We start from the raw sequence: 57,671 nt of genomic DNA, 5'->3' as shown, positions 1-57,671 counted from the left end.
CCCCAGGCGGAGGTCTGGTCCAGGTAGGTGCGGTACTGCGCGACCCGGGTGTCGACCAGGCTGCGGGTGACGGTGCCGACGACGGCCGCGCCCTCCGGCGTGCCGGCGAGGTCCGACTCGCGGAAGCCCCAGCCCTCCTCCGAGGAGACCTGCCACCAGCGTTCCCGCCCGTCGGTGCTCTGCGTCTCCGCCTCGGTGACGAAGCCGTGCTCGGCGAGCTTGCGCAGGTGGTAGCTGACCAGCGACGGTGCCTGGTCGACCTGCTCCGCGAGCTGCGAGGCGGTGGCGGTGCCGGCGGCGTAGAGCAGGCGGTAGAGCTGCATGCGCAGCGGGTTGGTGAACGCCTTGAGACGGGAGAGGTCGGTGATCCGCTCCGGCTGGGGGCTCTGGGGTTGGGGCTGGGGCGGCTGCTGGGGCTGGTTCGGTTCGGGGGCCTGGGGCATGGCTCCACCGTAAGTCCGAAAGAAAAGTTGCGCAATGAAAACTGCGAAAGGAAAGTTTCTGATCTTCGTGCGCTACTGCCGCAGCGTGACGGTGCGCGGGCCCGCGAACGGGGCGAGGGAGCGGACGGTCGTCGGTACGTGGAGTTCGGCGTGGCCGGTGAAGAGCGCCCGTACGGTGTCGGGGGAGACCTCGCCGGCCGTGGACAGGGCGACCTGGTCGAGCAGTTCGCGGAGCCCGGCGATGAGGGCCGGCTGGCCGTCGTCGGCGAGCGGACCCCAGGTGTCCCAGAGCAGCGGCTCCCCCGAGTTGAGCATGGCGAGGTCGAGGCGGAGGGCGTGGACGATGAACTGCTCACCGTTGAGCGGCCCCTCCTGCGGCGGGTGGACACCGAAGGCGGCGGGGTCGGCCTCGCCCGTGCGGATCGCCCGCCAGACCTCGCCCGCGACCAGGAAGCGCCCGCGCGGGACGTCGAGCGGGTCGAAGTCGGCGTGCCAGGCGTCGCGCACCCTCGGGTCGGCCAGCTGCGGGTCCGCGAGCCGCCAGCCGTGGGTGCTGTCCCAGTACTCGGTGGCGACGTGGTCGCAGTGGAAGCCGTCGGGGCCCAGGTAGTCGGCGAAGCCGGAGCGTAGGCGGGCGGGGGTGTCGGTGTGGCGCAGGAGGGAGCAGAGCAGCAGGGCGAAGTCCCGGCAGACGCCGACGAAGCGGTCGGCGGGGTCGCGGGGCCGGGCCAGCGGGGCGGGGTCGCGGTCGAGGATCAGGCGCAGGATGTCGTCGAGGTAGCGGGTCTCGGCGTCGTGGTGGAGGCGGTGGTCCGGGATCCGGTGCCCGAAAAGCTCGCCCTCCAGGCGGTGGATCATCACGTTGCGGGCGATGGCGGCGAGTTGTGCGGGATCGCGGGGCAGCCCGGCGTAGTGCCGGACCTGGGCGCCGGGATCGGAGAAGACGCTGTGCGAGCGGTACACGGATGAACTCCCCTGGGGCATCGGCCGCGTGGCCGATGCCGGGCCGGTGCCGTCCACCGTGGCAAAATTCGCGGCCGAATGTCCAGGGTTCCCGTCCGGGGAGGGGGCGGTCCCGCGTCAGCGGGGGAGGGTGGGGACGGCGCCGCCCTCGGCGAGGTCGACGTGGACGCCGGGCAGGCCGCGGGACCAGGCGGTGGCGACGGGGGTGAGCCGGTCGCGGGGGAGTGGGTCGGGGCCGAGGCCGATGGGGAAGTGCGTGCGGCCGTCGCGGCTCCGGTAGGGCTGGGGCCAGGCGTGGAGGTGGGTGGCGCCGGCTTCCTCGAGGGCGGTGAGGAGGCTGCGCAGGCGGCCGCGGGCGGGGCCGGCGGACTCCCGGTCGGCGGTGACCACGGCCCAGGCGGCGTGGCGGCGGTGCAGCGGGGACGGGGTGAGCAGGGCGGGCCAGGGGTCGGGGTCGGTGGTGGTGAGCTCCCAGGCGCGGTAGAGCTCCTCGGTGAGCAGGTCGCGGGTGTCCGGGCCGACCTGGGTGGTGCAGCTGCGGACCGGGGCGGAGGGGGTGAGGACGGTCAGCGGGGCGGCCGGTTCGATGCTGAACTCCCCGGTGAGGGAGGCGGGTTGACGCCAGTCCCAGGAGGCCCAGGTCTCGGTGAAGCGCTGGAACAGGTCGTCCTCGGCGGGGGCGTCCTGCAGTGGTTCCGGCGCGTCGAGGACGGTCCGGGCGGCGAGCACCGACCAGGCCAGCGAGGGCAGTTGACCGAAGGGCGCGCCGTCCAGGCCGCGGGCCCGGGCCCAGGACTTGACCTGCCGGGCCAGCCGGACGAAGTGGGGGTGCCGCTCGCCGAGCGCGGACAGGATCGCCTCGGCGTCGGTGACGGCGCTCAGCGCGACGGCCGCCGCCTCGCCCAACTCGGCGCGACGGGCGACTGCTTGGGCGGGGTCGAGGGCGCCGGTGAACACCACGACGAGGTCGACGGTCAGCCCGTCCGCCTCCAGCCGCAGTCCCGGCACCCGGGCGCCGCGCACCTCACGAACCCGGCGGGCCTGCGGCAGCGCGGCCGCGACCCGGGCCAGCACCCCGGGCAGGTCGGCCGGGCCGGGCAGCGCCGCCACCAAGTCCAGGTCGCCACCGTCCAGCTGGCAGCCCAGCCGCCGGGAGCCGACCAGGTGGACGACTCCCTCGGGCAGTGCCGCGGCCAGCCGGCGGGCCAACGCGTCGGCTTGGGAGGTGCGTTGAGGCGACTCGGGGTGGAGCGTGACCGTCGATTCCTCCGGCAGCACCCGCACCTCGCCCGTCCCCAGGGTGACCACCGCGCGCGGGCGCATCGGCTCCTCGCCCCGCCGGGAGAGCACGACCAGCTCGCCCACCCGGGCGTCCGTCCCGCGCAGCCGGGCGGCGCAGTCGGCGGCCACCCGCTGGGGGTCGTCGCTGCGCCCGAGAGTGAGGTGCGGGGTGTAGTCCTCGGCGCGGCCCCGGCAGCGGGGGAAGCGGCGTTCCAGGGCGTGCCGCAGCTCCGCCCAGGGTTCGGCCGCGGCGGCGGCCGGGTCCAGCCAGACCGTGGCGTCCTCGCGGTGGCCGAAGGTGTGCACGCCCTCCAGCCGGGCGGTGAACGGGGCGAGCTCGGCGGCGGCCGTGCCGAGCAGCGGCAGGGCGCGGTCGAACTCGAACTCCGGTACGAAGCCGAACAGCAGGTTGACGTGCGGGGGCCAGCGGTACAGCTGCGGGTCGTAGGCGGCGCGCAGCTGCTGGATCGGCGGCCACAGTTCCTCGGGCGGCAGCCAGGCGACGGCGGTCCGGGCGGTGGGTGCGGCGTCGAGGGCCTCGGGGGCGGGGGAACCGCCGAGGGCGAGGTCGACGGCCACGCCGTAGTGGTCGGAGGGGTGGAGGCCGTCGGTGCTCGGGCGGTTGCCGAGCAGGGTGGCGGCGGTGGCGCGGGCCCGGTCGGAGCGGTGCAGGACGCGGTCGATCCGGCCCGGGCGGCCGGTGAGCGAGGAGACGGCGGCGAGCGGGTTGGCGGTCGGGTCGAAGGTGGGGGTGTCGTCGGCCGGGCCGTGCACCTCGGTCCAGGCGTCCCGCAGGCCGAGTGCGGCAGCGGGCCCGGACGGGCCGGTGCGGGCGTCGTTGAAGTCGCCGAGCAGCAGCAGTTCGCCCTCGATGCCGGCCAGGCCCTCGGCGAGCCGGGCGAGTTCGGCCTGGCGGCGGGCGGGTCCGTCGGTCGAGTGGTCGCTGCTGAGGTGGACGGCGGCGACGGTCAGCGGGGTGTCGGCGGTCCGCACGGTGACGGCGGTGACGGCCTTGTGCGGGCCGAGCGCGTGGCGCCCCGCCTCCAGCACCGGGAGGCGGCTGAGCAGCAGCAGACCGTACTCGGGCACGTCGCGGCCGGACGGGTCGGTGCCGAGGACATAGCGTTCGCGGACCCAGGGCTCGGCCAGCAGCTGGACGACCAGGGCCGGCTCGACCTCCTGGAGCGCGATGACGTCGGCGTCGGCGGCCGCCAGCTCGGCGAGCAGCAGCGGTCGGCGGCGGGCGGTGGCGATCCGGTCGGCGTCGTAGCGGTCCCACAGGGTGTTCCAGGTGACCACGCGCAGGGTGTCCGCGGTGGCCCTGGCTGTGGTGTCGGGCCCGGTGCCGGCCCGGTGGTGGGGCTGCCAGCCGCCGTCCGGCCGCCAGGCGTACGGGGTGGCGGCGGTGAAGAAGGGCGCGGGCAGGTGGCGCGGTTCGGCACGGTGACCGGCCTCGGTGGTGTCCAGGACGTCCACGCCGGTGCCGCGGTCCCACACCACGACGCCGTCGGCCTCGACCCAGTACACCCGGTGCCAGGGGATCTCGCCGGAGGCGGTGAAGGCCTCCAGCGGGATGCGCTCGGTGCGGTCGTCGCGCTGGCGCACGCCCAGGACGAACCGGGCCGGGTCGAAGCGGGCGTCCCAGCGGATGCGCTGGCAGACCTGTTCGATGGGGCGCATCAGTCCTCCTCGGAGTCGAGCGAGCCCGCCGTGTCCTCCACGGTGCCACCCGGGCCGACGTACCAGGTACGGTGCGCCTGGCCGGGGTAGGGCGGGCTGTAGCGGTGCAGTTGGGCGGTGAGCACCTCGGGCGGTACCGGGTGCAGGCGGACGGCGTTGCGGCGCAGCAGCTCCTGCTCGCCGACCAGCAGCACCACCTGGGTGAGCAGGGCATCGCGGCGCCGGGCGGTGCCGTGGACGTGCGAGCGCTGCTCGCGGTTGAGCGAAGTGGCGTCCCAGACGACGGTGGCGGCCGGTTCGGCCAGGGCACCGTCCAATCGGGCCAGGGCGGTGCGCAGCACCTCGGGGTTGTTGCGCTGGTCGGCGCGCGAGCCGCGGGCGGCGCGCAGGTCGTCCAGGCTGATCCGGGCGGAGACGCCGGGCAGGGCGGCGGAGAAGGTGCTCTTGCCGCTGCCGGACGGGCCGCTCAGGTGGACCAGGCGGGGGAAGCGGCCGTCGCGCCAGCGCCAGGTGGCGGCGACCGCCTCCTCGACGGTGCTGATCCGGCCGAGCGCGTACGCCTCACGGGCCTGGGCCCAGCAGCGGTCGGCGGCGTCAGGGCCGTCGGGGCTGTCGGCGGCGAGGTCGGCGAGGGCCTCGCGCAGGCCGGTGCGCAGCCAGGCCAGCGGGTCGGCGCCGAGTAGCCCGGCGTCCTCGGCGTGCAGGGCGGACCAGGCGACCTGCTCGCGCTCCGCCGGGCCGGGGGCGGCGGCCGCGGCCACCGCGTGCAGCACGCCGAGGTCGGCGGCGCTCGCGAGCCGGACCAGTCCGGTGCGGCGCTCGGCGTCCGGGTACGGCTGCTGGAGGCCGGCCTGGAGGCCGACCAGGTCGGCGACCCGGCGGGCCAGGGGCAGGCCGAGGCGGTCGGCGAGCCGGGGTGCGAGCGACTCGCGGCGGGCGGTGCGCAGTGCGGTGGCGAGCACGCCGGCCAGGCGGGCGTCGCCGGTGCGGCCGAGTTCGTCGAGCCGGGCGGAGACGTCGGCCAACTCCTCGGTCAACTCCTCGGCCCGGCGGTCGGGTTCGGGGTGGCGTTCGAACTCGGGCTGCCCTTCGGATCCGTGGTAGCCGCCGAGCTCGGGCAGGCCCAAGGAGGCGGCCAGCAGCGGGAGTTCCGGCACGCGTCCGGAACGGACGTCCCAGAGCGCGGCGTCCGGCCCGAGGCCGTTCTCCACCACCGCGGCGTGCATCCAGTGGGTGTCGGTCCGTACGTGCTGCGGGCGGACCCACTTGGCGACCCGCTCGCCGAACTCGCCCCGGGGGAAGCCCCGGACGGTCCGGACGACGTAGCCCTCCTGCCGGTCGAGGTCCAGGCGCAGGGCGCGCAGGGCTCGTTCGTCGTAGCGGCCGCGCCAGAGCACCCGGGGGGTCGGCACGCCGAGGCGGCGCAGGAAGCGCACGGTGGCGTCCCAGTCCAGGCAGTGGTCCTGGTCGGTCCAGACCGAGAAGCCGTAGAACCAGCTGTCCAGCTCGGTGTACGGGATGGAGTGCCGGGCGAACAGGTTCTCGCCGCAGATCCGCCAGCCGTCCGGGATGCGGGCACCGACCCGGTTCTGCAGGCCCTTGACCCAGGCCCGGGAGGGGTGGTGGGCGGAGTCCAGCGAGCGGGCGTGCAGGCCGTCGGGGTAGAGCGTGGTGTTCTCGCCGTCCATCTTCTCGGTGACGACGACCTCCGCCCCGGCGAGGCCGGAGACGTCCCCGGTCCGTACGTCGTCCGCCGCGGCCCCCGGTGACCAGGGGAGATGCGGCGTCCGGGGGTAGTGCACTCGCATGTCCGGCTCCCTGAACGTCCTTGATCCGGCGGACACTGTAGGAGCCGGTGAGAGGTGAGGGCCACCGATTAACGGGGCTGGTGGGTGCTGCAGGGGGGCTCAGTCGATGCGGTGCTCCCGCCAGAAGGGCGCCAGGTCGACGGGGGTCGCGGCCTGGGCGGCGGCCTTGAACTCGGCGGTGGTGGAGACGCCGAACCAGTGGGCGCGGGCGTAGTCGTGCAGCAGGGTGGACATCGTGTCCGCGCCGATCAGTCGGCGCAGTTCGTGCAGGGCGCAGGAGCCGTGGTCGTAGATGACCGGCTCGTAGCGGTCGGGGTGGGCGTCCCAGTAGCTCATCGAATTGGTGAGGCGCTCGCCCGGGGCGAGGAAGGGCGTGGCGGCGGTGCAGCCCTCCTTGGTCCGGCCCATTTCGACGTCCATGGCGTACTCGGCGAAGGACTCGTCCAGCCAGGGCGCGCGGTACTGGTCGTCGCCGACGACGCCGTACCACCACTGGTGCGCCAGCTCGTGGATGACGGCGGAGGGGCGGATCCGGTCCAGGACGAAGGCCGGGTACTCCATGCCGCCGAAGTCGAAGGCGTCGTCGAGGACGGTGGCGACGTCCCCGTACGGGTAGGGGCCGTAGCGGGCGGAGTGGTCGTCGATGGTGCGCAGGGAGAGGTCCAGCATCGCGCGGGCGTCCTCGGCGGTGACGGCGGCGACCGAGTAGACGGCCATCCGGACGCCGCCGGCCGACCGCCCCTCGATGCGGTGGAACGGCCCGGCGGCCCAGGCGAATTCGCGGACGTGCCGGGCGCCGACCCGGGTGATCGTGCGGCCCGGACCGCCGGGGGAGTCGACGGCGGTACCGGTGGCGGGCACCAGCACCTCGGTGGGGTGGTCGAGGGTGACGGCGAAGTCGGAGGCGAGGCCGAAGAAGGACTCGCCGAGCTCGCTGTACGGGTCCAGGTGCCAGCCCGTCCCGTCGCGGACGGCGAGGACGGGTAGGGCGTTGCCGATGAAGCTGAACGCGCCGTCGCGGCCGAAGCGGTCGATGCCGTCCGGGACGTCGACGGCGAGGTCGAACTCGACCGTGCCGGAGGCGCCTTGGGCCAGCGGGCGGGCCAGCGGGACGCGCAGGGCCGTGCAGTCGACCTCGGCGGTCCCGTCCAGGCCGGTCACCCGGACGGACGGGGTCGCACAGCCGCCGCGGAAGTTGTCCCAGAGCCGCAGGTACACCTCGTGCAGCGGCTCCGGCGAGGCGTTGCTGAAGGTGATCCGCTCGTGGCCGTGCCAGTGCGCACCGGTGGCGTCGCTGCTCAGCCCGACGGCGTAGACCGGGGTGCCGGGGGTGCGCGTCGGGTCGGCGGGGGCGCGGCCGGGCGGGGAGGCGGCCACCGACAGGAGGACGGCGAGGACGGCGAACAGGGGGAGGAGGCGTCGCACGCCGTGGACTCCTGTCGGTGGAGGGGGGCGGAGGGGCCGGGTGCAGGGGCGGGGTGCCCTGAGAACGGCCCCGACCACCCCGGGGACACGAGCACCTCCGCCGTCGGGGTGACCGCGCAGACCTCCCGCCGACGGCACGGGGAGCGAGGGCTCGGGGAGCGGCGCGGGGACTCGTCAGCGGACGGGCAGGGCGGCTCCCGAGGTTTCGACCAGGAGCTGGAGCAGGGCGTCGGCGACCTGGGCGGCACCCGCCGTGCCGACCGCGTTCGTCAACGCCGTCCAGTCGGGGACGTGATGGCCGGGGACGTGATGGCCGGGGGCATGACGCCCGGGGGCAGTCAGGTCGGCCCCGGGCGCGTCGGCCAGCCTCTCGGTCAGCCCGTCGGCCAGCTGTTTGAGCTTCTCGACCAGGCCCTCCCGTACGGCCGTCGCCGTCCGGTGGCGGCCGAGGTCGGCGGCGCGGGCGATGCCGCCGTAGATCAGGTCGAGTGCCTTGCCCTCACCGTGGACGCGCAGGGCCAGCGCCTCCTCCTCGTCGAACACCTCCCGGGGCCAGCGGAGGCGGACGTCGGCGCCGAGCGCCTGGCTGTGGAAGCGGCCGCTGAAGATCTGGCTGAGGTTCTGCGGCGGCAGGCAGAGCGTGGGGGTGCCGAGTCGCCCGGCCTCCAGGAGGGTGGTCAGCCCGGGGGAGGTGAGCAGCACGTCGCACTCGGCGAGGCGGCGCAGGAACTCCTTGTGGGGGAGGGCGCCGACGGCGGTGATGGGCGGATGGGCGCAGGAGTCCACCAGCTGGGCGGCCAGCCAGGCGGGCAGGTTGCCCGCGATGTGCACCTCGGTGACCCCGCTCGCGGTGAGCGCCTCCAGCGCGGCGGGCAGGACGAGTTGCGGATAGCTCGCCCAGTCCGTGAGGTGGGGCCCGCGCAGTCCGCCGAGGTTGAGCAGCGCGCGCCGGGGGTGGGGCGTGGGGGTGCTGCTGCGGACGACGCCGCCGTCGTCGATCACGGCGTCCACCCAGCGGAGCTGACGTGCGTCGGCCAGCACTCGGGCGCCCTCCGGCGGCAGCTCCACGCACCGCTGGGCGCAGTACACCTCGGCGTCCAGCGGGAGGTCGGGCCGGTCGCCGTCCGTCCAGAGGAACGGCAGGCTGTCCACGAACACCACCGGCACCCCGCAGGCCCGCAGCGCGTTCGCCAGCGCGCCGTCCAGCACCACGAGCGCCGCCCGCACCCGCTGCGCCTGGACGATCCGGCTCAACTCCCGGTTCGACCGCTCCTCCGGCAGGTCGAACCAGCGCTTCACCGGCTGCTCGGCGAGCACCGGTCTGCCCAGCCCGGAGGCCAGTCCGATGAATCTCAGCCGTTCGCCGCCGCGGGCCCGGAGCGCGGACAGGACCGCGCTCAACTTCCCCGAACTGCCCCAGCCGAACTCCACCCCGGCCACGGCCACCGTGCTGCTCTCCGCGTTCGCCTTCATCGCTGCCAACTCCCCCGCCCGTACCGGATTTCCTGTCGCTCCGCATTCGTACCAGCCGGGTGAGGAAGGGTCGGTTCGACTACCTACGGAAAAGTGAAACCTAACCACCCCACCAGGTGAAGTTCCCGTTCAGCGTATTGACGAAGGAGGGTCAAGCGGCGCAGTCGGCAGCCCGCCGCTCCCCACCGGGGGAGGGTGTCGGCTACCGCCCGGGGGTGGCGTCCTCGATGGCCGCGAGCAGGCGGGTGTGAACGGCGGTGGCGGCCGCGCGGGTGGCCGGGTCGGGGTCCTTCAGCTGCGGGGTGATCAGCTCGGCGGCCGCGGCGAGGACCGGTACGGGCACGGTCGCCTCGCGCAGGTGGAGGAGTTGGGAGGCGGCTCGCTCACCGGGCGTGGCCTGGGTGCGGGCATCGGGGATGAGGGCGGTGAGGCCCCGGGGAATCGGCTGAGTGCTGGTCACCCGCCCCATTCTTCCGCGCCCCGCCCGACCGTGGTGACCGGGAACCGGTAGGGGCCGGCGGAGAGGGTCGGGGGCGCCCTGACCGTGGGCGGAGGGCCCGTCGCAGCGGCCCCGGGCGTGGGGATCGGGAAAAGGTTTGGCGGGGTGCCCGGGAAATCTTGTATGGTTCTTCGCGAATCATCCAGAGGGGTGGAGGGACCGGCCCTACGAAGCCCCGGCAACTCCCCGTTCGACCCGGCGTCCGAAGTACGCGCCGTGCCGTTCGGGGTCAGTGCCAACTCCGGCCTGTCGCCAACGTGGCGCGGGGAAGATGAGGAGACACGGTGCTCTCTGTGCTGTCCTTCGCCCGGGCGCTTCCCGCCCCGGCCCTTTCGCGTACCCGTCTCGTGCTCGGCGCAGGCAATCTGCTGTTCCCGCAGGCCTGTCCCCGCTGACCACCCCGCTCCCACCCCCACCGGAGCGCCCGTGAGCCGAACCCACCCGTCGCTCACGGGATCTGAGACTGGAGTACCCGTCCATGGAGAACACGAGCGGCGTCGGCGTGCTCGACAAGATCACCTCGATCCTCGGCACCCTGGAGGCCGGCCCGGCCACCTTGGCCGGGCTGGTCGACGCCACCGGCCTGGCCCGGCCGACCGCCCACCGGATCGCCGTCGCACTGGAACACCACCGGCTGCTCGGCCGGGACCTCCAGGGCCGGTTCGTCCTCGGCCCGCGGCTCGCCGAGCTCTCGTCCGCCGCCGGTGAGGACCGCCTGCTGGCCGCCGCCGGTACGGTCTTGACCCACCTGCGCGACGTCACCGGCGAGACCGCCCAGCTGTACCGGCGGCAGGGCGAGGTCCGGATCTGCGTCGCGGCCGCCGAGCGGCTGTTCGGCTTGCGGGACACCGTTCCGGTCGGCCTGGCCCTGCCGATGAAGGTCGGCTCGGCCGCCCAGGTCCTGCTGGCCTGGGAGGAGCCCGAGCGGCTGCACCGCGGGCTCCAGGGCGCCCGGTTCACCGCCACCGCGCTCAGCGGTGTGCGGCGCCGGGGGTGGGCCCAGTCGATCGGCGAACGCGAGCCCGGCGTCGCCTCCGTCTCCGCGCCCGTGCGCGGCCCGTCCGGGCGGGTGGTGGCGGCGGTCGCGGTCTCGGGGCCGATCGAACGGCTCACCCGGCACCCCGGTGCCCGCCTCTCGCAGGCCGTCATCGAGGCGGCCGGCCACCTCACCGAGGCGCTGCGCATGCCCTGACGGACGAACTGCGCACTCAAGAGCGATGTGCGGGCCCTGGCCGAGCCGCTGACCAGGGCCCGGGCGGCCACCGGCACCTCCGTGCCGGTGGCCGGACCGGCTCAGCGCCGCAGGTGCTGGACGGCGCGCGGGCCGGCGGCGGGCGCCCCGGTGCGCGCCGCCTGGTCGGTCGGCGCGCCCGCGGCCGGGCTGCGCAGGGTGTCGGGCCGGAAGCGGCCGCTGTAGACGTCGGTGGAGTTCAGCGGGTCGGCGCCGGCGGTCACCAGCACCGGGCGGATCCGGTGGCCGTCGGTGATCAGGGCCTCGTAGTCGCCGAGGAAGTGTCCCCCGGCGAAGGGCGCCTTGAGCCAGTCGAAGACCGGCGAGATCTGCCGCTCGACCGGGCTGTTCTCGCCGCCGCGCGGGAAGCTGAGCAGCCAGGCGGCGGTGGGCAGCGTGGTGGTGTCGCCCGGGGTGAGGTAGCGCAGGTCGTAGTAGCTGACGGCGACGGTGCCGTCGGCCGTCACGGTGATGGACGGGGTGAAGGCCGGCGCGCCCGGGGCCTGGTTGATCCGGGTGGGGGCGCTCCAGGTCCGGCCGCCGTCCGTGGAGTGCACCAGCTGGATCGCGTCGTACCGGCCGCCGGTGGACTCCGAGCCCTCGTAGGCGAGGTAGAGCTCGCCGGTCTGCGGGTCGATGGCCACGCTGGGCAGGCCGGCGCCGGCCCGGAGGGACTTGGTGGCGTCGGTGGGCGCGTTCGGGTGGACCTCGGGGACGGAGGTGTCGGCGGCGACCCGGACCGGCTGGCTCCAGGTGCGGCCCTGGTCGGTGGAGCTGACCATGCCGAAGTGCACATCGCTGACCGTGGTGGCGGTCGCGTCGGTGAAGGTGATCCAGTCGAAGAAGTCGTACAGCGTGTCGGTGCGGGGGTCGACCACGATCTGGTTGCCGATGGTCTGGGTGTTCGGCGTCGTGGCGGTGATCACGAAGGGCTTCGCCGGGGACCAGGTGCGGCCGTGGTCGCGGGTGACGGAGAGGTAGCCCGGCCCGTCGAAGACCGGCGTCGGGCCGGCGGCCTGGTCCACCCGGTCCCAGACCTGGTAGGCCGTGCCCGGGTGGACCGGGTCGGCGGTGACGGCGTTCTTGTCGTCGGTGATCGCCGGGTCGTTGTCGCCGATCAGCTCGGTGACGTGCTGCCAGCTGCGCCCGCCGTCGGTCGAGGTGGCGGCGGCCACCGCGCTGCGGGGCGTGGTGGCGTCGAAGACCAGGGCGCTGGCGTAGGCGGTGCCGTCGGGGCCGAAGCTCACCCAGCCGTCGGAGGCCCGCTGGTAGGCCAGCCCGCCCGGGGCGCAGTGGGTGAACGGCAGGGCGGTCTGGGTGAAGTGCACGCCGTCCGTGGTGTAGCTGGAGCTCAGGCCGCGGGCGCCGCCGTTGGACCAGCGGTCCTGCTGGTAGATGGTGATGGTGTTCGCCGGTGCGAGCGGGTTGGCGGCGGCGTACGGTTCGTCCTCCGCGGACGGGTAGTTGGTGCCGTCGCCGTCCGCGGAGAGGTCGCAGGCGGCGTACGGGTCGCCGGGCGAGATCACGGCGAGCGGGGCGTCGGGCGTGCCCGCGCCGGTCGCGGTCGTGTCGGTCGGGTTCGCGCCGCTCGCGGTCGTGCCGGGCGTGGCCGCGCCGGCCGGGGTGCCGCCCGCGACGGCGGCGAGGAGGAGCGCCGCGGTCGCGGTGGCGAGCGACGCTCTGGTGCGGAACTGCATGGAGACCCCCATGGTCGTCAGCGGGAGGTGCCTGGTGTGCTGGATGGTGGTGCTGTGCTGTCCCGGTGCCGAACGGGAGTTGACGTTCGGTCGGCCGCGCGAGTCTAGCCAGCCCCAGGGGGCGCGCCAACCATCCGCGCGCGCTCCTTACCCAGTCCGTACCATCCCTCGCCCTACCGGCCCTGACCTGCGGCTTTGCTCCCACGTCCCGGTTGTCCCCCGGGCGATCGACCGTCCGGGCGCCCATCGCCCGGATATTCGGTTTGCCCTGTCGTACCCCCGTTCTAGGGTGCTCCCGACACGACCTGAGAGAGAGTCCGTTGAGCCAAACCTTTCGCGTCGACCTGCGCGGGATCGTCGACCTCCTGAGCCACCACCTCTACACCAGCCCGCAGGTGTACGTCCGCGAGCTGCTGCAGAACGCCGTGGACGCGATCACGGCCCGGCACCCGGGCGACGCCGCCGCGGCGTCGCGGGAGGCCCGGATCGCGATCGCCTCCAGCGACACCACCGGCGACGGCTCACTGAGCATCAGCGACAACGGCATCGGCCTCGCCGAGGCGCAGGTGCACGAGTTGCTGGCGACGATCGGGCGCAGCTCGAAGCGCGACGACCTGGGTTTCGCCCGGCACGAGTTCATGGGCCAGTTCGGCATCGGCCTGCTGTCCTGCTTCATGGTCTCCGACGCCATCGAGGTCACCACCCGCCGGGCCGGCGAGCCCACGGTGCGGTGGCACGGCTTCTCGGACGGCGCCTACTCCGTCGAGCTCGCGCCCGCCGACGGACAGCGCGAGGAGACCGGGACCACGGTCACCCTGCGCCCCCGCCCCGGCTGCGAGCACCTGCTCACCCGCCGGGCCGTGACCGAACTGGTCAGCCACTACGGAGCCCGGCTGCCGCACCCGGTCACGGTGGACGGCACCCCGGTCACCGGCGGCCCCGCGCCCTGGGACCGCCCCGAGGGCGAGGGCGAACCGGCCCGCCGCGCCCGCCTGGAGGCGTACTGCGAGGAGGTCTTCGGCTTCGCGCCCTTCGACGTGATCGACGTGGCCACCGCCGAGGCGGGCCTGCGCGGGGTGGCCTTCGTCCTGCCGATGCCGGCCAACCCGGCCGTCCCGGCCGCGCACCGGGTGTACCTCAAGCAGATGCTGCTCGCCGAGGGCGCCGAACGCCTGCTGCCGGAGTGGGCCTTCTTCGTGCGCTGCGTCGTCGACACCTCGGAGCTGCGGCCCACCGCCAGCCGCGAGGCGCTCTACGAGGACTCCCTGCTGGAAGCGACCCGGGACGCCTTGGGCGACCAACTGCGCGGTTGGCTGGTGCGGTTGAGCCGTCAGGAGCCCGCCCGGCTGCGCTCCTTCCTGCGCGTCCACCACCTGGGCGTCAAGGCGCTCGCCCTGCACGACGACGACATGCTGCGCCTGGTCGCCGAGTTCTGGCCGATGGAGACCAACGTCGGCCCGCTGACCCTCGCCGAGTTCGCCGACCGCTACGGCCTGCTGCGCTTCACCCCGCTGCTGGACGAGTTCCGGCAGCTGGCGCCGGTGGCCGCCGCGCAGGGCTTGGCGGTCGTCAACGCCGGCTACGTGTACGACGCCGAACTGATCGACCGGCTCGCGACGGTGGACCGCGCCCTGGAGGTCGAGCAGCTCCGCGCCGCCGACCTCACCACCCACCTCCAGCGCCTCGACGCGGCCGAGGAACAGGCGATCGCCCCGTTCCTGGCCGTGGCCGACCGGGTGCTCGACCGGCTCGGCTGCGACCTGCTGGTCCGCTCCTTCGAACCGTCCGGACTGCCCTCGCTCTACCTCCTGGACGAGGACACCGCCTTCCACCTGGACGTCCAGGGCGCCCGGGAGCAGGTGGACGAGACCTGGGCGGCGATCCTCGGCAGCTTCCAGGCCGACACCCCGCCCCGGCCCCGGCTGGTGCTCAACCACCGCAACCCGCTCGCCCGCCAGGTCCTCGCGCTGGCCGACCCGGAACTCCGGACCATGTGCCTGGAGGGCCTGTACGCCCAGGCGCTGCTGCTCGGCCACCACCCGCTGCGCCCGGCCGACACCGCGGCCCTCAACCAGTCCTTCCTCGGCCTGATCGGCCGGGCCGTCGCCGGAGGTGTGCGATGAGCCGTACCGAGCAGGAGCTCCGGCAGCTCTACGCCAGTACGCGCGGGATGCCCACCGGTGCGGCGAAGTTCGCCGTCCTGGAGGAGGTGATCCGCCACGCCGACGCGCTCGGGCTGGTCGAGTTCGCCTTCGACGTGCGGATGTCGGCGACCTCGGTGTTCCAGCACAGCTGGGCACCGGAGAAGGCCTTCCTCACCTTCTCCTGGTGCCTGGCGGCCTACGACCGGGAACCGCACCGCTTCGGCTCCGGACACGAGCACACCCTGTTGTGGCAGTTCAAGTGGATGGCCTACAGCGTCTACCAGTACCCGGAGATCCCGCTGCAGCGGGGGACGGACCTGCTGGAGGACATGGAGCGGCGCTACCGCCGGGGCGGTCACAGCATGCACGCGGTCCTCCAGAACCGCGGCGAGGCGGCGCAGTTCACCGGCGAGGTCGAGCGGGCCCAGGCCTACTACGAGGAGATGGCGCTCACCCGCAGGGACGCCCTCTCCGATTGCGCGGGCTGCGTGCCCAGCAGCCAGGTGCAGAGCCTGGTGGCGCTCGGCCGGGACGAGGAGGCGATCCGGATCGGAGAGTCGGCGGTCCGCTCCGGCTGCACCGAACAGCCGCAGCTGATCTACTCCGAGCTGCTGCTGCCGTTCGTCCGCTCCGGCCTGGGTGAGCGGGCCGTCGAGGCGCACCGCGCCGCCTACCGGAGGATCCGGGACAACCCGCACCACCTGGGGGAGTTGGCGCTGAACCTGTTGTTCTGCGTGCACAGCGGCAACCTGGTGCGCGGACTCGACCTGATCGAGCGCCACCTCTCCTGGCTCGACCGGCCGCGTACGCCGCTGACGGAGATGGAGTTCGCGGCGGCGGCCGTGGCCGTCCTGTCCCGGAGCCAGGAGCAGAACGGCGGCGACGGCGGGGCGGTGCTTCGCTTCCCCACCGTCGAGGGCAAGCGACGACCGGATACCTCGGTGGCCGAGCTCGCGGTGGAACTGCGCGAGCGCGCCCTGGGCATCGCGGAACGTTTCGACGCCCGCAACGGCAACAGCTACCAGAGCACCCGAATACGCGACTGGATGGACACCGGCGCGATCGGCGAGCCCCTGCCGCTGTCGGTCTTCGAGCGGGCCGTGAACTCCCGCAGCGGGGAGCGCCTCCAGCGGCTGCTCGAGCAGGTCGCGGACCGGACCGCGGCCGGCGACCTGGTCGCGGCGGCGCGCAACAGGGTGGCCGTCGCCGAGGTGCTGCTCGCCGACGAGCAGTACGCCGAGGCCGCGGAGGCCGCCGAGGAGGCTGTCCGCGAGCTCGACCGGATCGGGCTGACGGCGGACGCGGCGGCCTGCCGCTGGGTGCTGGCGCGCGCCTACCGGATGGACGGGCCGGGCGGCTCCGGCATCCGGGTGCTGCGCGAACTCCTGGACTCGGATCCGTGGGGGCGGGAGGCGCAGGACGGTGCCCCGGCGGCGTCGCCGGAAGCGCTGCAACGGCTGCAACCGCCATCGCTGCTGCCGGCGCGTCCGGAGCTCGAAGCCGCCCTCGGCCGGTGGCTGGGCTACGGTCCTGAGGCGGCCGGCTGGAGCCTCGCCGCCGCGCGCGGCTTCGCGGCCGCGGGGCGGGAGGAGGAGGCGCTCGCGGCGCTCGGGGAGGCGCTGGCCCGGCACCCGGACGCCGATGCCGAGCCCACGGACGGCGTGCTCGCCGACCTGCTGGGGGAGACCGGTGCGGTGCTCGGCCGCCTCTTCGGCGAGGCCGGTTCGCCCGGTCGGGTCGGCGAGCGCGGCCCGACAGGCCTGGCTGGCCCGGCCGATCCCGCCGTCTCGCCCACTGTCGTCGTCCTGATCGCCTACGCCGAGCACCTGCAGGCGATCGGCCGCCTGGAGGAGGCCGCCGAGCGGCTGCGGACGGCCTGCTCCCTGCTCGACGCGCACCCGGACACCGAAGCGGCCGGGCGCCGCAGCACGGTGCTCACCGACCTCGGTGAGGCGCTGCTGCGACTCGGTGACGTGGCGGCCGCCGAGGAGTTCGCCCGTGCCGCCCTCGCGCTGCTGGACCCGGACGACGCCTGGGAGGAGATCGTGCTGCTCGGAAAGGTCCTGCGGGCCCGGGGCGCCGACGAGGAACTGGCGAAGCTGCTCACCGAACACGGCCTGGAACTGGAGGACCTCGACGACTGAGCCGACCTGCCGGTACCCGACCCTGAGGGTTTACCGGCCGCCCTCCCGCAGGGCGCGCTCGACGGTCCGCAGGGCGGTCGCCGACTGCTCCCAGCCGTGCCACCAGAAGAGCCCGCCGTCGTGGCTGGCCTCGGCGGCGAGCGCGGTCAGCTGGGCCCACGGGCCGGCCGGGATGCCGAACCGGGGCTGGGCGGCGAGCCCTTGGACCGCCGCGGCCTCGACCGGGACCATGCCGACCAGGGGGAAGGGCGCGCCGTCTGCGGCTCGGCCGGTGCCGTGGAGCATCGGGTGCAGGGTGATCGGGTCGAGCAGCAGGGTGAGGGTGGCGCTCGGCACGGCATCCGGGCCGTCCCGCCAGTCGAGGCGTCGGCCGGTCAACTCGGCCTCCGGCACGGGCTGTCCGTCGAGGGTGACGCCGTCCTCCGCGATCCGCAGCTTCGCGCCGACGCCCGGCCGCGAGGGCAGCCGCAGCCGGTAGTCCCCGTACAGACACGGCGGGACGTCCGCCAGCGCCCGGTCGAACGGGACGGTCACACCGTCCACCTCGAAGCCCGCCGGGCCGATCAGCACCGCGGCGGTGACGGGCTCGCCGTCGACGCTGACCCGCAGGCGCGGCGCCGTACCGACCGCGTCGGGCGCCACCTCCACGCGTACGCCCCCGGCGTGGTACCCGCCGACCAGGTCGGCGAGCGGCGGCGTCTCCGGCAGCGGGTACTCCGTCAGGCGGACGGCGTGCCCGACGGCGTGCCCGACGGTGTCGACCGTGCTGACGGTGCCGAGCAGGCGGCGCCGCCCGTCGCGGCCGAACTCGGTGCGCAGTTCGCCGCCGCTGCCGTCCGGCTCGCGCCAGCGCAGCACGCCGCGCTCATAGCGCGGGTCGGCGATCCGGCGGCCGTTGACGTGGACCCGGTGCCGGGGCGGGTCGGTCGCGCGGCCCAGGACGTAGACGGAGAGCTCGCCGGCCGGTGTGCCGTACAGGCCGGTCCACGGGTAGAGGGCGTCGGCGAGGACGGAGTCCAGGTCCTGCCGGATCGACGGCCAGCCCGTGACGCCCTCGCGCAGCAGCCCGCGCGCCTCGGACTTGCGGGTGAGCAGGGTGCGCAGCCGCCGCGCGGCCTCCGGGGCGGGCCGCCGCCGTACGCCCCGGGCGGCGGCTTGCAGGGCGAGGTCCTCGCGCCGGGCCAGCAGGGCGCGTTCGGCCGCGCCGAGCTCGGGCGGCGCCCAGTCGGCGACGGCGGCCGCGGGCTCCCGGACGTAGCGTTCGCGCAGGGCACTGTCCTCACCGAGGGCGAGGACGAAGCGGGCGCCGGGCGTGTCCTCCTGCCAGTGGTACGCGGCCGGGACGCGGAAGCCGGCGAAGTCGTCGAGGGCGGCGAGCTCCCGCGGGCCGTACTCGTCGATGGTCCGCAGCGGCCCGTCGGGCGGGCGGACGGTCTGACCGGGCTTGAGCAGCCCGAGGCGTCGGAGCGCCTCCGGGTCGGCCGGGGCGGCCGCGGTGGGTGCCAGGTACCAGGTGGAGGCGCTGGTGACGGAGCGCTGCACGGCCGGGTCGCGCAGAGCGGCGACGGTGTGCTCGGCGGTGACGGGTTCGAGGCCGCGGTAGCGGGCGCCGATGTAGTTGACCACGGTGTGGTCCGGCCCGTAGACCTCCTCCAGCCGGTCGAGCAGGACGGGCAGGTGGCGGTTGGTGAACCCGCCGCGCTGGTAGTCGAGTTCGCCGACGACGCCGACCTGCCAGAGCACCAGGTGCAGGCCCGGGTCGATGCGCCGGCCCCGGATCAGCAGGTCGGAGGCCTCGAAGGTCTGCATGCCGGGGGTGCTCGGGTCCACCCCGAGGTCGGCGCAGAGCACGTCCAGGGCGCTGATGCCGGGCCGCATCACGGCGCGGTGGCCCTCGCGGCGGGCGATCCGGACGGCGCGGTGGCTGGAGAGCACGAAGATGCCGGGGTGGCCGTAGAACACCGCGGCCACCCGCCGCCCCGCGCGGACGAAGTGCAGGACGGCTTCGGACATCTGGACGTACGTCAGGTACCGGTCCTTGGCGTCGTCGTAGAGGACGCCGAGGTCGTAGGCGTCCGGTCGCCAGGCGTTGATCCGCACCACCGTGGCCGGGTCCGCCACGCAGTGGAAGACGTGGTCGGCCTCGCGGAGCAGACGCTCGTCGGCGCGGGTGAACCCGGCCGCCTCGATGCCCGAGCCCAGGACGGTCAACTCGCCCTTGGCGTCGTCGGATCCACCGCTGGCTCCATCGCCGGGCGGACCGGCTGCGGCGATCGCGCGGGTCAGTTCGGCCCACCGGTCCTCGTGCTCGCGCCGGGAGGGGAAGCGGTCGAAGGGGCGGGCGTAGCGGTGGGCGGAGGGCAGGCCGTGGTCCATGCGCGCGGCGCGGTCCTCAGACCGTGCCGGCGGCGGTGTCGGCGGTGTCGGCGGTGTCGGCGGTGTCGGTGATCCGGGGCGCCGTCGCGTCCACCAGGAGCGGGGGGTCGAGCTGGACGTACGTCTGGACGACCTGCGGTGCGGGCCCCGCCGGGGCCGCGACGTCGAACTCGAAGTCCATCTGGATGGACTGCGGCGGCAGCGGATCCATCTGGGTGACCTGCGGCATGGGTTCCACCGGGATCGAGAGGGCACCCGGTTCCGCGAGGTCCGTGAGGTCCGCGGCGATGTCGCCGGCCAGGGCGAGGTCGATGTCCACGTCGATGTCCACGACGTCGACGGGCAGGCTGCTTGCGGTGAGCGTGATCACGGCGGTCACTCATCCCCTCGGAGCCACGGTGGCAGGCGAGTTCATGCTACTGATCGGCCGTCCGGCCGAACAGGGGCGGAGCCCTCGGACATCGCCGACCCGGAACCCGGCATCCCACCGTCAGGCAATCGGCCCAGCCCGGCGCGCGCCCGCCGAACCGGGCTGGTGAGCTGTGCGGGGAGCCCGCCGCGGACCGGTCTCCCGGACCCCGAAGGAGACCCCCGTGCCGGATCCGACGACCTCGTACGCCGACCTGCGCGCCCTGGTGATCAACTGCACCCTCAAACGCTCCCCGGAACGCAGCCACACCCAGGGCCTGATCGACGTCAGCACCGGCATCCTGCAACGCCAGGGCGTCGAGGTCGAAGTCCTGCGCGCCGTCGACCTCGACATCGCCACCGGCGTCTGGCCGGACATGACCGAACACGGCTGGGACACCGACGACTGGCCGGTCATCTACTCCCAGGTGATGTCCGCCGACATCCTCACCCTGGCCGGCCCGATCTGGCTGGGAGACAACTCCTCCGTGATGAAGAAGGTCATCGAGCGGCTCTACTCCTGCTCTTCGATCCTCAACTCCGAAGGCCAGTACGCCTACTACGGCCAGGTCGGCGGCTGTCTGATCACCGGCAACGAGGACGGCGCCAAGCACTGCGCGATGAACGTCCTCTACAGCCTCCAGCACCTGGGCTACACCGTCCCCCCGCAGGCCGACGCCGGATGGGTCGGCGAGGCCGGCCCGGGCCCGTCCTACCTCGACCCGGGCTCCGGCGGCCCGCAGAACGACTTCACCAACCGCAACACCACCTTCATGACCTGGAACCAGCTCCACCTGGCCCGGATGCTCAAGGACGCCGGCGGCATCCCGGCCCACGGCAACCAGCGCTCCGAGTGGGACGCCGGCTGCCGCTTCGACTTCGAGAACCCCGAACACCGCTGAGCCGCCAGGCATTTGTCGGGTGGGGCTGGAAGCCTGGCCGGGTGTGCCTGATCGTTACGTGGTGGAACTGCATCGGCCGGTCCGGTAACGAGATCGTACGGGCGCGAACGGATCGGGAGAAGGGTTCCCGGTTCGGTGAAATGCATGGCTACGACGGTGCGCGGCTGCCCTCCCCAGTGCTGCGTCTCGCCGCCAGTTGTCGTTTCGGGTCTCAACGGCTGCCGGGCCCTGCGCCGGCAGATGGCTGTCACTGGATTGGGGGAGCCGGGGGAGCGCTTGGTGTGCGGCGCCGGGCCGCGACCACCGTCTGGGAGGTTCGGTCTCGTAGTGCACGTACGTGATCAAGGCGATGGCGCCGGTCTACGGTCGTGGAAGCCGTCTGCGGACGGCAGTCAGGCCGGCGTCCACGTGTGGTTGATGGTGTCACCGCCGAGCGCTACTGAAGGTCAGCTCCCAAGGGCCGGTGCGTCCCGGGTGAATTCCAGTCGTGGGTTGGTGGCGGCCTCGCGCAGTGCGTCCGCGCCGTGGCGGCGCGGCCACGCTGCCGTGGTCAGGTGCGTACGGCTGTCCGGGCGGCGGGACCGAGGAGTATGCCGAGATCCCTGGTACGGGCCATTGCCACCGTGCTGTCGCCACCGTTGAGTGGGGGCATGACCACCCCTGGGTACGCGGCCGCCGAGCGGGTCGTCCTGCGGATCGCCGCCCTCCCCGTCGGCGCTCTCGACCCACTGGGTCCGCGGGCCGCCCGGTACGACCCGGACGGGACCGACGAGGAGCTGGCCGCGTACGTGACGGCCCTGGCCTCCCACCCGGTGCTGCGCGAGGCGGTGGAGCTGGCGAGCGACTCGCTCGCGTCGGCGCTGCGGCAGATCGAGCAGGGCCGGGTGCCGCGGCGCGGGCGGCTGGTCGCGGTGGCCGTGGCCCTGACGAAATACGCCCTGCGGATCACCCGGCGCCCGACCCCCTTCGGAACCTTCGCCGGGGTCGCCTTCGCGGAGCTGACGCCCGCGCCCTACGCGCGGGTCGGCGAAGCGCACCGCAAGTCGGTGCGCCCGGACGCCGAGTGGTTCGCGGGGGTCGTCGACGCGTGTGTGGCGGCGGGCGGGCCGGTCGGCGACGCGCAGGTCGTCGTCAACGACCTGTGCCGGATCCGCGGCGACCGGCTGCACCTGCCGTGGGCGGCACCGGCGGACGGCGCCACGGCGGAGCGGGACCGATCGGTCCGGCTGGGCCCTGCGGTCCGGTTCGTGTCCGAGCGCGCGGCGCTGCCCGTGCGGTTCTCCACCCTGGCTGGGGAACTGGTGGAGCGCGGCCTGGCACCTGCACCGCAGTGGGCCGACCAGCTGCTGCGCAGACTGGTCGCGGCACGGTTCCTGCTCACCTCCCTGACGGCCGAGGTGATCGGCGCTACCGCGCTGGACGACCTGCGGCTGCGCGCCGTCCCGGGGACGCGGGCCGTGCCGGCCGGGGCGCGGGAAGCGCTGGAGGCCTACGCCCGCACGTCGCCGGGCGACGGGCGCGAGGAGCTGCGCCGGGCGAAAGCGGTGCTGCGCGGGGTCCGCGAGTCGGGGCCTCCGCCGCTCCAGGTCGACGTGCGGGCGGACGCCGCGGTGGGCCTGCCGTCCGCTGTCGGCCGCGAACTGGAGCACCTGGCGGCCTCGCTGTGGCGGATGTCGCCGCACCACGGAATCCTGCCGCACCTGGACGCCTATGCCGCCGCTTTCACCGAGCGGTACGGCGACGGGTTGTCGGTGCCGTTGCCCGAACTGACCGACCCCCACCGGGGCCTGGGGCTGCCGGGTACCGCCCGGCCGGCGGCGCACCGTCGGCCGCGGCCGGGCGGGGAGCGGGACGCGGCACTGGCCCGGCTGGTGCACGACGCGGTGCGCGACGGCGGCCGGGAGGTCCTGCTGGGGGAGGAGACGCTGCGGCGGCTGGAGGTCGCGCACGACGGCGAACCGGGCCCCGCGTCGCTCGAACTGTTCGTCCAGGTCCTCGCGCGGAGCGTGCCGGAACTGGCAGCGGGTGACTTCACGTTGCTGCTGTCGCCGTCCGGCGGCTCGGAGAGCGCGGGCGCCTCGGCGGGACGCTTCGCCGACCTCCTCGGGACCCGCGAGGTCGCGGCCCTGGTGGCGGAACCCGCACCGCCCGGGGCAGTCCGCGCCCAGGTGATGTTCGAACCGGCCGGCGCACGGCACCGCAACATCAGCCAGGTGCCCCGGCTGTTGGACCAGGTCCTGCCGGTCGGGGTCTTCGCCGACCGGTCGGCCCCCGGCACGCTGGACTGGCGGCGGCTGGCCGTCGTCGCCGACCGGGGCCGGCTGCGGCTGGTGGAACCGGAGCGAGGCCGGGAGATCGTCGTGCGCAAACCGCACCTGCTGAGCGCGACCGCGGCGCCGCCGCTCGTGCGGTTCCTGCTGGAGCTGTCCACGGTGCGTCAGGCGACCTGGTCGCCGTGGCGCTGGGGGGCGATGGACGCCCACCCGTTCCTGCCGCGGGTGCGGCACGGACGCGTGGTGGTCACCCCGGCCCGGTGGCGGCCGGCACCGGGCATGCTCGGCCCGGACGTCCCGGCGGCCCGGTGGCGGGCGGCCTTCGAGGAGTGGCGGTCGTCGCTGGGCGTGGCCCGGCACGTGCTCGCGGCGGCCGGGGACCGGGTCTGCGCGCTCGACCTGGACGAACCGCTGCACCGCGAGGTGCTCCGGCAGGAGCTGCGCGACGGCAGCGTCGAGGTGCAGGAGGACCTGGCGTCCGCCCCCGATGCCTTCGGCTGGCTCGGTGGGCACGCCCACGAGATCGCGGTGTCACTGACCCGGCTGCCCGATCCCGCGGCGCAGCCGGCCCGGCCCGCCCCGGTGCCGCCGGTCTCGCCCGTGCCCCTCCACAGCCCCGGCGGGGAGTGGCTGTACGTCAAGCTGTACGCGGCCGCGCAGGAGCACGATCGGCTCCTGGCCGGACCGTTGGGGCGCCTCCTGGAGGCGGTGCGGGAGTCGGGGCACACCGACCGCTGGTTCTTCACCCGGTACCAGGATCCGGCCCCGCACCTGCGGCTGCGGCTGCACGGCGATCCGGCGGTGCTGCTGCGCGAGGTGCTGCCGACGCTGCACGCGGGCCTGACGCGGCTGCGGGAAGCGGGGCTGGTCGGCGACTGGGTGCTCGACGGCTACCGCCCGGAGCAGCAGCGCTATGGCGGCCCGGCGGCCCTGGCACTGGCGGAGGAGGTCTTCGCCCTCGACAGCCGGGCGGCGCTCGGCCTGATTCCGGTGTGCGCCGCGGGCGGCGACGGCCTGCCGTCGGAGCTCGTGGCGGCGGCGCAGCACGGCGTCCTGCTCGACGCGCTGGGTGATTGGCCGTGGTGGGAGTGGGTGGACCGCCAGTACCCCAACACCGAGGAAGGCCGGCAGTTCTACCGGCGCCACCGGGCGGCGGCGCTCACCCGGATCGTTCCGGGCCGCTGCCTGCAGGCGTTCGGCGGGCTGCCGGGAGCCGGGGCGGTGGCGGGGCTGTGGGCGCGGAGCGGTGCGCCGCGCCGTTTCGGCGAGGCCGTGATCGGCGCGCCGCTCGACGAGCGGACCTCGGTGGCCGTCGACGGGTTGCTGCACATGCAGCACAACCGGCTGATCGGCCCGGACCGTGGGCACGAGACCCGCACGCTCGCGGTGCTGCGGGGCGTGGCACGCGACCACCTCGGCAGCCTGCGCCACCGGAACGCCGGCCCCGGTTGACCGGCGCGGTGGGGGCAGCGAAGCGGTGGGGGTCAGTGGAGCTGGTGCCGAACCAGCCGGGCGAACGGGCCGTCGGCGTCGGCCATCAGCGCGGCAGGCGCGCCCTGTTGGACCACTCGGCCGGCGTCGAGCACGATGACGTGGTCGGCGTTCACGACGGTGGAGAGCCGATGGGCGATGACGATCCTGGTCGCCCGCTGCCGCAGCGTACTGTCGGCGACGACCCCCTGGGTCACGTTGTCGAGCGCGCTGGTGGCCTCGTCGAAGAACAGGATGCGGGGCTGCCTGATCAGGGCCTGGGCGATGGCGAGGCGTTGCCGCTGTCCGCCCGACAGGGCGCCGCCGTCGCCCAGCAGCGTCTGCATGCCCATCGGCATGGCGGCGATGTCCTCGTCGAGTCCGGCGAGCCGGGCGGCCTGCCACGCCTCCTCCAGGGTGTGACCGCGGTCGGCGGTGATGGCCTGCAGGACGGTGCCGTCGAGCGGCCGTGCGTGCTGGGTGACCACGCCGCACTGCCGCCGGACGGCGGCGCCGTCCAGGGTCGCCAGGTCGCGGCCGTCGTAGCGGATCACGCCCGAGGACGGCTGCTCGAAGCCGAGCAGCAGGCGCAGCAGGGTCGACTTGCCGCAGCCGCTGGGGCCCACCACGGCGAGCATCTCCCCGGGACCCACCCGCAGGCAGACGTCCCGCAGCACCGGTACACCGGGTTCGTAGCCGAAGGACAGGTGCTCCACGGTGATGTCACCGGCGAGCTGTCCAGGCGCTTCCGCGTCCGCGCCGGCCTCCAGCGGGTGCGCGAGCAGCGGGCGCAGCCGGGTGAACAGCGGGACGGCGGCCAGAGCCGAGTTCAGCGCGACGGCGACCTGCACGGCGCTGCTGACGGCCACCGAGAGCGAGGCGTAGAACGACAGGAACCGTGCCTCGGAGACCCCGGCGCCGACGGGACCGGACGCCAGGAAGACGACGGTCGCACACAGCGGCGGGTAGCAAGCGGCCAGCACGGCCACGGTGTTCTGCAGGCGCACCGCCCGGCGGGTCGCCCACTGCTGGTCGCGGTAGCGTTCCGCCCAGTCGGCGATGACGCGGTCCTCCGCGCCGGCCACCCGGATCTTGGTGTGCGCGCGCAGCAGGTGGAAGACCCGGTCGGTCACGGCACTGCTGCGGGCCAGCAGTTCCTCCTGGGCCCGGGCCTGCAGCAGACCGAGCCGGCCGAGCACGGCGACGGCGGCGAGGATCGGCCCGGTCGCGACCAGGGCGAGTGGCAGGCTGATCCAGTACATCAGCGCCAGGCCGACCACGACGGCCACGGCCGAGTGCAGCAGCAGGGAGGTCAGGCCCGCCAGCGCGGTGCGCCCGGCCAGGACGCCGAGGACGGTCTGGGCGAGCTCGCCGGTGGAGCGGCGGCTGAAGAAGCGCACCGGCAGCCGCAGCAGCCGGTCCCACAGCGCCGCTTGGGCGGTGGCCTCCAGCCGTCCCTCCAACCGCAGCAGGGCGGCGTTCTCGACCACCCCGAAGACCGCCGACGCCAGGCCGGCCGCGATCAGCGCCAGGCACAGCTGCGTGATGCTGCCGGTGCGCCCGGCGGGCACGTAGGAGCCCAGGACGGTGCCGGTGGCCAGCGGTACGAGGGAGGCCAGGAGCACGGCGGCGAGCGCGGCTGCGACCATCCGGGCGGCGTCGGCCCGCGCACCGCGCACTGCGTGCCGCAGCAGGTCGCGCAGCCGCAACGGCCCGGCGGGCAGCGGGCGGTGGAAGGTGACAGCGGTCCGCTCCAGGGTCGCGGCGGTGCGCGCGGTGACGGGCGAACCGCCCCCGTCGGGGTCCAGCAGTCGGTAGCGGCCCCACCGCCGCAGCAGGGCGACGGGGGTGCCGTCGGCCGTGCGGTGGCCCAGCAGCGGGCCGCGGTCGAAGCGCCACCAGGGCCCGGTCAGGGCGATCCGGCGGGCCCGGGTGCCGGTGCGGCGTTCCAGGTCCGCGACGGGGTCGTCCTCGGCTCCGGGCCCGGCCAAGGGTCGGGCGGGGGCCGGAGCGGGGGCACGGTCGGGGGCGAGGGGCAGGCCGAGGGCGACGGCGACGGCGGCGTAGCGGTCGGCCGCGTCCGTACCCTCCCCGGGGACGACGGCCGCGACACGCCCGGGAGCGACCGCGGCCCGCAAGGCGTCCGACGCACGCCGCCGGGCGTCCCGGTCGGCCAGCCGGGAGGCGGCCGCCTGACGGTCCCGGCGCCGTTCCCGGGTGTCGATGGCCGTCTCGGCGGCGCGCAGGGCGTCGGCGAGGTGTGCTGCGGCGCGGGCGTGCACGGCAGCGCCGGTGCGGGCCTGCCCACTGCGGGCGGCGTGTACGGCGCCGGTCGGTGGTGCCGCGCAGCGGCTGGGGCCCGGTGCGGACGCGGCGGTGAAGTCGGCCAGCACGCCCAGGACCGTGTCGACGCCGAGGTCGAGGGCGGTGAGCTCGGGGCCGGTCAGGGGGTCGGCGGGGTCCTCGGGCAGGTCGATGGCGCGCAGCCGGGCGTCGGCCAGAGGACGCAGCACGAGCTGGTGGCGGGGTCCGGCGGCGGGGGCGGCCAGGACGGCACCGGGCCCCAGCCGGGCGAGGTGGTGCCAGGGGCCTCCCGTCCCCGCCGGGTCGGCTGCGAACAGGTCGGCGGATCCGGCCGCGACCAGCCACAGCACGCCGGTGGAGGTGAGGGTGAGGGGCCGCTGACCGGCGGGTTCGCCGCGGCGGGCGAGGGAGGCCGCGGGGTCGGGGGATGCCGGTGCGGCGGTCCGGGACTCCATGTCAGCCCTCCTTGACCAGCCGGCTGTACGGCCCGTCGGCGGCGAGCAGTTCGTCGTGCGTGCCGCGTTCGCGCACCCGTCCGTCGTCGAAGACGATGATCTCGGTGCTGTCACGCACCGTGCTCAGCCGGTGGGCGATGACGACGACGGCGCAGCCGCGTCGGCGCAGCCGGTCGGTGACGACGGCTTCGGTCTCGGCGTCCAGGGCGCTGGTGGCCTCGTCCAGGACGAGCAGGCGGGGGTTGCGCACCAGCGCGCGGGCGATCTCCAGGCGCTGGCGTTCACCGCCGGAGAAGTTGCGGCCGTCCTCGGCCACCCGGCAGTGGATGCCGCCGGGGCGCGCGAGGACCGCGTCGAGGACGGCGGCGTCCCGCAGGGCGGCGACGACGTCCTCGTCCGGCACGGAGGGGTCCCACAAGGTGATGTTGTCCCGCAGGCTCGCCTCGAACAGCACGACGTCCTGCTCGACGGAGGCCACGCAGGAGGTCAGGGCCTGGTGCGGCACGTCGTCCAACGGGCGTCCGTCGAGGGTGACGGTGCCGCTCCAGGGCCGGTGCAGGCCCAGCGCGAGGCGGGCGACGCTGGACTTGCCGCTGCCGGAGGCACCGACGAGCGCGACCTGCCGGCCGGGCCGCACGGTCAGCGACACGTCGTGCAGCAGTGGGGGCCGGGTCGGGTTGTAGCCGAAGCTGACACGGTCCAGGACCAGGTGACCGGTCAGCCGGTGCGGTGTGCCCTGCCCGTCGGGCGACGGGTCGGGCTCCGTGGGGGTGCCCCCCGCGTCCACTGCGTCCTGCGGGGGAACGTCCTCCACGTCCCGGAGGCGGGCGACGAGGACGCCGAAGTCCTGGAGGCGGCCGACGGAGGCGGTCAGCTGGGCCAGCGGGACGCTGAAGCCGGTGACGAACACCTGGAAGGCCGCCAGCGCCCCGATGCTCAGCCGCCCGTGGGCCGCCTGCACCCCGCCGATCAGGAGCAGCAGGGCTCCGTTGACGGCGGCCACCGTCGGGGCGACCGCCATCAGCAGCGAGCCGACGGCGTCGACGCGCTGGCGCCCCGTCACCACCGTGGCCAGGGCGCTCGTCCAGCGCCGGAAGTTCTCGGCCTCGCCGCCGGTCGCCTTGAGCGTCTCGATGAGTTGGAGGCTGTTGACGGTGGTCGTGAAGAGCCGGGTCTCGTCGGCCGCCAGCCGGGTGGCGCCGTCGGCACGGGCCCTGGCCGCCTGGCGCGCGGCGGCCAGGTTCACCAGGGACAGGGCCACGGTCACGCCGGTGAGCCAGGTGTCGTACGTCGCCAGCAGGGCGAGGTAGACCGCTGCTGTCAGGGCGTTGACGGCGAGGTTGGTGACGTCGGTGGACAGCACGGTGGCCACGTCGTCGTGGGAGGTCATGCGGCGGGTGAGGTCGGCGGTGCTGCGCCGGCCGTGGAAGGCGGTGGGCAACCGCAGCAGGTGCCGCAGGAAGCGCACCGAGGAACGGGTGGCGGCGACGAGGCGGACGCGCAGCACGAATCCCTGGCGCATCGCGGTCACCCCCGCGGTGAGCAGCACCGCGGCGGCCATGAGGGGGAGGAAGGGGGCCTGGGGCTGGTCGCCGTGCGGCAGGACCAGGTCGACGAACCACCGGGTGAGCGCGGGCAGGGCGATGCCCGTGAGGGTGGTCAGCACACCGCAGAGCAGGATGAGCCACAACAGGGGAGCGGTGCCGGCGAGTCGTCCGTGCAGTCCGGCGAGCGGGCCGGGCCGGCGTCCGGCCCGCACGAAATCGCCGCCGGGGTTCATGGTCAGGGCGAGGCCGGTGAAGCTCTCGTCGAACTCCTCGGCCGAGACGCTGCGGCGGCCGAAGGCCGGGTCGTTCAGGTGGACCAGGTGCCTGCCGAACCGGCGGCTGAAGCCCTCGACGACGAGGAAGTGGTTGAACTGCCAGTACACGACGGTGGGTTGGCGCAGGGTGGCCAGCTGCCCGGGCTCCAGACGCCGTCCCTGGGCGTTCATGCCGTAGCTCCGGGCGGCCCTGACCAGGGCCGCGGCGGTGGCGCCGTCCCGCGAGACCCCGCACGCGATCCGCAGTTCCTCCAGTGGCACGTGGCGTCCGTGGTGTCCCAGCACGATGGCCAGGCTCGCGGCGCCGCACTCCGCGGCCTCCATCTGCTGGACGCGCGGGGTACGCACCCGGCGGTGCCGCACGGCCGTCGGCATCAGGACACCACCAGGCTGACCGGCCTGACCGGCGGCAGGTCGATGGCGGCACTGACCAGGGTGCGGGTGTCGATCGGGTAGGGCGGCCCCTGCGGCGTGGACCAGCGGTAGCCGCTGACCGTGTTGCCGGGCAGGAGGCGCACGATGACCCGGACCGGCTCGCCCCGGGCCGTGAAGTCGCCGGCGAGTTCGGGGTCGGCCAGGAAGGCCGCGAGCTGTCCGCGGCTCTGGGGGCGAGCCCCGACCTCCTGCACGGTGCCGCGCACCACGCCGTACTTCCGGTCGGGGACCGACAGCACCGCGAGGTCCACGTGCTGGCCGGGCCGGACGCGGGCGGCGTCGGCGGGCGGTAGGTAGAGGGCGGCTTCGAGCGGGGAACCGGCCGGACCCGGTTCGATCACGGCCAGGGTGTCGCGGACGGTCACCTCCCCGCCGACCACGGCCAGCACGGAGGCCATCCGGCCGGCCGAGGCCGCCCGCACCGCGTGCGGCCCGTCGGCGCCCGCGACGGTGAAGAGCACGGTGCTGGGCGTGAACTCGGCGCCCTCGGGTACGGGGGCATCGACGATCCGGCCGGCCACCGGGCTGCGCAGGGTCGTGCTGCCGGCCGCGCGGGTCAGGACCCCGGGGGCGTGCACGGTCTGCGGCAGCGATCCGGCGCAGGCCCACACGGCGCCGCCCGCCACGAGGACGGTGGCCAGCACGAGCAGCAGCACGCTGCGGGTGCCCGCGAGCACGACCGGGACATCCGACTCCTCGGCCCGGCCGAGTCTGGCCAGGGCGCGGCGACGGAACTCCATGCGGGTGTGCACCTTTCGCTTGGCGGGTGCCCGGGTCGGCCGCGATCCGGCGGGAACCGGCCGTCGCCGGCCCGGGCACCCGGTCGATCAGGTGTTCAGCAGGCGCGGGATCGGCAGGGAGGCGCCGGAGACGTCCTCCAGCTCCTCCTCGGTGATGATGATCTCGGTCGCCGCGAGTTCGGCGTCCACGTCCTGGGCGGCATCGGTGTCGTTCGCAGCCATGCCTTTTCCTTTCTCTCGAGACAGGAATGTCCTGGTCGGACGCCTCAAGGTTCGGACCGGCCTGATTCCGGGTCAACGGATTCCGGGAGATGTGACGGTAGGTCCCTCGGTGACCCGCGGCGTTCCGGTGCCGGCCGGCGGACGATGCCCGCGCGGTGGAGGGTGCGGACGAGCGTCACGGCCGCCTCCACGGTGACACCGGGGATGTCGCGGGCGCACCACGGGACTTGACCGCCCTGGCCCCACCGGGCCGCCAGGAAGCGGGCGGCGGGGCCCTGGAGCGTCAGGGACCGGTCGGCGAGGTCCAGCCGCAGCCGCCCATCGTCGCCGTGGACCATGTCGAACAGGCTCTCGGGGACCAGGACGACGAGGGCGTCGGCGTCGACGGCGGGGCCCAGGGCCGCGGCGACGGGAGCGACATGCGGTTCGTGGTAGCCACCGCGCACCAGCCTGGCGACGCCGTCGGCGAAGGCGGCGCTGTCCACCCGGGCGAGCGCCTCGGTCAGTTCCCGCCGCACCTCGTCGGTCACTTCGGTCAGCCGACCGGTGTCGCGGCCCAGGCCCCACGGCAGTTCGGCGCGCAGGTCGGTGAACTCGCCCTTGCGGCTGCCCAGGTGGCGTACCAGCTGCTCGGCGAGCCAGTGCCGGGTGAGCATCGGCACGAACCCGATGGTGACGTGCACCGAGGGCTCGTCGGTGGCGGTGCCACTGTGCAGCCAGCCGCGGGGGATCCACAGCACGTCGCCGGGGTGCAGGGTCACCTCCAGAGCGGCGGGCTCGTGCGCGAACCGCTCCAGTTGCGCGGCGGTGGGGCCGTTGTCGTGGTTGGTCTCGTGCGGCAGCGGGTCCGGGAAGGGCTGCTCGCGCACCCGCCAGGTCTTGCTGCCGACGGTCTGGACCAGCACGTTGCCGCGCTCGTCGAAGTGGTACGGGAAGCCGGTGCTGCCAGGCGGAGTCAGGAAGGCCGTGGCGGTGGCGGCCGTGCCGACTTCGTGGGCGAGGCCGCGGCAGAAGTCACCGACGGGCCGCCAGTACCTGTGGATGTTGTCCAGCACCAGGGTGGCGCCCCGGTCGAGCAGCCCGGTCACCGCCCCGGGGCGCACGTGCCCGGCGAAGGACCGCTCCAGGGACCGCTCGCCCCAGGTGTAGTCGGCCGGCGGCACCTCCCGGCCATCGAGCACGATGCGCACGTCGGCCGCCGACACCCCGTCGCGCAGCAGCTCGTCGGTGCCCTCGAGGTCGAGCAGCCCGGCCAGTTCGCCCGCCGGCATCGACCACACCTGCGGAGTGGTGGGCGGGCCCGACAGGAACTCCTCGGGTGACGGCACGAGCTTCGCGAGTGCTCGGTAGCGCATGGTCCGGTCTCTCCGTTCCGGCGGGGAAGGCTGCGGTGGGTTGCTCGGGCAGTGCCGGGTCAACCGGCGTCGGCGCGGCGCGCGACACCCAGCCGCAGCAGGGTCCGTACGAGGTCGAGGGCGGCGGCCTCGCCGGCGAGCGGCGCGATGTCGTGGGCGCACCACCGCTCCCCGCCGTCGGCGGACCACAGGTCTTCGATGTGGTCGGCGACGGCTCCGCGCAACGTGAGGGTGGTGCTGCCCAGGTGGAGGCGGAGCCGGCCGGCGTCAGCGCGCTCGACACCGGCGACCGCCTCGGGGACCAGGACGACGGGTGTGGTCGGGCCGGTGGGGTCCGCGGTCGCGGAGACCGTCGGTGTGCCGGGCGGCTCCAGGAAGTTCTTGCGGACGTCGCGCACCAGGGAGTCGGCCAGGCCCGCCGCGTCGACCAGGGGCAGGGCCTCGGCGAGTTCCTTGGCCACCTCGGCGAGGACGGCGGCCAGTTCGCCGGGGCTTCGCGTGATGCCCCAGGGCAGTTCCCGGCGGAAGCCGGCGAACTCCGGGCGCCGCTCGTCCAGTCGCTCGGCCAGCTTCCCGGCCAGCCAGTAGCGGGTGAGCACGGGGACGAAGCCGACGGCGACGTGCACGGAGGGTTCCCCGGTCGCGATCCCACTGTGCAGCCAGCCCCGCGGGATCCACAGCACGTCGCCCGGGCGCAGCGTGGTCTCCAGGGCGGGCGGCCGCTGCGCCAGGCGGGCGGATACGGCCTCGTCGGGCCTGTTGCGGCGCAGCGTCTCGTGCGGCAGCGGGTCGGGGGCCGTCGCCTCGTGCACCCGCCACGTCTTGCTGCCCGAGGTCTGGATGAGCAGGTTGCCGCCCTCGTCGTGGTGGTAGGGGAAACCGGGCTGGTCGGCCGGGGTGATGAAGCCGGTGGCGGAGGCGGGCAGGCCCACCTCGTGGCCGAGCCGGCGGCAGAAGTCACCGACCGGTTCCCAGAAGCGGTGCAGCACGTCGAGGACGATCGTGGAGCCGTCACGCAGCAGCGTGCCGACGGCGCCGGGCCGGACCGTGTCGGCGAACGGCCGCTCGATGGGACGCTCCCCCCAGACGTACTCGGCCGGATCCACGCCCCTGCCGTCGCGCACGGCGCGGAAGGCGGCGGCCGGGACGCCAGTGCGCAGCATCCGGTCGATACCGGCGTGGTCCAGCAGCCGGCGCAGGGGTTCCGGCGGCATCGACCAGACCTGGGGGCGCGTCGGCGGGTTCGCCGCGAAGTCCTCGGGCGACGGGACGATCTGTGACAGGGCGGTGAACCGCACGGCATCCTCCTCGGGGTCGGTGGCCTGGGCCGGCAGCGGTTCCCCGGGCGCCGGGCGGCGGACCCCGCCGGGGCAGGCGGCCCGCTCCACAGCCCACACGCACCGGCACGATTCGACAACTGTCCCGGGGCACATCCTGTGGTGAAGTTCTCGGGTCCGGCGCGGACCGAGAAGTCACCGAAATCCCTGGGGCTGCGCCTTGCCGGGACACCGGTGCCTCTGGTCGACTCGGCGAGGTTCCCCCAGTCGCAGTTCGCAGTTCTTCGCAGTTCACCGGACAGGACGTCGCAGGACCGGATACGGAAGGGCAGGGCCCGGCGCGCTCATGAACGACGACCTGGTCGCCAACCCGCAGGTGACCCTGGAGGTGTTCCTCTCCGTTCGCAGACGCGGGCGGCCGGTGGAGCGCGTCAGGTTGACGGCCCCCGCCGAACTGGCCCTGCTGCCGGCGCTGTTGGCCGGGCAGCAGGCGACGCCGCAGGAGAAGCGCCAGGCGGCGGTGCGCCTGGGCCTGCTGTTGCCGCCGGACGAGGCCCCGGCCCGACTGGAGGAACTGCGGCTGCGCTGCGATGTCGACGAGGAGCTGCTCGTCCTGCTGCCGCCGCGGGCCGCCGGCCTTCCGGTGCCGGACGCCGCCGAGTTGCGGGTCAACCCCGGTCTCCACGTCCAGTACGGTCCGGAGCTGCCGCAGGCCGTCGCCGCGGACGCACCCGAAGGCCACGCGGTCGTCTCGGGCCCGCGGGACTTCGCCGCCGAACGGCCCGTCGTCTGGGTGCGCGACGCCCGTTCGGGCACCGTGGTGCCCTGGTGGTGCGACGGTACCTGGGGCCCGGACCTGCGGCGGGTCGCCCTGGAGGGCGCGCCCCCCGCGGCGCTCTCCCGGGAGGCGCTGCGGGCCCTGTGGCTGGCGGGCGTGCTCGTGCCCCGCACCCCGCTGGGGCCGCCGGCGGCCCCGGCGGAGGAGAGCGGGGACGGGGTACTGGTCCTGCGCGGGGTGTTCCCTCCGCTGTTCGTGGCGGCGCTGCGGCGGCACTTCCGGCGGATGCGCCGGGAGGGCTGCTTCAGTACGGACCGCCAGCAGGTCCGCGACGGCCTGCGGGACGGCATGTACTGCGACGCCGTCACCCTGTTCGTGCAGCGGCAGCTCGCGCGGGCCGTCACCGCGTGGGCCGACGAGCCGGTGCGGCCCTCGTACACCTGGGCGGTCACCTACCAGCCCGGGGCCGCCCTCGCGCCCCACCGGGACCGCCCGCAGTGCCGGTGGAACGTCTCGCTGTGCGTGGACGACGACCTGGCTGGCGCGGACCCGTGGCCGTTCCGCATCCGGACTGCCGACCGCCTGCACGAGGTCGCGCTCGGCACGGGCGACGCCGTCGTCTACAGCGGCACCGACGACGAGCACTGGCGCGACCCGCTGCCCGTCGGCCGTCACGTCACGATGTGCCTGCTGCACTACGTCGCCCCGGACTTCACCGGCCCACTGAACTGACCCCCGACCGCAGAACAGGAAGCCGACGTGCGCCAGGTAGCACCGGAAAGTCTCACGTCCCTCGGCCCCTCGTCGTTCGAGCACGGCACCGCGAGGACGGAGGCGGGGCATGTGAGGGACTTCGCCGAAACGTGGGAGTGGCTCGCGCCCCTGCTGCCCCGGGTTCCCGTCACGCGGGTGTACGACCTGGCGCCCATCGACTTCATCGGCGTTCCGGTGTGGTCGGCCGTCACACCCTTGGCCAAGGACCTGGCCGTGAGCATGGGCAAGGGCGCCACGGCCCTCGCGGCGAAACTGAGCGCCGTCATGGAGGCGATCGAGCGGGTGTCGGCCGAGGCCCTGCCGCCCGACCGGGTCGTCCGCGGGTCCTACCAGGACCTGGCCGCTTCCGGAGCGGTGGACCCGACGGCGTTCAACCTTCCGTCCGACACGTCCTACCGGCCCGATGCGGTGTACTCGTGGACGGGAGCGTACGACCTGATCGGGAGGGACCACAGGCTGGTGCCGACCGACCTCGTCCTGAACCCGGCGAGCGAGGGAGTCACCGCCCGGATCGAGACGAACGGGCTGGCGTCGGGGAACTCCTATGCGGAATCCGTGCTCCACGCGCTGTACGAACTCATCGAGCGGGACGCCGTGTCCGAGGAGGACTTCTACACCGCCCACCACGACCCGGGGTTCTCTCCGCCCCGCCCGCTGAGGATCGTGGATCCGGCGACCGTGCCACCGGGAACCGCGCGGGACTTCATCGAGAAGTTGGGCGATCAGCGGCTGGTCGTGCGCATTCAGGAGATACCGAGCGCCATCGGTGTGCCGGTGTTCGGCGTGGTTCTCATCGACGACGACTTCTTCGGCTCCGCGGGCGAGTCGGTGACCTTCGGGGGGTACGGCGCCGACCTCGACCCCCGGCGCGCACTGGTCCGTGCCATCACTGAAGCCTGCCAAGCGCACAGTGGTGTCGCCGGCGGCGCTCGTGACGTGTTCGAGAGCATCCACTCGAAGCGGAGGCCCGCCGAGCAGAAGAGGCGGTCGGAGCTCTACTACGGCTCTCCGACCCTGGCGTTCCCCCGGGAGAGGAGCGGCTGCGACGACGTCCTGCAGGGCATCGAGGAGGTCGTCGGCCGGCTGCGCGCCGCGGGAACGGAGCACTGTCTGGTGACGGAAGTGACGCGCCCGGACCTCGGCGTTCCCGTCGTCCGCGTTCTCGTGCCGGGTCTTGCCTGCTCCTACGGTGAGACCTCGCGAACCCCGACTCTCCGCATGCTCGGATCGGTGGTCTGAGTGAGGAAAACGACTGTCTTCACCGGTCCTTCCCTGGCACCCGGCCAGGCCAGGGAGCTCCTGCCCGCCGCCGAGATCCTGCCGCCCGCGAAGCGCGGAGACGTGTACCGGGCCAGGGAAGGAGGCAGTACCCGCATCCTCGTCATCGACGGCACCTTCGCGCATGAACTCCCCGTTTCGACGCGTGAGGTCGTGGACGTCGCCCAGGACGGTGCGCAGATCTTCGGCGCGTCCAGCATGGGGGCCATCCGGGCGGCGGAATGCCGGCCGGCAGGCGTGCGGGGGGTGGGTGCGGTCTACCGGATGTACCGGATGGGGCTGCTGGATTCGGACGACCCGGTGGCGGTCGCGACCGATCCCGACCGGGACTATGCGGCGGTCAGCGTCGCCCTGGTCAACATCCGCGCGGCCGTTCGGAGGCTGCGCGGACTCCGCCTGGTCACGTCGTCCCAGCAGGACGCGCTGATCCACGCCGCGACGGCGTTGTACTACCCCGACAGAACGTGGCGAATGATCCTCAGGAAAGCAGGAGTGGGAGATCCGGACGGGGCGATACGAGAAGCCTGTGCGGCCGTCGACATCAAGCGGGCCGATGCGCTGAGCGCTGTTCGCCTGCTGGCCGTTACGCCTGACCAGGGCGAATTCGACGGCGTGGCCCGGAGGCTCGACCGGGGGCCGCGGTACTTCTCCCACGATCCGCTGCTCGGCTACGACCGGCCACGGCTCGACACCGAGCTGCCCCGTTTCCTGGCCGGTAGCGGGCGGTATCGGAAGTACCTGCGGTGGCTGGTGGCCGACGAACCGGAATTCGACGGCATCGCCGCGAAGGACTGCCCGAGGTCGCCGCGGAACCCGCTGGCCGAGAAAGCCCTCGCCCGCGTCTTTCGGGACCGGCGGGAGATTCACCGTCGCCTCATGGAGAAGGTCGCCTCATTCGGGCAGTTCGAGACCGAGGTGATGCTGTGGCACGCGGTCCTTCGTCTGGAGGCTCACAAGCTCGGCCACGGCGCCGAGGTGACCCCTGATCACGAACAGCAGGTCCGGGGGAGTGTCGCGCGACTCCACGGGTACCGGACGTGGGAGTCGCTCGCAGCGGACCTGCGGGACGGGAACCTCCCCAGTGGCATCCCCTTCGAGTGGGTCGAAGAAGCCTGTGTCCGTCTGATCCGTGCGAGGGCGTGACTCGCACCGGCGGGAGCCCGGGCCGGGCTCCCGCCGTCATTCCTCGGAGTCGGGGCCGGAGTCAGCGCCGGAGTCAGCGCCGGGGTCGGAACCGGGGGCAGGGTCGGCCGCGGCGATGGCGGTGAGGCGGCCGCGTGCGCCGGGGTTCTGGAGTCCGGTGGCGGTGCGCTGGGCCTGCGCGACCAGCTCCCGCGGCGAGAGGCGTTCCCACAGCAGGCGAAGCAGTTCGGCCATGGTCTCCTCGGTCCGCGGCCGGGTGGCGAACCCGGGCGGCATCGAGCGGCGGAAGGCGACATCCTGCTCGAACACCCTGCGGATCCCGTCCTGGATGGCGGTGGACCACAGCACCGGCTCGACGGCGATGGTGAGGTGCAGGGAGGTGACGTCCTCGGTGGCCGCCGCGTGGATGGTGCCGCGCGGCAGGTAGAGCAGATCGCCGGCCCGCAGGAGGAGGTGCCGGTCGTACCGGGCGGCCCCCGGGCTGCTCTCCCGGAACATCCGGCCTTCGAAGGGCAGCGGGGTGCGCACCCCGTAGAGGCGCCAGCGTTTGGCGCCGTGGATCTGCGCGACCAGGACGTCGTGCCCGTCGTGGTGCGGAACGAAGCCCTGGGCGTTGCCGCCGGGCGTGAGGTAGGCGTTGGCCCAGACCTTGGCGCCGGCCCACTGGCCGAGGGCCCGGGTGAGCGGCTGCAGGGGCTCCCAGCGGGAGTCGACGTGCTGCACCTGGAGGGTGGCGCCCGCCTCGAAGGCGTCGTAGACGGTGCCCAGGCGGGTACCCGGCTCGACGGGATCCTTGCGTCCGGCGTGGACCACCCGGAGCTGGTGGAAGTCGGGGCCGGACAGCGCGAGCAGCCTGTCGAAGTCGTCGAGAGTGAGCAGCTCCCGGTAGTGGCCGGGCTGTTCGCGCGCCACGTGCAGGGGCTGCTGCTCGCGGAAGTCGCGTTCGAACTCCTCGACGGTGACCGGCGCGAGCAGCCGTGCCAGGTCGAACTCCGGCAGGGGCATGGCTGCTTACTCCTTCTCCTCGGCGTTCGGGGCGCGGTCGGTGAACGGTTGGAGGTCCACCTTGCGCCGGTGTTCCGGGAACCGCTCGCCGTGGTGGTCCTCGCCGCGCAGGTAGTGGCGCTGGAACTGCTGCTGGTGCGCCCGGGTGCCCGGGATGAGGCGTTCCTCGCTGAACCGGTCCCGGCTGGCGCTGAAGGCGCGGTAGCCCTCTTCCTCGGGCGATCCGGCCAGTGGAGCGGTCTCGGGCCGGAAACGGGTGAGCTCGTCGCGCCGTTGCGGCACCAAGGCGCACACCGGCTCCCCGGCGCGGAACTCGATCGGGTGGTGCGGCCGGGTGACCTGCCAGTTCATGGTGAAGAACGCGCTGGTCCAGTCGGTCTCGATGAGTCCCGACAGGGCCGTGATCCCGTCCTTGGGCAGATTCGCCGGGCCGCGCACGAGCAGGTTCCAGCCCGGCGGGGTGCGGAAGAGGTAGGGCAGGTGGAAGGTGAGCACGCCGTGCCCGAAGTTGCTGAACGCCGCCCGTCGGGCGTTCTCGTCGGCGTAGCGCACCCGCAGGGCGGGGGCGTGCCGGTTGCCCTCCCATTCGACGGTGAACGTGCTGTTGTTGAGGATCCACCACTCCGACTGGTTGGCCGCCATCAGCGGCAGGCAGCGGCGGGCGAAGCCCTCGTCGGTCGCCGCGATCCACTCGCGGTGGACGGGGGCGGGCACCAGGGGCAGGTCGGGGCCGCCGTCGACGGTGTAGGCGGTCAGCGGCAGGGGACCGGCCCCGCCGTCGGCGGGTGCGGTGGAGCGGGGAGCCCGGCCGGGGGTGCGCGGTGGCGTGGTCATCGTTCCTGTCCCATGGCGGTTTCGGGTCCGCCGGGGGTGGCGGCCCGGTGGCCCCAGTCGGCGGAGTTGACGGGTTCCCAGCCGTCCGCGTCCGGCACGCCCGAGGGGGCCGGGGCGTCGTGGGGGCGGGTTCCGAGCAGGAACTCGCCGAGCACGACCTCGCGCGTGCCGTCCAGCCCGAGGGCCGCGGTGACGGCGTCCGGATCAGCGACGCCACGCAGCGCGCAGGGTGCCAGTCCCATGGCGGTGGCCACCAGGTACATCGTCTGGTGCAGGACGCCGAGGTGCTGGAGGGTCAGGGCGTAGGCGATCGCACCGTAGTTCCACGACAGGCGCTGGACGCGTGAGGTGACGGTGACCAGCAGGTCGGGGGTGGCCCGGTGCCACGTGCTGATGCGACGGGTCATCATCTCGCCGACCCGCTCGCAGCGTTCCACCGGGACGAGCGCGTGATCGAGCGGATCGTAGTGGTAGGTACCGGCGGGCAGTCCGTCGCAGCGGCTGACGGTGACGTACAACTCCAGTTCGTGGATGCCGTCGGTACCGGGGTAGGGCCGGGAGGTGCGTTCGAACAGCGGGCGGGTGTCCCACGCGTAGTACGGTCCGGGGCGATCGCCGAGGCGGCTGCGGACGCGGGCCGTGCGGTAGAGGAACTCGCCCAGCGCACGGGTGGTGACGGGCTCGTCCCCGTAGTGCTTCCAGGAACGGCGGGACTCCAGCACGACGGTCAGCGGGGGGTCGTCGCGCAGCAGGTCGGCCAGCCGGGGCCGGGGCAGCGGGACGCGGGCGGCACCGGGCGGGTGCGGGCGTACCGCGGGCTGGGGCGGCAGGACGTTGAGGAAGCGCGGCAGGGTGTCGCGCGAGGGGGTGCTGCGGGCGGCGAAGAGCAGGTCGTGGAAGTCCCACTGACGTAGTGCCGGGTCGTCGTCCTCGCCGCCGCGGCCCGGGGTCTCGGCGAGGTCGAGACCGATGAGCAGTCCGGTGAGCCGGGCCATGACCTCAGTGGTCAGACCGGGGTCGCCGGGCCCGGCAACCGACAGCAGGTCCTCGGCGGTGCGGGGTTCGGCCAGCTGCAGGACCGCGGCGCGGGCAGTGTCGTCGGTGAGGCGCAGGCGAGCCGGTGAACGGGGGGATTCCAGGACGACGGCGCCGCCGTCGGCGCGCAGCAGGGCGAACCGGGAGAGCCGGATCGGGGTGTCGGCCGCCGCGGGGGGCGGCAGGGTCAGCGACAGCGCCCGCAGGGGTTCGACGCGGAGCAGGGTGCGGCCGCCGGAGGCGCGCAGGTCGCGCACCAGCAGGTGGCTGAGGCGTTCGAGTACCCGAATGAGGGCGGCGTGGTGGGTCGCCCGGCCCGGCGCCGGTGGCGCCGCCGGGTCGCCCGGCAGCGGCAGGGGGTCGCGGGCGAGGCCGCGCAGGGTGTCGCGGAGCTCGGGCGGCAGGCCGCGCAGCACGTAGGACCGCGGTGCGCGGTGAACGACGAGCCGGTCGTCGTCGAGGTGGAGGCGCACGTCGGCGGCGAAGGAGACCTGCTGCTCCCCGCTGCCGGCGCCCGGCTCGTTCTGCACTGCTCGGTCCCTTCGTCGTGCCGCCCCGGGGCTTCCACTCGGCATCGTGCGGAGGTCCGCCGGGCGGGGTCAAGGACCGGGGGAACTGTCTTCGGTCCGCTCCTCGGTGGCTTCGGTCTCCGGGGAGGTCAGGTGGCACCGGGCAGGACGTGCCGCAGCTGGTGACGGCTCTCGATCCCCAACTTGCGGTAGGTGTTGGTCAGATGGATCTCGACGGTCCGCAGCTGTACGAACAGGGACTTGGAGATCTCCCGGTTCGTGTGGCCGGTGGCCGCGAGCGTGGCGACCCTGCGTTCGGTGGCGGTCAGGCCGTCGACGCCCTTCCGGCGCGAGCGGGGCATCCGGCCCCCGGCCGCGGTGAGTTCGGCGGCGGCGTGCTCCAGCACGCCGGTGGTGCCGATGTCCTGGGCGAGTTGGACGGCCTCGCGCAGGGCGGTGCGGGCGGCGCCGGTGCGTCCGGTCCGGTGCAGCAGCGCGCCCTGGTCGGTGAGGGCCCGGGCCAGGTCGTGCGGCGCTCCGTGGGCCCGCAGCAGTTCCACCGCCTCGGCCATGACGTCCGGCGCCGCACCGCCGGCCGTCCAGGCCGCGACGGACAGCGCGAGGCCGAGGACCGCGGGGGCGTGCTGGGTGCGCGCCCACTGTGCTTGTTCGAGGGCGAGTTCGCGGGCCTGCCCGTCCCGGCCGACCGACAGGAGGGCGCGGGCAGCCGAGGAGCGCCAGGGCAGCAGCGCATCGGCGATGCCGAACTCCCGCATGCGCCGGCCGCATTCCAGGAGGTCCCGGGCACCGTCCTCGGTGTAGCCGAGCGCGGCCTTCAGCTCGCCGCGCGCGAAGAGGTGGGTGGCGCCGGCGAGTCCGCCGGGCAGGGCTTCCGGGACGCCGGCGCGTTCGAGTTCCGTGGCGGCCTCCTCGTGACGTCCGGTCAGCGTCAGCAGGTGGACCAGGCGGGCCCGGACCAGGGTGGCGAGCGGTCCCGAGGGGGCGGCGGCGCAGGCGTGCAGCGTCGCGGCGGCGGCGCCGGCGTCCTCCAGGGCGGCGGCCGGTCCCTTGGTCGCCAGGAGCAGCAGGGAGCGCAGGGACCGGGTGAGGGCCTCCAGGGGCTGGTGCCGCCCTCGGCGGGTGCGGATGAGCGCGGCCTCCAGCAGTGTGCCGGCCGACTCCGGCTGCCCGGTGTGGATCATCACGTCGGCCGCCCACAGGTGGGCCATGACCTGGGCGGGAGTGGTGGGGAACTCGGACCGCGCGGCCTGCTGCGCGTCCGCCGACGCGGTGGCGTTCCCCGCCTGCCGGTGCAGCCTCGTCAGGGCGGCCAGCGCCTGGGCGAACGCGCCGCCGCTGCCCGTGTTCCCGCCGGCCGTCGGGGAGCCGGGCAGCGGCGGGAGCGGTCCCCGCACCCCGCAGTGGGACAGCCGCAGGGCGAGGGCCGGGTCGGCGTCGCGCAGGTGTGGGCCGACGAGGACGAGGGCGATCCGTTCGGCCTGGTCGGGCGGTGCGCCCAGCAGCACCAGGTCGAGCAGGCCGGGGGTCCGGCACACGGCGCGGCCGGCGTCGGGTGAGAGCCGGATCGCCTGGTCGAGGCTGGTGGCGGCCTCGGCCAGGTCGGTGCGGGTGGCGGCCTCGGCCAGTTCCAGCAGGAGCGCGGAACGGGGCTCGGGGGCGAGCGGCTCGGCCAGACCACGACGCAGGTAGCAGCACGCGGTGCCGGGGTCCCCGGCGGCCAGGCGGTCGGCGGCACCGGCCCGCAGGGCGTCCAGGACCCAGGGTTCTCCGCTGGGCAGGGCGTGCGCGAGGTGCCGGGCGACGGCGTCGGGCGCGGCGCCGCTCTGGTGCAGGAGGCGGGCGGTTCTGCCGTGCAGCGCCTCGGCCTCGCTGGGGGCCAGGGCCGCCCTGACGGCCGTGGTCAGCATCGGGTGGCGCATGGTCACACCGGACGGGCCGGCGGCCAGCACACCGAGGCGCACCAGCCGCTCGACCACCTGGGTGACGACCGGCCGACCGAGTCCGGTCAGCTCGGCGATCCGGGCCGGCGTGGCGGGGGACGCGAGGACGACGACGGCGCGGACGACGTCAAGCGCGTAGGGGGACAGCCGGCGCAGTCGGCCGCCCACGGACCGGGCCACGGAGTCGACCACGAGGTCGGGCAGAGCGGCGGCGGCCCGGGCGTCGCAGCCGTGCCCGAGCTGTGCCAGGCGGGCGGCCAGCGCGGTGACCAGAAGGGGGTTGCCGCGGGTGGCGGCCAGGCACGCGTCGGTGAACTCCTCGTCGGGGCCGGCCCCGAGGTGGTGTTCGAGGACCGCGGCCACCGAGGGCCGCCCGAGCTCGCGCAGCGACACCTCCCGTGTCTGGGTGAGCGTCAGCTCGGCCAACAGGTCGGTGCCGTGCGCCTCGGCGCCGGGGCAGAAGCTGAGGACGACGGTCACCGGAACGTCCCTGCAGCGTTCGGCCAGGCCCACCAGCCACCGCAGGGAATCCTCGTCGGCCCAGTGCACGTCGTCGACGGCCACCAGCAGCGGTCCAGCGGCCTCCGGCATGGCCAACCGGCCGAGGACGTCGTACAGACCGCGCAGCGCGGCGGTGCGGAGGGCGTCCTCAGCGGGCACGCCGACCAGCATCGCCGCGGCCTGCCGCGCGATCGGGAGCCAGCGGCGCTGGTCGCCCGCCTGGCAGGCGGACCGCGCGAGCCGGCGCAGGAGTTCCAGCGGCGCGTCGCGGTCGGCGTAGCTGCACCGGGCGTGCAGGGCGGTGAACCCGCGCTGCCGGGCCGCCGCGGCGGCGTCGTCGAGCAGGGCCGTGCGTCCGGTGCCGGCCGGCCCCGTGATCAGGAGGGATCCGCCGGTGCCGCGGGCGCCCTGCACGAGGGCCTGGTCGAGGGCGGCCCGAGCGCGGTCGTATTCGCGCAGGTGCGGAACGGTGGGAGCCGTGGGCGCCGCGGCCGGTGGGTCACTCGCGGCGCGGGAGGCCAGGGAACCGAGGGGTAACACCGCAACTTCCTCCCCAGGAGTGTCTTCGTGCCCGTGTCGCTCGCGTCCGCGCCCGGCGCGGGCTTGTTCGTTCGCCCTGCCGGGCTGCCGTCTTCCGACGTCCTCCTTGCACAGTTGAGTACGTGACAGGAGGTGGGGCGCGTTCACCCGGACGGTCGAGAGGCAGCTGTGGCATTCCTCACAGACGCAGGGCGGTGCCACCGGAGATGCCCGGTACGGCGCCGTCCCTCACGACGGATCATGCCATCCGTGGCTGACCGAGCCCTGCCCACGAATCACGCACCGGCTCGTCAGAAGAACACCCCGCACCGCAGCAGCACGTTCGCGTACGGCCGGGCTTCCCCGGTGCGCACCACCAAGCGCGCCCCCGTGCTCAGCTCCTTCAGCGTTTCGTGCGGCACGTAGGCCAGGTCGGCGAAGGAACCGGTCAGCAGCCCGGCCGCGGCGGGGTTCGCCTCCCGTACCTCCTGCGCCGCGAGCGCCCCCTCGATCACCAACTCGTCGAGGAGCCCGGCCAGTACGTCCTCGAACGACGGGATCCCCGCCCGGAACGCGAGGTCGACCACCCGGGGCCCGTCCGGAACCGGCATCCCCGCGTCGCACAGGAGCACCTGGTCACCGTGCCCCAATTCGGCGACGGCTCCGGCGAGATGGCGATTCAGGATCCCGCCCTTCTTCACAGCGCCTCGACCTCCTCGGCGGTGGGGAACGACTCCTGGGCTCCCCGCCGCGTCACGGCGACGGCGCCCACCCGAGCGGCGTACCCGGCGGCCTCCACGAGCGAGGCGCCCGCGCCCAACTTCCAGGCCAGTGCGGCCGTGAAGGAATCACCGGCACCGGTCGTGTCGACGGCGTCGACCTTCACCGGCGCGACCCGCACGACCTCCTCCTCGGCGGACGCGACCAACGCGCCCGCCGAACCGAGTGTCACCACGACCGATTTGGGCCCGCTCGCGAGCAACTCCCGTACCCATGCGGCGGGATCGTCGCCGACGGTCTCGCCGCCCAGGATCACCCGGGCCTCGTGCTCGTTGACGATCAGCGGGTCGCAGGCCGCCAGGACCTCGGCCGGCAGCGCCTGCGGCGGCGAGGGGTTCAACACGAACCTCGTGCCGGGCGGCAGTTGCCGTACGGTCTCCACGACCGACTCCAACGGGATCTCCAACTGCGCCGAGACCACCCGCGAGGCGTGGAACAGGGGCCCGGCGGCCCGGACGTCCTCCGGCGTGAGCCGCCCGTTCGCGCCCGGCGACACCACGATGCTGTTGTCCCCCGCCGGGTCGACGGTGATCAGCGCGACGCCGGTCGGGGCCCCGCCCACCAGGACGCCCTCCGTGTCGACCCCCGCGTTCCGCTGCGACTCCAGCAGCAGCCGCCCGTTGGCATCGTCCCCGACCCGCGCGAGCAGCGCCGTGCGCGCCCCGAGCCGCGCGGCGGCGACAGCCTGGTTGGCCCCCTTGCCGCCGGGATGGACGGCGAGGTCCGACCCGAGCACCGTCTCCCCGGCTGCGGGCCTGCGCTCGACACCGATCACGAGATCGACGTTGGCCGAACCGACGACCAACACGTCGTAGTCGTACATGAAACTCCCCAATCAGGAAATCCGGAACGGGGCAGCCGGGGCCCGCTTCCGCGGGCACCCCGGCCACCCCTTTCCCCGTCTCAGCCGCTGAATCCGGCCACGTTCTCCTTCGTGACCACCTTCACCGGCACCTTGATGGTCTGCTCGACCTTCTCACCCCTGATCGCCTTGACCGCGTTGTCCACGGCGATCTTCCCGAGCTGCGACGGCTGCTGGGCCACGGAGGCGTACAGCGTCCCCTGCTCGACCGCCTTGAGCCCGTCGGGAGTTCCGTCGAAGCCGACGACCTGCACGGATCCGCCGGCCTTGGACCCGAGCGCCTTCGCCGCGCCGAGCGCCATCTCGTCGTTCGCGGCGATGACACCCTGGACGTCCGGGTGCGCCTGGAGCAGGTTCGACATGACGTCGAGGCCCTTCGTCCGGTCGAAGTCGGCCGGCTGCTGCGCGACGACCTCGATCCCGGGGTACGCCTCCAGTCCCTTGGCGAAGCCCTCGGCCCGCTCGCGCGCGGCGGAGGTGCCGGCCAGCCCCTGGAGGATCACGATCTTCCCGCTGCCACCGAGCTTCTCGGCGAGGGCCTTCGCGGCCTGCGCACCGCCGGTGACGTTGTCGGAGGCGACCAAGGCGTTCACCTCGGCCTTGTTGACGCCTCGGTCGACGGAGATGACCGGGATCTTCGCCGCGCCGGCGGCCTGCACGGAGTTGCTCGCCGCGTCGGAGTCCACCGGATTGACGACGATCGCCCCGAGCCTCGAACTGGTGAAGTTCTGCAGCTGGTTGGCCTGCTGCGAGGCGTCGTTCTGCGCGTCGGTGACCGTCAGGTCCACGCCCAGGCTCGTCGCCTCGGCCTGCGCACCCGCCCGGATCTGCACGAAGAACGGGTTGTTGAGCGTGGAGAGCGAGAGACCGATCTTCTGGGTGCCGGACTTCGGGTCGCCGTGCAGGAACGACGTCGCACCCACGATCGCCACCGCCACGACGGCCGCGAGCCCGTAGGTGGCGACCTGCCTGCCCCGTCCGCCGCCGGGCGCCCCGAACGCGGTGGGAGCGGCCCCGGCCTTGCGCCGCACCGTGTCGAGCAGCACCGCCAGGGCGATGACGACACCGATGACGACCTGCTGCCAGAACGCGGAGACGTTCAGCAGGTTCAGCCCGTTGCGCAGCACCGCGAGGATGAGCGCGCCGATCAGCGTCCCCGACGCCTTGCCCGTACCACCTGAGAGGGAGGCGCCGCCGATGACGACGGAGGCGATGGCGTCCAGCTCGTACCCGGTGGCGGCCTGCGGCTGCGCGGAGGAGAGCCGGGAGGCCAGGACGACACCGGCGACCGCGGCGAACACTCCGGACAGCGCGTAGATCGCGAGCTTCTGCCTGGGCACCCGCAGACCCGAGAGCCGGGCCGCCTCCTCGTTGCCGCCGATGGCGTACATGGAGCGGCCGAGGTACGTACGGCCGAGGACGAACGCCGCGATGAGTCCCATGGCCACCATGACGAGCACCGGCACCGGCAGCCACCCGCCGAGCGTGTCGCCCAGGTGGGAGATCGAGCCCGGGAACGCGATCGGCGAGCCGTCCGAGATCACCAGTGCCAGACCACGCCCCACCGACAGCATCGCGAGCGTCGCGATGAACGGCGGCAGTTTGCCGTACGAGACCAGGAAACCGTTCACCAGGCCGGCGGCCACACCCGTCGCCAGCGCCAGCAGCACCGCGAGGACCACCGGCACTCCGTGCGCCGTGGCGCTCCACCCCAGCACGGTCGCCGACAGCGCGGCCACCGAACCGACCGACAGGTCGATGCCCGCCGAGACGATCACGAAGGTGACACCGAAGGCGAGGACGGCGGTCACGGCAGCCTGGACACCGACGTTGAGCAGGTTGTCGGTGGTGAGGAAGTCGCCCGACAACGCCGACATGGCGATGACGAGGACGATCAGCGCGGTCAGTGCGCCGTTGTCGAGCAGCAGGCGGCGCAAGGCCGCGGCGCCACCGGCGCCCGTACCGCTCCTGAGCGTTTCAGCGGCCACGGGGGGCCTCCAGTTCGGTAGTGGGGTTGCTCACGGCCAGCGACATGACCGCGTCCTGCGTGGCCTCGTCGGCGGACAACTCGCCCGCGATCCGGCCCTGGGCCATCACCAGCACCCGGTCGCTCATCCCGAGCACCTCGGGCAGATCGCTGGAGATCATGAGTACGGCGGCCCCGGCCGCCGTCAGTTCGTTGATGAGCTGGTAGATCTCGACCTTGGCGCCGACGTCGATGCCGCGGGTGGGCTCGTCGAGGATCAGCACCTTGGTGTCGGCCAGGAGCCACTTGCCGATGACGACCTTCTGCTGGTTGCCGCCGGACAGCGTGCGCACCTGCTGACCGAGCCCGGCCATCCGTACGCCGAGTTGCCCGGCGATCCGGGCGGCGGCGACGTGCTGGGCCTTGAGGTCGACGATTCCGGCTCGGGTGGCGGACCTGAGGGTGACGAGTCCGAGGTTCTCCTCGACCGACTGGTCGAGCACCAGCCCCTGGCCCTTGCGGTCCTCCGGTACCAGCCCGAGGCCCGCGGTCATGGCGGCGCCGATGTCGTGCCGCTTCAAGGGGGCCCCGGCGACGCGGACCGAACCGCGGTCGTACGGGTCGGCGCCGAAGACCGCCCGGACCACCTCGGTACGACCCGCCCCGACCAGCCCCGCGACGCCGACGACCTCGCCGGCCCGCACCTCGAAGCTGACGTCGTGGAAGACACCGTCCCGGGACAGCCCCTCCACGGACAGCAGAGCGGTGCCCGGGACAGCGCGCTCGCGCGGGTACTGCTGCTCGATGGACCGGCCCACCATCAGCCGGACGAGTTCCTCCTCCGGCGTGGAGGCAGGCACCTGTCCGACCGACTTGCCGTCCCGGATGACCGTGACCCGGTCCCCGAGGGCGGCGATCTCCTCCAGGTGGTGGGTGATGAAGACGATCCCGACGCCGTCCTCGCGCAGCTTGCGCACGATCACGAACAGCTTCTCGACCTCCTCGGAGGTCAGCACGGCGGTCGGCTCGTCCATGATCAGAACCCGCGCGTCCAGGCTCAGCGCCTTCGCGATCTCGACCATCTGCAGGCGCGCGATGCCTAGTTCGCGCACCCGCGCGCGGGGCGACACGCTGACGCCGACGCGCTCCAGGAGCTCCGAAGCGTCCGCCTCCATCCTCTTCCGGTCGATCATCCCGAACCGGCGCGGCTGGCGCCCCAGGAAGATGTTCTCGGCGACCGTCAGGTCGGGGACGAGGTTGAACTCCTGGTAGATGGTGGCGATCCCGAGTCGCTCGGAGTCCTGCGCACCATGGATGCGGACCTCCTCGCCACCGACCAGGACGCGGCCCTCGTCGGGTGCGTGGGCGCCGGAGAGCGTCTTGATCAGGGTGCTCTTCCCCGCGCCGTTCTCACCGAGCAGCACATGGACCTCGCCCCGCCGCAGGTCGAAGTCGACGCGGTCCAGCGCGACCACCCCGGGGAAGGTCTTCCGAATGCCCTCGATGCGCAGCAACTCGTCCGGGTCGCTCACGACTGGCTCCTGTTCGTCACGGGGGTCTCTGTCACGGGGGCCTCTGTCACGGGGGTTTCGGTCACCGGGGTCTCGCCGCACGAGCGGCGAACGACGAGACGGGCGGGGAGCGTCACGGATCGCGGCGTCCGCCCCTCGATGCGGTCCACGAGCGCGCGCACGGCGGCCCGGCCCAGCTCGCCCGTGGGTTGGGCGATCGCGGTGATCGGCGGATCCGTGTGCACGAACCAGCGGATGTCGTCGAACGCGGCGAGCGCGATGTCGTCCGGCACGCGCAGACCACGGGCGCGGACGGCGTCCAGGGCCCCCAGTGCCATCAGGTTGTCCGCCGCGAACACGACCTGCGGGGGCTCGGCGAGGTCGAGGAACCGCTCGGTCGCCCGTCGGCCGCTGGCGGCCTGGAAGTCACCCTGGCCGATGTACCGGTCCGGCAGGTCGAGGCCGCACTCCGCCAGCGCCTCGCGGAACGCCTCCACACGCTCCTGCCCGGTCGTGGTGGCCGCCGGCCCGGCGATGATCGCCAGCCGCCGGTGCCCCAGCCGGTGCAGGTGCACGACGAGGTCCCGTACGGCACCCCGCCCGTCCGCCCGCACCACCGGCACGTCGACGCCGGGGATCCACCGGTCCACGAACACCATCGGTGTCCCGGCCCGGGCGGCGTCCAGCATGAGCGGCGACCCGCCGTCGGTGGGCGAGACCAGCAGTCCGTCGATACGGCGGTCCAGCAGCGTCCGTACGTGGTGGTCCTGCAGTTCCGGCCGCTCGTCGGCGTTCCCGATGATCACGCTGTACCCCAGCGCCCGCGCCTCTTCCTCCACGGACCGTGCGAGCTCGGTGAAGTACGGATTCAGCACGTCGCTGATCACGAGGCCGAGGGTGCGGGTCTGATCGGTACGCAGCGACCGCGCCACGGCGTTGGGCCGGTAGCCGAGCGACGCGACGGCGGCCAGCACCCGCGCCCGCGCGTCCTCGCTGACCGAAGGGTGTTCATTCAGGACACGCGAGACAGTGGCGACGGACACGCCTGCCTCGGCGGCGACGTCCTTGATGCTCGGCACAGCCGCCCCACCTCCTCGTGGAATCGATTACATCGACGTGTTCCCACGATTGGAATCGATTACATGCCCGCAGGGCAAGCCTTGAGCGGATGGCTGAAACCTGATCGTGATGAACGCCGCGCCGATGCCCCCGCCGTTCCGCCGAGAGTGTTGACGCGCTGTATGTGAGCGTTAACACTCTTGTAGCAGGCGGACGCCGCACCGGGCCCCCGGGGCGAAGCCGTGGCGCTGAGCTGTCGTGCCTTGGTCCGGCGCGGTGGGGCCGGACGGGCAAGGTGCGCGCGCGGAGCTTTCGTTGCGGAGCATGCTTCGGCGGGCCGTTTCTGACGTAGTGTCAGCCACGGCCCGCCGGTGCTTCTTCAGCCCTGCTCGCCCTCCCGCGGGGGCCTCAGGAGTGGACGTCGCCGAGGCAGAGGATGTAGCCGTCGCCGGTGCGGGTGGTCTGCTCCCAGAAGGCGGCGGTGGTGGCCGGCCACGGGTCGCAGGACGTCGAGGCGTCCGAGGGCTCGGTGCGGTGGTCCAGCTTGCCGAGCACGCGGTAGGAGGCCTTCGAGTCCGTGCAGTCGACGACCTTGAAGTCCTGGGTCCCCTCCTTGGTGCCGCCGGTCTGCTGGACGCAGTCGCCCGGGGCGGCGGTCGATGCCGCACCGGTCATGTGCTTCCAGAGGAAGGTGCCGCCGGCGAGGAGGCCGAGGGCGATCAGGGTGACCACGACCCGCTTCAGCATGCTGCCGCCCGCGCCGAGCACCCAGCCGACGATGCCCTGCTTGGCGCGCGGGGGAGGGGTCCAAGCCGGCGGCTGCTCGTGGTCGAGCTGCTGCTGCGACTGCCCCTGCGGCGAGCTGCCGGGGGGATGCGTCATTGACGTGCCTTTCGAGTGACAGGGAGCGTGGGCAGGTGGATCCGCGCAGGGCGAGGTCGGCCGAACGGCCCCAAGCGGTCTGCGGGGTTCCTGCTCAGTGGGGAGGTCGGACCAGCGGAGTGCGGGAGCCGTCCCTCGGGCGTATCGGTTTCGGGCGAAGTGCGGAGTGGACCTCGCCTCGACGCCACACCGAAAGGTACCCGGACGGCGTGCGCGGGGGCATCGGTAGAACTACGTAACCCGGATACCGGAGCGTGCGCCGGCGGGTCAGCGGGCCAGCAGGTCGCGCAGTGCCGTGGCGATGAACGCCGCGGCCGCCGGGTCGGAGCCGCCGCCGGCGAGATGGCCCCAGACGCCGGGGATGATGCGGAGCTCGGCGTCCGGAACGTGCCGGAGGTTCCACTCCTCGTCCTCCGGGGGGAAGTAGAGGTCCTTCCGTGAGGGCAGCGCCAGCACCTTCGCCCTGATCGCGGCGAGTGCGGCCACGGTGTCGCCGTCGAAGCCGGGAGTGCGGCCGACGTCGGCGTGCTGCCAGGTCCAGATCATGGCGAGCAGGTTGTTGGCGTCCCAGTCGGCGAAGGTCGGTTCCCAGACTCCGGTCAGGAAGTCGTCGAGCGTGGCGAACCCCAGCTGCTCGTACACCCGGTCCCAGTAGAAGGCCTGGGACAGCCCCCAGCCCGCGTACACCCGGGCGAATGCGCGGAGCCCGGCCCTCGGCGGATCCGGGTAGTCGCCGTCGGCGAAGGCGGAGTCGGCGGTGAGTGCGGCCCGGATCCCCTCCAGGAACACCTGGTTGTGCGGGCTGGTGTGGGAGGAGCCGCAGATCGGTGCGATCCGTTCGACCATCTCGGGGTGGCTGACCGCCCACTGGTAGGCCTGCCCGGCGCCCATCGACACACCGGTGACCAGGGCGATCCGCTCGATGCCGAACTGCTCGGTGACCAGCCGGTGTTGGGCTGCCACATTGTCCACCATGGTGACCTGCGGGAAGCGGGCGCGGTCGTGGGGCGGCTCGGTGTTGCTCGGTGAGCTGGACAGCCCGTTGCCGAACAGGTTCGGCACGATGACGAAGTAGCGCGAGGTGTCCAGTGCCCTTCCCTCGCCGATCAGCCACTCGTTGGCCTCGTGGGTGCCGGCGAACCAGGTCGGAAAGACGATGACGTTCGACTTGTCCGCGGCCAGCTCGCCGTAGGTCCGGTAGGCCAGGTGCGCACCGGCCAACGTGCCGCCGCGCTGAAGGGGAAAGTCGCCCAGGTGATGGAGCTGATGATCAGTCATGGGGGAGCGAAGGTGGGGCAGCGTCCGGATATTCCCGTGGGGCGGGGTCCCCGGCGCGGACGCGCTGCGCCAACTCCCCGTGGTGCGCTCCGTGGCGCTCGCCGCCGCGTATTGGGTAAGGGGTTCGGGCAACTTCTACCGATGCGGGCCGGACCGGGGCGGCGCGGCCCGCATCGGACGACGGCGGGGCCACGGTGCCCGTCAGGCCGGGGTGGTCTGACGGCGGGCGAGGGCGTCGGAGGCCTTGGCGGTGGCGTAGAGGGAGACCGCGAGGGTCAGGGCGAGGGCGGCGCCGGCCGCGAAGACGGTGCCGGAGGAGACGGCCTTGGCGTCCCCGGCCTCGGTGCGCGCCGATCCGGCGATGAACGGCATGACGCCCAGCACGGCGATGCCGAGGGCGACTTCGCCCCACACGACCTTGGGGAAGTGGCGCAGCGTGAGGTGGAGGAGGGAGGCGGTGTCGTCGGCGCGGCGGGCCCGGGTGATGCGGGGCATGAGCCAGAACTGGTTGAAGGCGCCGGCGGCGACGAGGCCGAGGACGAGGAGGACCTTGATGAGGAGGGCGAGGCCGTAGCCGGTGGTCCACAGCTGGGAGATCGCGCCGACGTGCTTCCAGCTGAGCCAGAAGCCGGAGACGGTGACGGCGGCCACGCAGACCAGGGCGACGAGGCTGAAGCGGCGCCACAGCTCGGCCCACAGCAGGCCGGCGCCCGCGCCGAGGCGACTGCGGGTGCCGGCGAGGGCGACGAGCAGGGCGAGGCCGCCGAGCCAGACGGTGCCGGAGACGATGTGGGCCTGGTCGAAGACCGGGTTCAGCCACCCGTCGAGGTCGGCGGGGGCGGTGGCCGGGACGGAGGTGATCAGGGTGACGGCGAGGGAGAGCGGCAGTGCGGTGAGGGCGATCCGGTCCACGTGGCGCCGGGCGGCCGGCGCGAAGAGGGCGATCAGGGCGGCGGCGGTTGCGACCAGGACGGCGTTCTGGACGAGGTAGACCGTGCCCTGGGCGATCCAGGCGCCCTTGGCCGCGGGCGCCTGGAGGTAGTCCCGGATCCTGCCGGGGGCGAGCGCGTCGCCGAAGGGCATGCCCTGGCCGGCGCGGGCGACGCGGGCGGAGAGCTGGAAGTAGCCCGCGACCAGCAGGACCACTCCGGCCCAGGCGAGGTAGCCGGCGGACCGTCTCCGCAGGATCTCGGCGTCCCCGGCGCTCGTTTCCGGGGCGCGCAGGGCCGGGCGCACGGTGGCCGCGTAGGTGACGGTGGCTCCGACGGCCCCGCTGAGGCCGAGGAAGTAGCCGGTCTTGGTGAGGACCCGCCAGAGCTGGGGCATGGCGTATCCGGCCGTGTGCGCGGCCAACGAAGCGTAGTGCATAAGGTAAGGCTAACCTAAAGTCCATCCGGGGTCATGACCCCACCGGGAAACGCCGCACTGGTGCTGTGACGGCGACGGGTGCTCAGGTGCCGACCGCAGCGGATTCGGTGGTGGTGCCGGCCCGGGCGGTGAGGGCGCGGCCGTAGCGGCGCAGGAGCAGGACGGCGGTGGTGGCGAGGCCGACGAGCCAGTAGCCGATGAGGGTGATCCGGAAGCCGCTCCTGGTGTCGTCGAGGCCGCGCAGCAGGCCGACGCCGATGTTCTGGGCGCAGTCGAAGAGTTGGAGGACGGAGACGACGGCGAGGAGGCCGGTGGCGATGTGCAGGCCCTGCTGGTCGGCGGGCCTGCCGGGGTCGAAGTAGGGACGCAGGACGAGCTCGGGGAGGGTGAGGTAGGCGATGCCGACGAGCGTGGTGACGACGGCGCCGCAGGCGAGGGCGGTGTTCTTGATCCGGCGGGCGGCGGCGTGGTCGCCGAGGGCGAGTTCGCGGCTGACGTTGATGGAGGCGGCGTGGGAGAGGCCCACGGCGACCTGGAAGACGATGTAGATCAGCTGGTTGACGGCGGTGTGGGCGGCGAGCGCGGCGGCGCCGAAGCTGCCGGCGAGCAGGGCGGTGACGGAGAAGAAGCCGGCCTCGGAGCCGTAGGTGGCGGCGATCGGGGTGCCGAGGCCGAGCAGGCGGCGCACGGTGCCGGGGTCCGCGCGCCAGAAGTCCAGGGCCGGCAGGGGGGCGAGCCGGGAGTCGCGCCGGGCTGAGGCGTGCAGGGCGAGGAAGGAGAGCAGGTGGACGCTGCTGGTGGCGACGCCGATGCCGGTGAGGCCGAGTCGGGGCAGGCCCCAGCTGCCGTGGATGAAGGCCCAGTTGAGGGCCGCGTTGACGGCGACGGAGGCGATGGTGATCCGCAGCAGTGCCTGCGGGCGGCATCGTCCTCACCCCCGCCCCATCGGCGACGGCCCGGGCTGTTCGCGCCCCGGCCGACACGGCGGCCGAGCCCGTCGCGGAGGTGCGGGCGCTCGACGCGGCCGTGGGCACGGGCCGCGACCGTCAGCGCGTCCTCATCACCTCCGCCCTCGACGCCGACACGGTCGACGGCATCATGGACCTCCTGCGCGACCTACGGGACAGCCGCGGCCTCGCCGTCGTCCTCGTCAGCCACGACCTGCCCCTGGTGTCGGCCCACGCCGACACCGTCCTCACACTCGGGCCGTCCGACGCGGCCTCGTTCACGCACCACCGCCCCGCCCCGAGCCGGGTGGCGAACTGACCGCACTCGCCGCCCGCACGTCGGGTGGTCCGTCAGGGCGGGTTCCCGCGTGCATCAGGGTGAACGTCGTCCCGGGCCGGAGACGCCAGAGCTACTAGTCGGATTATCGGCAGCCATACTGCGCCCGTGCGATCACTGTGGGTAGCGTCTCATCTGCAGAGTGTCATCGGCTCACGGTTCCCCGCACACCTCACCGCCGCCGTCAGCGCGCCGCGTGATACCGGACCGCTCGACCGAAGGGAATCGTCATGAGGCGCTGTCCACCCACCAGCGGGCGCGAACGAAGACACCGCGGGCTCGCCGCAGTCCGCGGCCGCCTCACCGGCGCGGCGCTCACCCTTCTCCTCGCGTTCGCCACGGCCTCCGGATCCTTCTCCGCGCCCGCCCTGGCAGACGCCCCGAACCGGGCCGGACACCCGTCCGCCACCCCGGCCGCCGACAGCCTCAGCGGCCGCACGGGCCGTCAGCAGCCCGTGACCCTGGAGAAGACCGGCACCGACGTCGCCACCGGCAGCACGACCCACGCCGCCCAGGGCGACACCATCCGCTGGGTGGTCTCCGCGACCAACCCGGACGGCGCACCGGTCAGCACCACCGTCACCGACGCGATCCAGGGCGGCCCCGGCAGCACCCCGCAGACGCAGTCCTACGTGCCCGGCTCGCTCCAGGCACCCCCCGGCTTCACCAAGGAGTGGTCCACCGACGGCGGCGCGACCTTCTCCGGCACCGACGGGGGTACCGCCACCAACGTCGTCCAGGCCACCAACCCGAAGTTCGCCTCACCGGCGACCGGCCAGGTGGTCCAGATCCCGCCCCCGTTCACCCCGATCAACACGGCCACCGGCGGCGACGGCTTCACCCCCATCCAGTACACCGCCACCATCAACGGCGTTGCCACGCCCGAGATCTGGAACATCTACCACCACGGCTTCTCCAACACGGCCAGCGTGGTCTGCACCGACCTGCTCACCAACGGCCCCTGCCCGACCCCGAGCGGCGCCCCCGCCACCTGGCCCCAGGCGCTGAACTCCTCGGCGGCCGACACCACCACCGGCGACGTCGGCAGCACCCGCACCCCGACCTACGTACAGTCCGGCTCCCGGCTGTACTACGCCGCGATCAGCCGGGTCACCCAGGCACTGATCGGCGTCGGCTGCATCGACCTCCAGAACCAGTCCAGCTGCGGCGTCACCCCCCTCCAGAGCGGCAGCGGCCTGGTCATCGGCGGCCTGGTCGAGGCGCCGAACCACCTGGTCTACGCGGTCTCCGGCACCGGCGAGATCCTCTGCTACGACCCGTCGAACAACTCCTCCTGCGGCACCTTCACCATCGGCCTGCCCGCCAACGAGGGACAGATCGCCTTCAGCGGCGACTACGCCGGCATCATGCGGGTCATCAACGGCAAGATCTACGTCACCGACAACCAACTGACCCCGAACCCCACGGTGATGTCCTGCTTCGACCCGTCGACCAACGCCGCGTGCACCGGCTGGACCACCCCCAAGACCCTCGTCACCCCAGTCGGCTCCGCCGCCGCCCGAGGCGACAACGTCTTCGAGATGTACGACTCGGCAGGCACCGTCACCGGCGTCTGCACGGTGGTCGGCGGCGACGACCAGTCGGTCAACCCGCCCGTCGGCACCGTCGTCTGCTTCTCCCTGGCCGGCAGCCCCATCGCCGCGCCCCCCGGCCTCCAGACCCTGGTCAGCACCAACGTGGCCCCCGGCGAGGCCAACTACCAGGTGCCGCTGACCATCACCGCCCCCAACGGGCACCTGGAGACCGAGTTCCCGTTCTGGATCTACCGCAGCAACAGCCCGACCTCCAACAGCTCCGAGTTCTGCTACGACTGGACGACCCAGGGCGCCTGCAGCCAGTACGGCACCAACGGCGTCGTCAACGGCCCCTCCAACGTCAACAACGGAGACACCAGGCCGTACGGCTTCGCCTACGACGGCCAGTGCAAGTACAGCCTCGGCGACACCGGCTACCTGTTCTCGATCGACCCGATCACCGGCGCCTCACCCTGCCTCAAGACCAAGGCCCAGGGCACCATCAACCCCGCCGCGTACTACTGCGACGGGGCCACCGGGCACGTGAAGTCCTACGGCACGGTCAGCCTGCTCGGCCTCGACCCGTCGACCGTCAACTTCGCCCAGTCCTCGGTCACCGTGCTGACCGCCGACGGCACCACCATCGGCACCTTCCCGTTCAACCCCGGCACCGGAACGGCGGACATCTCATCCGTCCCGGCCGGCGACTCGCCGATCCAAGTGATCGCCAACCTCACCCTGATCAACGGATCGTCGTTCACCCCCGGCAACCACCCGCAGATGCAGGTGAGCTTCGTCGGCGACGCACCGCAGATCTGCTTCGAGACCAAGGTGTCGACCGACTGCTCCGTCACCTCCGTCACCAACCGGGCATCCGCCGTCACCAACGGCCAGACGCCCGTGGTCTCCAACCCCGTCACCTTCCAGGTGACCCCGGGCGCGGACTGCGCGCCGATGCTGGAGATCCTCAAGGAGGTCTGCACCTCGGCCAACGCCGGTGACTGCGGGGCCGGCGGCGCCGGTCCATGGGCGAAGACCACGACGGTGGCACCGGGTGGGACCGCCTACTGGCGGATCACGGTGACCAACACCGGGCCCGTCCCGATTGCCGGGATTACATTGGCGGATTCTGTGACCCCGTCGTGCGTCACGGCTGCGGGGACGTTTGACCTGGCGGTGGGTGCGTCGAAGCAGGTGTTCTGCAACCTGCCTGGCGTGACGCAGTCGACGACGAACACGGTGACGGCTTCGTTCCCGGGGCCTGACGGGAAGCCGATCACCACTCCGCCGTCGGAGGCGAGTGTCGATGTTCCGTCGCTGGCTGTGTTGAAGGAGGTCTGCACGTCGGCCAACGCCGGTGACTGCGGGGCCGGCGGTGCCGGTCCGTGGGCGAAGACCACCACGGTCGCTCCGGGCGGGACGGCTTACTGGCGGATCACGGTCACGAACAACGGGCCGGTCAATGTCACTGGCGTCACGTTGGCGGATTCTGTGACCCCGTCGTGCGTGACGGCTGCGGGGACGTTCGACCTGGCGGTGGGTGCGTCGAAGCAGGTGTTCTGCAACCTGCCGGGTGTGGCGCAGTCGACGACGAACACGGTGACGGCTTCGTTCCCGGGTCCTGACGGGAAGCCGATCACCACTCCGCCCTCGGAGGCGAGTGTCGATGTTCCGTCGCTGGCCGTGTTGAAGGAGGTCTGCACGTCGGCCAACGCCGGTGACTGTGGTGACGGCGGTGCCGGTCCGTGGGCGAAGACCACCACGGTCGCTCCGGGCGGGACCGCTTACTGGCGGATCACGGTGACCAACAACGGGCCGGTCAGCGTTACTGGCGTCACGTTGGCGGATTCTGTGACCCCGTCGTGCGTGACGGCTGCGGGGACGTTTGACCTGGCGGTGGGTGCGTCGAAGCAGGTGTTCTGCAACCTGCCCGGTGTGACGCAGTCGACGACGAACACCGTCACGGCTTCGTTCCCCGGTCC

The 57,671-nt window shown here is 73.6% G+C and carries 38 protein-coding genes, 2 pseudogenes and 1 riboswitch (1 of these 41 cut by a window edge); of the genes and pseudogenes, 11 read left to right on the top strand and 29 right to left on the bottom strand.

Translation table 11 applies throughout. The features are described 5' to 3' along the window. From ACFVXG_RS00630 to ACFVXG_RS00600, 7 genes are all read right to left on the bottom strand, one after another. Window positions 1-443, bottom strand: partial view of an ArsR/SmtB family transcription factor gene (locus tag ACFVXG_RS00630; RefSeq protein WP_387922914.1) — the 5' portion only. It extends 199 nt beyond the left edge of the window; the window shows 443 of its 642 coding nt (coding positions 1-443); the start codon lies at window positions 441-443; the stop codon falls past the left edge of the window. Window positions 444-515: 72 nt separating this feature from the next. Next, window positions 516-1,406, bottom strand: a complete 891-nt coding sequence (locus ACFVXG_RS00625; RefSeq protein WP_387922912.1) for a transglutaminase-like domain-containing protein — start codon at window positions 1,404-1,406, stop codon at window positions 516-518. A 117-nt stretch (window positions 1,407-1,523) separates the two neighbouring features. Further along, complete coding sequence (locus ACFVXG_RS00620; protein WP_387922910.1) at window positions 1,524-4,367, bottom strand: RNA repair domain-containing protein; 2,844 nt, start codon at window positions 4,365-4,367, stop codon at window positions 1,524-1,526. Further along, entirely contained in the window at window positions 4,367-6,175 is a 1,809-nt protein-coding gene (locus tag ACFVXG_RS00615) for an RNA ligase family protein (protein ID WP_387922908.1), read from the bottom strand. Before ACFVXG_RS00615 ends, ACFVXG_RS00620 begins: the two co-directional genes overlap by 1 nt. Before the next feature lie 99 nt (window positions 6,176-6,274). After that, on the bottom strand, window positions 6,275-7,600 hold the full coding sequence (locus ACFVXG_RS00610; RefSeq protein ID WP_387922906.1) for a M1 family metallopeptidase: 1,326 nt from the start codon (window positions 7,598-7,600) through the stop codon (window positions 6,275-6,277). Between the two features lie 174 nt (window positions 7,601-7,774). Next, window positions 7,775-9,073, bottom strand: a complete 1,299-nt coding sequence (locus ACFVXG_RS00605) for a hydroxymethylcytosylglucuronate/cytosylglucuronate synthase (RefSeq protein WP_387922904.1) — start codon at window positions 9,071-9,073, stop codon at window positions 7,775-7,777. Window positions 9,074-9,275: 202 nt separating this feature from the next. Continuing rightward, window positions 9,276-9,533, bottom strand: a complete 258-nt coding sequence (locus ACFVXG_RS00600) for a hypothetical protein (RefSeq protein ID WP_387922902.1) — start codon at window positions 9,531-9,533, stop codon at window positions 9,276-9,278. Between the two features lie 174 nt (window positions 9,534-9,707). Then, window positions 9,708-9,850: riboswitch (SAM riboswitch) on the top strand. A 200-nt stretch (window positions 9,851-10,050) separates the two neighbouring features. Here ACFVXG_RS00600 and ACFVXG_RS00595 point away from each other — a divergent pair. Beyond that, on the top strand, window positions 10,051-10,764 hold the full coding sequence (locus tag ACFVXG_RS00595) for an IclR family transcriptional regulator (protein WP_387922900.1): 714 nt from the start codon (window positions 10,051-10,053) through the stop codon (window positions 10,762-10,764). A gap of 101 nt (window positions 10,765-10,865) precedes the next feature. On the opposite strand, the gene ACFVXG_RS00590 is transcribed toward ACFVXG_RS00595, so the two are convergent. Continuing rightward, a complete protein-coding gene (locus ACFVXG_RS00590; protein WP_387922898.1) occupies window positions 10,866-12,500 on the bottom strand; it encodes a neuraminidase (sialidase) in 1,635 nt (544 codons plus the stop codon). Between the two features lie 320 nt (window positions 12,501-12,820). On the opposite strand from ACFVXG_RS00590, the gene ACFVXG_RS00585 reads away from it, so the two are divergent. Continuing rightward, a complete protein-coding gene (locus ACFVXG_RS00585; protein WP_387922896.1) occupies window positions 12,821-14,623 on the top strand; it encodes an HSP90 family protein in 1,803 nt (600 codons plus the stop codon). After that, window positions 14,620-16,788 (top strand): hypothetical protein, encoded by a 2,169-nt coding sequence (locus ACFVXG_RS00580; RefSeq protein WP_387922894.1) that lies wholly within the window; start codon window positions 14,620-14,622, stop codon window positions 16,786-16,788. Before ACFVXG_RS00585 ends, ACFVXG_RS00580 begins: the two co-directional genes overlap by 4 nt. Window positions 16,789-16,818: 30 nt before the next feature. On the opposite strand, the gene ACFVXG_RS00575 is transcribed toward ACFVXG_RS00580, so the two are convergent. Together ACFVXG_RS00575 and ACFVXG_RS00570 are read right to left on the bottom strand one after the other, a co-directional pair. Continuing rightward, on the bottom strand, window positions 16,819-19,164 hold the full coding sequence (locus ACFVXG_RS00575; protein WP_387922893.1) for an SAM-dependent methyltransferase: 2,346 nt from the start codon (window positions 19,162-19,164) through the stop codon (window positions 16,819-16,821). A gap of 16 nt (window positions 19,165-19,180) precedes the next feature. Further along, window positions 19,181-19,543 carry a hypothetical protein gene (locus tag ACFVXG_RS00570; RefSeq protein ID WP_387922891.1) on the bottom strand — a complete coding sequence of 121 codons (363 nt, stop codon included), beginning with the start codon at window positions 19,541-19,543 and terminating at the stop codon, window positions 19,181-19,183. Between the two features lie 214 nt (window positions 19,544-19,757). Here ACFVXG_RS00570 and ACFVXG_RS00565 point away from each other — a divergent pair, with 214 nt between their 5' ends. From ACFVXG_RS00565 to ACFVXG_RS00555, 3 genes and pseudogenes are all read left to right on the top strand, one after another. Beyond that, window positions 19,758-20,474, top strand: a complete 717-nt coding sequence (locus ACFVXG_RS00565) for a flavodoxin family protein (RefSeq protein ID WP_387922889.1) — start codon at window positions 19,758-19,760, stop codon at window positions 20,472-20,474. Between the two features lie 50 nt (window positions 20,475-20,524). After that, window positions 20,525-20,656: pseudogene (locus ACFVXG_RS00560) on the top strand (pirin family protein); the annotation flags it as partial. Window positions 20,657-21,124: 468 nt separating this feature from the next. Next, on the top strand, window positions 21,125-24,199 hold the full coding sequence (locus ACFVXG_RS00555) for a lantibiotic dehydratase (RefSeq protein WP_387922887.1): 3,075 nt from the start codon (window positions 21,125-21,127) through the stop codon (window positions 24,197-24,199). A gap of 32 nt (window positions 24,200-24,231) precedes the next feature. On the opposite strand, the gene ACFVXG_RS00550 is transcribed toward ACFVXG_RS00555, so the two are convergent. From ACFVXG_RS00550 to ACFVXG_RS00525, 6 genes are all read right to left on the bottom strand, one after another. After that, on the bottom strand, window positions 24,232-26,976 hold the full coding sequence (locus ACFVXG_RS00550; protein ID WP_387922885.1) for an NHLP bacteriocin export ABC transporter permease/ATPase subunit: 2,745 nt from the start codon (window positions 26,974-26,976) through the stop codon (window positions 24,232-24,234). A gap of 1 nt (window position 26,977) precedes the next feature. Continuing rightward, a complete protein-coding gene (locus ACFVXG_RS00545) occupies window positions 26,978-29,173 on the bottom strand; it encodes a cysteine peptidase family C39 domain-containing protein (RefSeq protein ID WP_387922883.1) in 2,196 nt (731 codons plus the stop codon). Then, window positions 29,173-29,973: an HlyD family efflux transporter periplasmic adaptor subunit gene (locus tag ACFVXG_RS00540; RefSeq protein ID WP_387922881.1), complete on the bottom strand. Its 801-nt coding sequence runs from the start codon at window positions 29,971-29,973 to the stop codon at window positions 29,173-29,175. Before ACFVXG_RS00540 ends, ACFVXG_RS00545 begins: the two co-directional genes overlap by 1 nt. Before the next feature lie 87 nt (window positions 29,974-30,060). Then, window positions 30,061-30,195, bottom strand: a complete 135-nt coding sequence (locus ACFVXG_RS00535) for a hypothetical protein (protein WP_387922879.1) — start codon at window positions 30,193-30,195, stop codon at window positions 30,061-30,063. A gap of 44 nt (window positions 30,196-30,239) precedes the next feature. Next, on the bottom strand, window positions 30,240-31,550 hold the full coding sequence (locus ACFVXG_RS00530; protein ID WP_387922877.1) for a JmjC domain-containing protein: 1,311 nt from the start codon (window positions 31,548-31,550) through the stop codon (window positions 30,240-30,242). Window positions 31,551-31,609: 59 nt separating this feature from the next. Continuing rightward, window positions 31,610-32,947, bottom strand: a complete 1,338-nt coding sequence (locus ACFVXG_RS00525; RefSeq protein ID WP_387922875.1) for a JmjC domain-containing protein — start codon at window positions 32,945-32,947, stop codon at window positions 31,610-31,612. A 226-nt stretch (window positions 32,948-33,173) separates the two neighbouring features. Here ACFVXG_RS00525 and ACFVXG_RS00520 point away from each other — a divergent pair, with 226 nt between their 5' ends. Genes ACFVXG_RS00520 through ACFVXG_RS00510 form a run of 3 tightly spaced genes read left to right on the top strand, consistent with a single transcriptional unit; the run spans window position 33,174 to window position 36,800 of the window. Then, window positions 33,174-34,337: a hypothetical protein gene (locus ACFVXG_RS00520; RefSeq protein WP_387922873.1), complete on the top strand. Its 1,164-nt coding sequence runs from the start codon at window positions 33,174-33,176 to the stop codon at window positions 34,335-34,337. Between the two features lie 27 nt (window positions 34,338-34,364). Further along, complete coding sequence (locus ACFVXG_RS00515) at window positions 34,365-35,618, top strand: YcaO-like family protein (RefSeq protein WP_387922871.1); 1,254 nt, start codon at window positions 34,365-34,367, stop codon at window positions 35,616-35,618. Next, the gene (locus tag ACFVXG_RS00510; RefSeq protein ID WP_387922869.1) at window positions 35,619-36,800 is read left to right on the top strand and encodes a TfuA-like protein; all 1,182 of its coding nucleotides are present in this window, start codon (window positions 35,619-35,621) and stop codon (window positions 36,798-36,800) included. 36 nt (window positions 36,801-36,836) lie between these two features. Here the strand turns inward: ACFVXG_RS00510 and ACFVXG_RS00505 are convergent, their stop codons facing one another. The 13 genes and pseudogenes from ACFVXG_RS00505 to ACFVXG_RS00445 all read right to left on the bottom strand — a co-directional run. Further along, window positions 36,837-37,805, bottom strand: coding sequence for a JmjC domain-containing protein (locus tag ACFVXG_RS00505; protein ID WP_387922867.1), 969 nt, complete (start codon window positions 37,803-37,805; stop codon window positions 36,837-36,839). 6 nt (window positions 37,806-37,811) lie between these two features. Beyond that, window positions 37,812-38,639, bottom strand: a complete 828-nt coding sequence (locus ACFVXG_RS00500; protein ID WP_387922865.1) for a DUF6065 family protein — start codon at window positions 38,637-38,639, stop codon at window positions 37,812-37,814. Further along, entirely contained in the window at window positions 38,636-40,204 is a 1,569-nt protein-coding gene (locus ACFVXG_RS00495) for a SagB family peptide dehydrogenase (RefSeq protein ID WP_387922863.1), read from the bottom strand. Before ACFVXG_RS00495 ends, ACFVXG_RS00500 begins: the two co-directional genes overlap by 4 nt. A gap of 128 nt (window positions 40,205-40,332) precedes the next feature. Then, the gene (locus tag ACFVXG_RS00490) at window positions 40,333-43,185 is read right to left on the bottom strand and encodes an AAA family ATPase (protein ID WP_387922861.1); all 2,853 of its coding nucleotides are present in this window, start codon (window positions 43,183-43,185) and stop codon (window positions 40,333-40,335) included. A gap of 290 nt (window positions 43,186-43,475) precedes the next feature. Then, window positions 43,476-43,865, bottom strand: a complete 390-nt coding sequence (rbsD, locus tag ACFVXG_RS00485) for a D-ribose pyranase (RefSeq protein WP_387922860.1) — start codon at window positions 43,863-43,865, stop codon at window positions 43,476-43,478. Next, window positions 43,862-44,767, bottom strand: coding sequence for a ribokinase (locus ACFVXG_RS00480; protein WP_387922858.1), 906 nt, complete (start codon window positions 44,765-44,767; stop codon window positions 43,862-43,864). The genes rbsD and ACFVXG_RS00480 overlap by 4 nt, the downstream gene beginning before the upstream one ends. 80 nt (window positions 44,768-44,847) lie before the next feature. Continuing rightward, window positions 44,848-46,794 (bottom strand): substrate-binding domain-containing protein, encoded by a 1,947-nt coding sequence (locus ACFVXG_RS00475; RefSeq protein ID WP_387922856.1) that lies wholly within the window; start codon window positions 46,792-46,794, stop codon window positions 44,848-44,850. Beyond that, window positions 46,784-48,304, bottom strand: coding sequence for a sugar ABC transporter ATP-binding protein (locus ACFVXG_RS00470; protein ID WP_387922854.1), 1,521 nt, complete (start codon window positions 48,302-48,304; stop codon window positions 46,784-46,786). The genes ACFVXG_RS00475 and ACFVXG_RS00470 overlap by 11 nt, the downstream gene beginning before the upstream one ends. Next, window positions 48,301-49,362 (bottom strand): LacI family DNA-binding transcriptional regulator, encoded by a 1,062-nt coding sequence (locus tag ACFVXG_RS00465; protein ID WP_387922852.1) that lies wholly within the window; start codon window positions 49,360-49,362, stop codon window positions 48,301-48,303. The genes ACFVXG_RS00470 and ACFVXG_RS00465 overlap by 4 nt, the downstream gene beginning before the upstream one ends. A 388-nt stretch (window positions 49,363-49,750) precedes the next feature. Beyond that, window positions 49,751-50,224 (bottom strand): hypothetical protein, encoded by a 474-nt coding sequence (locus ACFVXG_RS00460; RefSeq protein ID WP_387922850.1) that lies wholly within the window; start codon window positions 50,222-50,224, stop codon window positions 49,751-49,753. 267 nt (window positions 50,225-50,491) lie between these two features. Then, window positions 50,492-51,502 (bottom strand): alpha/beta fold hydrolase, encoded by a 1,011-nt coding sequence (locus ACFVXG_RS00455; RefSeq protein ID WP_387922848.1) that lies wholly within the window; start codon window positions 51,500-51,502, stop codon window positions 50,492-50,494. A 201-nt stretch (window positions 51,503-51,703) separates the two neighbouring features. Then, window positions 51,704-52,870 (bottom strand): copper resistance D family protein, encoded by a 1,167-nt coding sequence (locus ACFVXG_RS00450; protein ID WP_387922847.1) that lies wholly within the window; start codon window positions 52,868-52,870, stop codon window positions 51,704-51,706. 82 nt (window positions 52,871-52,952) lie between these two features. After that, window positions 52,953-53,801, bottom strand: a pseudogene (locus ACFVXG_RS00445) (MATE family efflux transporter); the annotation flags it as partial. Here ACFVXG_RS00445 and ACFVXG_RS00440 point away from each other — a divergent pair. Further along, window positions 53,780-54,136, top strand: coding sequence for a hypothetical protein (locus ACFVXG_RS00440; RefSeq protein WP_387922846.1), 357 nt, complete (start codon window positions 53,780-53,782; stop codon window positions 54,134-54,136). The pseudogene ACFVXG_RS00445 and the gene ACFVXG_RS00440 sit on opposite strands and share 22 nt — an antisense overlap. Before the next feature lie 473 nt (window positions 54,137-54,609). Further along, window positions 54,610-57,671 (top strand): hypothetical protein (locus ACFVXG_RS00435; RefSeq protein WP_387922844.1); only part of this gene is annotated, 3,062 nt, incomplete at its 3' end.

This window comes from Kitasatospora sp. NPDC058162, from assembly GCF_042884005.1.
Taxonomy (GTDB): domain Bacteria; phylum Actinomycetota; class Actinomycetes; order Streptomycetales; family Streptomycetaceae; genus Kitasatospora.
Note: the sequence above shows the minus strand (reverse complement) of the source record. Positions and strands in the feature narration are given on the sequence as shown.

Coding starts and splice junctions, on each gene's coding strand:
- ACFVXG_RS00620 (WP_387922910.1), bottom strand. CDS start 4,367: ATGCGCCCCATCGAACAGGTCTGCCAGCGCATCCGCTGGGACGCCCGC.
- ACFVXG_RS00615 (WP_387922908.1), bottom strand. CDS start 6,175: ATGCGAGTGCACTACCCCCGGACGCCGCATCTCCCCTGGTCACCGGGG.
- ACFVXG_RS00605 (WP_387922904.1), bottom strand. CDS start 9,073: ATGAAGGCGAACGCGGAGAGCAGCACGGTGGCCGTGGCCGGGGTGGAG.
- ACFVXG_RS00595 (WP_387922900.1), top strand. CDS start 10,051: ATGGAGAACACGAGCGGCGTCGGCGTGCTCGACAAGATCACCTCGATC.
- ACFVXG_RS00590 (WP_387922898.1), bottom strand. CDS start 12,500: ATGCAGTTCCGCACCAGAGCGTCGCTCGCCACCGCGACCGCGGCGCTC.
- ACFVXG_RS00580 (WP_387922894.1), top strand. CDS start 14,620: ATGAGCCGTACCGAGCAGGAGCTCCGGCAGCTCTACGCCAGTACGCGC.
- ACFVXG_RS00575 (WP_387922893.1), bottom strand. CDS start 19,164: ATGGACCACGGCCTGCCCTCCGCCCACCGCTACGCCCGCCCCTTCGAC.
- ACFVXG_RS00555 (WP_387922887.1), top strand. CDS start 21,125: ATGACCACCCCTGGGTACGCGGCCGCCGAGCGGGTCGTCCTGCGGATC.
- ACFVXG_RS00550 (WP_387922885.1), bottom strand. CDS start 26,976: ATGGAGTCCCGGACCGCCGCACCGGCATCCCCCGACCCCGCGGCCTCC.
- ACFVXG_RS00545 (WP_387922883.1), bottom strand. CDS start 29,173: ATGCCGACGGCCGTGCGGCACCGCCGGGTGCGTACCCCGCGCGTCCAG.
- ACFVXG_RS00540 (WP_387922881.1), bottom strand. CDS start 29,973: ATGGAGTTCCGTCGCCGCGCCCTGGCCAGACTCGGCCGGGCCGAGGAG.
- ACFVXG_RS00535 (WP_387922879.1), bottom strand. CDS start 30,195: ATGGCTGCGAACGACACCGATGCCGCCCAGGACGTGGACGCCGAACTC.
- ACFVXG_RS00530 (WP_387922877.1), bottom strand. CDS start 31,550: ATGCGCTACCGAGCACTCGCGAAGCTCGTGCCGTCACCCGAGGAGTTC.
- ACFVXG_RS00520 (WP_387922873.1), top strand. CDS start 33,174: ATGAACGACGACCTGGTCGCCAACCCGCAGGTGACCCTGGAGGTGTTC.
- ACFVXG_RS00505 (WP_387922867.1), bottom strand. CDS start 37,805: ATGCCCCTGCCGGAGTTCGACCTGGCACGGCTGCTCGCGCCGGTCACC.
- ACFVXG_RS00500 (WP_387922865.1), bottom strand. CDS start 38,639: ATGACCACGCCACCGCGCACCCCCGGCCGGGCTCCCCGCTCCACCGCA.
- ACFVXG_RS00480 (WP_387922858.1), bottom strand. CDS start 44,767: ATGTACGACTACGACGTGTTGGTCGTCGGTTCGGCCAACGTCGATCTC.
- ACFVXG_RS00460 (WP_387922850.1), bottom strand. CDS start 50,224: ATGACGCATCCCCCCGGCAGCTCGCCGCAGGGGCAGTCGCAGCAGCAG.
- ACFVXG_RS00455 (WP_387922848.1), bottom strand. CDS start 51,502: ATGACTGATCATCAGCTCCATCACCTGGGCGACTTTCCCCTTCAGCGC.
- ACFVXG_RS00450 (WP_387922847.1), bottom strand. CDS start 52,870: ATGCACTACGCTTCGTTGGCCGCGCACACGGCCGGATACGCCATGCCC.